The organism is Allobosea sp. 05T439 (assembly GCF_056396005.1).
Window position 1 is genome coordinate 113,334 of sequence record NZ_JBFTKP010000007.1, and the last position, 57,041, is coordinate 170,374.

A 57,041-nucleotide genomic window follows, 5' to 3' on the forward strand; every position below is an offset into this window, starting at 1 on the left:
CCGCCAAGGCGCTCGGCGCGCCTGTGCATATCCTGGTCGCCGGTACGGGCTGCAAGGCGGTTGCCGAGGCCGCAGCCAAGCTCGACGGCGTCGAGAAAGTGCTGCTGGCCGACGATGCTGCCTACGAGCACCGGCTTGCCGAACCGCTGTCTGCCCTCATCGTCTCGCTGGCCGGCCCCTACGACGCGATCGTCGCGCCGGGCACCACGACCGGCAAGAATGTGATACCGCGCGTCGCTGCCCTGCTCGATGTGATGCAGATCTCGGAAATCACCAAGGTCGTCTCGCCCGACACCTTCGAACGTCCGATCTATGCCGGCAACGCGATCCAGACCGTGCAGAGCGGCGAGGCCAAGAAGGTGCTCACCGTGCGCGGCGCGTCCTTCCAGGCGACCGGCGACGGCAGCGCGACCGCGCCGATCGAAGCGGTTGCCGCTGCCGAGCACGCCGGCACCTCGAGCTTCAAGGGCGAGGAAGTCGCCAAGTCCGATCGTCCGGAGCTCGCGTCGGCCAAGATCATCATCTCGGGTGGCCGCGCGCTCGCCTCAGCCGAGAATTTCGGCAAGGTAATCGAACCCGTCGCCGACAAGCTCGGAGCCGCCATGGGGGCCTCGCGCGCCGCGGTGGATGCCGGCTATGCCCCGAATGACTGGCAGGTCGGCCAGACCGGCAAGGTCGTGGCGCCCGACCTCTATATCGCCGTCGGCATCTCGGGCGCGATCCAGCATCTCGCCGGCATGAAGGATTCGAAGGTCATCGTCGCCATCAACAAGGACGAGGAAGCCCCGATCTTCCAGATCGCCGATTACGGCCTCGTCGGTGACCTCTTCACCATCATGCCCGAGCTTGCGGCCGAACTCGCCAAGATCGGGCGCTGACCGATCGGCCGCTGACGCCAGCGGCACGAATGTGATATCCGGGCCGCTTGCTCTGGGCGGCCCGCGTCGCTTTCACGATGAAGGCGATCAGACGAAAGATGGATCAGGACATGTCGGACCAGGCGATCAAGACGATCGGCATCATTGGCGCGGGGCAGATGGGCAACGGMATTGCCCATGTCGCGGCCGTCGCTGGCTTCGACATCCGGCTGCACGACCTCGCCGAGGACCGCATCAAGGCCGCTCTGGCGACGATCGACGGCAATATGGCGCGTCAGGTCAGCAAAGGCGCCATGGATGACTCGCTACGGCGCGAAGCCATGGCCAAGATCGTCGCGACGCCGACCCTGGAAGGGCTTGGCGACTGCGACCTGATCATCGAGGCCGCGACCGAAAGCGAGGAGGTCAAGCGCAAGATCTTCACAGCCGTCTGCCCGCATATCAAGCCGGAGACGATGCTTGCGTCCAACACCTCGTCGATCTCGATCACCCGGCTTGCCGCGGCGACCGACCGGCCGGAGCGCTTCATCGGCATCCATTTCATGAACCCCGTGCCGCTGATGCAGCTCGTCGAGCTGATTCGCGGCATCGCCACCGACGACCATACCTTCGAGGCGGCCCGCAGCTTCATCAGCAAGCTGCACAAGACGGTGACGGTCTCGGAGGATTTCCCGGCCTTCATCGTCAACCGCATCCTGCTGCCGATGATCAACGAGGCGGTCTATACGCTCTATGAGGGCGTCGGCTCGGTCGAGGCGATCGACACCGCCATGAAGCTCGGCGCCAATCATCCGATGGGTCCGCTCCAGCTTGCCGACTTTATCGGCCTCGATACCTGCCTCTCCGTGATGCAGGTGCTCCATGATGGCTTGGCGGATTCGAAATATCGCCCCTGCCCGCTGCTGGTAAAATATGTCGAAGCCGGCTGGCTCGGCCGCAAGACCAAGCGCGGTTTCTACGATTATCGCGGGGAAAAGCCGGTCCCTACCCGCTGACCGGCATCCCGACCCGGGCATTAAGCCGGGTATCGCCCCAGAATTCGGAATGGATGGCGTCGGCCGGCTCAAGGCCGGCCACTATGACGCACATCAACTTCGCACTGCGGCATCTTCACATTCCTGTCGTCTCGCGCGTACATTGAGCTGTGAGCAGGATTCGTCCTGCTTCGATCAGCGGAGGTGCGACGGGTTTGACGGCGCATGTGATGCATCCGATGGCCTCTCCGGATGGCTGTCCGGCTCTGGTGCTCAATGCCGATTTTCGGCCGCTGAGCTACTACCCTCTCTCGCTCTGGAGCTGGCAGGACGCCATCAAGGCAGTCTTCATGGACCGGGTGAACATCGTCTCGGAATACGACACGATCGTGCACAGCCCGAGCTTCAACATGAAGCTCCCGTCGGTCGTCTCGCTGAAGACCTATATCAAGCCGTCCCGCACCCCCGCCTTCACCCGCTTCAACGTCTTCCTGCGCGACCGCTTCTCCTGCCAGTACTGCGGCACGCGCGACGAACTCACCTTCGACCATGTCGTGCCGCGCTCGAAGGGCGGCCTGACGACCTGGGACAATGTGGTCGCGGCCTGCTCGCCCTGCAATCTGCGCAAGGGCGACAAGATGCCGACCGTCGTCGGCATGTTGCCTCTGCAAAGGCCCTTCGCGCCGACGGTCAACGACCTGCACCGCAACGGCAAGCTCTTCCCGCCGAACTACCTGCACGAAAGCTGGCTCGACTATCTCTACTGGGATTCCGAACTCGAACCCTGAGATGCTCGGTGCGGATTATCCGCCTTGTTTCGAGGCCTTGATCAGGCCCAGCAGGGCCAGGGCGGCAAGCCCCAGCGAAGCCAGAGCATTCCAGCCCGCCAGGGACAATCCGAGAAACCGCCACGCTGCTTCGCCACAGGACACCACACGCGTGGTCTGAAGCTGCTTCATGAAATCCTGGACGCCTGCGGCAGCCGCCGGGGCACCGCCGCCGCAATCATTCGGCCCGAGGAACCAGCCCCATTCCACACCGGAATGATAGGCGCCGAGCCCGGCGCTCCAGAGCATCAGCACGGCGAAGCCCGCGAGCACCGCCATTTGCAAGGCACGCGAACGAGCGACCACCAGCGCCGCGACGGCAAGCGCCATGGCGGCGTAATGCGGAATGCGCTGCTCGAGGCAGAGCTTGCAGGGCACGAGATGCCAGACGAGCTGCGACCACCATGCTCCGGCGATCAGGGCCGTCGAACCGAGACCGAGGAGCAGGATCAACCGCATCGGGCGCATCAGCATGTCGAGCCGGGAATCGCTGCCGGGCATTGCATCATACCGCCGGGAACAGATGTTTGAAGGCGAAGAAGCCGCCCACGATCCCAACGACCAGGACGATCATCGCCGTGGTGAAATGCTCGTCGAGAATGCGTCGGATCGGGCCGCCGAACCGATTGAGCAACCCGGCCAGAAGATAGAACCGGGCCCCGCGCGTGATGATCGAGAGCACGACAAACCAGAGCAGATCGTATCCGGCAAAGCCCGATGTGATCGTCACCAGCTTGTAGGGAATCGGCGTCAGCCCCTTCAGCAGGATGATCCAGGCACCATACTGCGCATAGGCCGCCCGAAAGGCCTCGACCCCGTCGCCATGGCCGTAGAGCTTGATGATCCACTGACCGAGCGAATCATAAAGCAACGCACCGATCGCGTAACCGAGCAGTCCCCCGAGCACCGAGGTCACTGTGCAGATCCCGGCATAGAACCAGGCTTTCTGGGGCCTGGCGAGCGCCATCGGCACCAGCATCACGTCGGGCGGAATCGGGAAGAAGGAACTTTCCGCGAAGGAGACGGCACCCAGCGCATAGGGTGCGCGCGGGCTGGCGGCGAGCGCCATGGTCCATTCATAGAGGCGTCGAAACATGCTCATGCACCGGTGCGCGCCKCCCGATGAGGGCCGACATGCGGCTGTTCAGTCCTCAGGAGCGGGCGATAGCCGTTCCGCGCGCCTGAGCGAGCAAAGACCATCTTCCGGCGAGCGTTGCCTACCCACCGGGCTGGCTTCGCTATCGAGGCTGTCTAGCCCCGATGGCGTCAGGCTGTCCATCATTCACAGCTCTGCACAATGCCTGCTCACGATCCGTTGACCGCGCGCGCGCCATCGCTATAGTCCGCCGGCCCGTTGAGGGCATGTACCGCGGTCGAAGGACCGGCGGCCTCATGCTTGGGCCCCTGTGGCGGAATTGGTAGACGCGCTCGACTCAAAATCGAGTTCCGCAAGGAGTGCTGGTTCGATCCCGGCCAGGGGCACCATTCATTCTCGATACGCCTGCTCACTGGCGTTTTCGGAAGGCTTTCAAGCCCGGTATTCCCGCCTTGTGGCGCGCCCTGGCCATGTCGCGCGCTTCTTGCGGACGACCTCCCATCAGCACTGCATCGCCACGGAGGCTCTTCTGTCAGCGATCGCCTGCGCGCGGCATCCAGAGTCGGCGAAGCCCGAGCGTCGCGTTGGCCTGCACTGACAAGTGCCCCGATCGGCCGCGATATTGCGATCCGCGTTGTCATGCATCATGAAGGAAGAGGGTGTCTGCATAGGCGGTCGAAACTGCGACGCGGAACAATTTCAACGCGTCATTCGGCGCATCGGGGGCTGCGCCGGGATGATCTACAATCTGCAATTGCTCAGAGGCTTGGCGGCGCTTGGAGTGAGTTTCTACCACAGCRATTTTCAGATCGTCCGCGGCATCTCAACTGAATTCTATGGCGTGTCCATCTTCTTCGCGATCAGCGGTTTCATCATCACCCATGTGACACGCCAGGATAGCACCGGGTTCCTGCTCAAACGCCTTGTCCGTGTGGTGCCTCTCTACTGGATCGCAACTGCGGTTTTCTTCATTTTTACACCCTATACGTGGCCGCACTTGCTCGAGAGCCTTCTCTTCGTTCCGGCCGACAAGCCGCCGGTGCTGCGCGTCGGTTGGACCCTCAACTATGAAATGTTTTTCTACGTGCTGTTTGGTGTCGCGCTCGCGATAAGCAAGAGGTGGGCGCCACTGATCGCTGCGGTTGTGCTACTGCTCTTGCAGGCGGTTCAGCATTTTGCCCCATGCGGGCGGGTCTGCTCGACCTATGGGGGGAGGGTGACCGGCTTCTTCGTGATCGGCATTGCTCTCTACTACGTTTGGCTTGCCGCGCGGCTCTGGATGCCTCCGTTGCGCAGGACAATGAAGGTCGTGTCCGCGATCGTTGCCGGCGGCGTCGTCACGATCTGCGTGGCGTGGCACGAGCCGCCAGCGGCTGTGGCGCTCATCATCGTCACAGCAGTTCTCTTGACCGCACTCTTGGCCGAAGCATCCGGCCTCGCCTGTCGGAATCGGGCCCTGCTTGCGCTCGGCGGCATGTCCTATTCGCTCTACCTGACCCACCTGATGGTGATCGAGCCAATGCGGATCGTAGCCACCAAGCTGCCCTGGCTCGATCAGGCGCAGAGCATTCCGGTCATGCTCGCGTCTGTCGGCATGAGCGTATTGCTGGCCTATGTCGTTTTTCGCTTCATCGAAACGCCGATGCTCGCGGGCTTCCGCGCGTTAATCCAGATACGGCGTCGACCAATCCCAACGCCCCCCTGACTGCTCCAACGCGGCGGTCTCTTATCGCCAGGGCGCCAGGAAGCTCAGGCGACTTGTTGATCGCGAGCACCGCTCGCCCACTCCCCCATAACCAAGGCAGCCCCGACGCGTTTCATTATTGGCCCGCCACTGCGAAGGCACTAGGCGGGCCTCGATCGTGTTGAAAGCGCGAGCTATGGTCCTCTGTGCAGATCGGTTGTCCCTACGGACTGTGACATCGCTGGGCAGGAACGAGGCCCCTGGCCTGAAACCGCGCAAGATCAACGCACAGAAGCTGATCGCGACACACGGATGCTGTTCGCTGCTGTCGATCGGGCCACGCGAACATGGACACATGAGCCTGCGGCACGAATGTCCGCCGGGGGCGGCGGCGCCAGATCGCCATCGATTTGTACATCCGATGTACCACGAATGGAGACATGGTCGGCGCGTCTCATTTCAATGAACGAAAGCGACGAAAACCTATTTGTGGCGATACAGAATGCGGACTTCAACTGCGCGAAACGGCTTCCTTCACGTTGAAGCGCGACAATGAAACCTGATGCCTTTGGCGTGGCATTTTCGCTTATAATGAAGGGCCCTGCGTAGAACCGGCCCTTCATCACCAGCAGTCCCGAAACAAGTTCATCGGGGCCTCCATCGATGCGCACGGAGAATTTTTGGTCTCGATGCACCAGCAGGCACTGTATAGCCGCGATGACGTATGCGAGTTTACCAATTATCTTCTTCGCATCTTTGTTCAGGCGGCGAACAACCGCACCATCGAATCCAACTCCTAGAGTTTGGACGAATACTCGTTCTCGACGCCCCACAGCAGAGTACAGTCCCGGATAGACCGGCACTGAATATCCCTCATTGATGAGGCGAGCGGCTTCCACGATATCAAGCGGGATCCCGAGTTCCTGCGCGAACAAATTCGCAGTGCCGAGTGGCAACACACCGAGTTCGGCACGCGATCCGATCATGCCCGACGCGGCCTCCKATATCGTGCCATCGCCGCCGACTGCCACGATGCAGTCATGCCCATCGTGGGCAGCTTGCCGCGCCAGCCTTTCCGCGTCTCCTGCCATCCTGGTCTCGACGACAGTCGAGTTGGGAAAGAGTTTTGCGAGATCGCAAGCCGAGAACCCACGAGCCCTTCCGGCAACCGGGTTGAACAGAACAAACATAGTTATGACCCGGTATTGGTCCTACCGAACCCGAGATACCGGACACTCCTTCTTCAGGTTTGTGCCCGCACAGCAATGCAATCAATGCCTCGTGGACCTTGATAGCCCGCGATTTGCTCGCGCTCCAGTTACCTGTTCACCGCCTTCTATCAATCGACAGGACTACACTCCATGTGTACGCGCTGGCCGGGTTCGTTATGCGTGCGGCAAGAGACGAGGGCCAGCGGGGTCTTACTGGGTTCCTCGGGCATCGAAGCGGGCACAATAGGTTGAACGGGCCGAGCGACCGGCTTCGGGGCCCGTACAGCGACCGCTGTCAGCTTGGGCGCTGGCCTGGTCACCGTTACCGGCTCACGCACGATCGAATCTGGCTTGTTCGCCTCCGGCGCGGGGTCAGAGAGAACGAGAGGCGCAGTCTGCGGCTTCTCCGCTTGAGCAGACTGCCAGGGTCGCCAACTCCCCAGCCGAGCAAAAGTCTCGACCGTCGGCTTTGTGATCGCTTCGACCGTTGGCATCGCTTGTGGCGAGCAGCCAGCAGCCAGCAAGCCGGCAAGGCTCACGCGACAGACTAAGTTCACCATGCTGGCCCCTTGTCAGACATGTGGCAAAGTTGCGGCATTATGAGCGCGGAATGTAGCCGTTTTGTGCCGCGCAAGGAAAGGCCCCGCACTCGCCTTCGGTCTGCGCGCGCCTGAGCGCCACAGACCGGAGGCCGACCTTGATCCTTACGGTAGGGAGCGCTCTCCCACTATCAACCCACAAACGCCTCTCATCGCCCATTGGTCAGCGCTATTCGCGCTTAGATCGCAACGCGCCACTTTGAGCACCTTGTCCAAGCATCGCCTCCGCCCTCAGGCTCATCGAACGGCGCTCTCGGCCGTGGCGGTCGCCCGCCAGAGGCATCGGGGCCATCGCAGCGCCCACACCGCGCCTCTGCGAAGCGCCCCGTATACATTCATGACTTGGACCTTGTCCGCGCTGGTCGCTTGGCTTGGGGCCTCGAGCTCGCTAAGCCTGAAGCCTGCACCCTGCCCGAGGCTCTCTTGCGTATCCTGCTGATCAATCCCAACACGACCCAGGCGATGACGGATCTCGTCATGCAGGTCGTGGCGCCGCATGCTCCGTCCAATGTCGCCCTGCATCCGGTGACAGGCCGCTTCGGCGCGCAGTATATTTCGAGCCGCAGCGCGGGGGTGATTGCGGCCCATGCCGCCCTCGAGGCCTATGCCGAGCATGGCGCCGGCTGCGACGCGGTCTATCTCGCCTGCTTTGGCGACCCAGGGCTTCACGCCCTGAAGGAGGTCTCTCCCGTTCCGGTCATCGGCATGGCGGAGGCGAGTTGCCTGGCCGCCGCGGCGATGGCGCGGCAGTTCTCGATCGTCACCGGCGGCGAGCGCTGGGGACCGATCCTGCATGAATTCGTCGCCATGATCGGCCTCGACGGCCGGCTTGCCTCGGTTGAAACAGTCACTCCGACGGGGGCCGATATCGCCCGTGATCCCGATGGCTCGATTGCACTGCTCGCCGCAGCCTGCCGCAAGACGGCGGAACGCGACGGCGCCGGAGCCGTCATTCTCGGCGGCGCCGGACTTGCCGGCCTCGCCGCACGCGTCCAGCCACTTCTCGATATTCCGGTGATCTGCTCGGTCCAGACCGGCATGAAAGCGGTCCTGGCCGCTCTCAATGGCGGTACGGCGAAACCGGCAAGCGGCGATCTCGCCTTCCCGGCGCCGGTCGGGAGCGTCGGCCTGTCGCCCGCGCTTACGGCCCTTCTCGCCAGGTCCTGAACCGGGGAAGGTCCTGAACCGGGGAGCTGCCGCCGGCATGCTCAGCGCAGCAGGAGCGCCGAGCAATAGAGCCCCACGCCAAAGACGATATGGCCCGCGATGTTCATGGCGCGGATCTGGCCGGCATTCGGCTTCTTCGACGCCGCGATGCCGGCGCCCATTCCCGGCTGCAGGATGAACCAGCCGCAGCCGACCGTGACGAGACCGACGATCAGAGCAGGCGCGAGGCTCGGATTGCGGGCCCAGTCGAGCCCCCAGATCGCCAGCAGGACCGCCGCGAACAGGATGCCGATCAGGTAATGCGCGATCCAGCCGAGGGCGCGTTCGTTCGCCACCGGCTCGGAGCGTCCAATATCCTCATGCGCCAGTCGACCTTGCGCCAGATGGCCGAACCAGCGCCCGGTCATAGCCCAGTTCGGAGTCGGCAGGCCGAAGGCGCGGTTCAGGAACTGGGCCCAGAGATCGAACAGGATTGTCGCGCCGACACCGATCAGCACCGCGCGCAGAAGAAACTCAAGCATCGCATATCCCCGGAAACCAGCCATGGCGCATCGACCGTCGCGCCTTGGCCGCCATGGAAGGGAAGAGGCCCCGCGAGGTCAATCGCAGGGGGCGGTCTTCCCCGCGCGCGCCGCGCAGGGGCGCCATGCGCTGTTCATCCCAGGAGGCGATATGCCGCCAGCTTACGGAACCCTGGGAGCACCGAGGCCGTTCCCTTCGGGAGTCCACACGGGGGATAGCGGAACATGGCAGCCGAAATGACGACGAAAGCACGCGCGGGCGGTCCTCACGGAGTGGATGACCTGCCTTCGGTTGTCGTCACCAGCTATAATCTGGAGGTTCGCGACGAGGACGGCTTCGTTGGCGACAAGGCTAAACGTGGCGCATTTCTCGAGCATCTCGACGCCCTTCGCGAGCACCTGCGCCGGACCGGCGAAGACCCCATCACGGTCGACTCCGACAAGATCGGCAAGAAGGAGCTCGATGCGCTGCTGGGGGAAGGCGAGCCGCGCGAGGCGGCTCTCATCCTCAGCGCCATCGAACGCTACGCCCAGTCGCTGGCCTTCGTCATTCGCCGCTTCGCCAGGCTGAAGCCCTGGAGCACCGTCGAGCGTATCGTGGTCGGCGGCGGATTCCGCCAGAGCAGGGTCGGCGAGCTTGCGATCGCGCGTGCCGGCATCATCCTGCAGACCGACGGACATAGTATCGACCTTGTGCCGATCCGCCATCATCCCGACGAGGCCGGGCTGGTCGGTAGCGCCCATCTTGCGCCGAAATGGATCTTCGAGGCCTATGACAGCCTCGTCGCCGTCGATATCGGCGGCTCGAATATTCGCGCCGGCATCGTCGAGCTGCGCCAGGACAAGGCGCCTGACCTCGCCAAGGCCAAGGTCTGGCAATCCGAACTCTGGCGCCACGCCGACGAGGAGACCAATCGCGACGACGCAATCAAGCGGCTCGGCAAGATGCTCGATGCCCAGATCAAGCAGGCCGGCAAGGCGGGCCTCCGCGTTGCTCCCTTTATCGGCGTCGGCTGCCCCGGCCTGATCGAACGGGACGGCTCGATCGACCGCGGCGCGCAGAACCTGCCTGGCAACTGGCAAAGCAGCCGGTTCAACCTGGTCGAGAGCATCCGCGAGATGGTCCCCGAGATCGGCGGACACGAGACGACGGTCGTGATGCATAACGACGCCGTCATCCAGGGACTGAGCGAGATGCCGTCAATGCAGGATGTCGAGCATTGGGCGGTGCTGACCATCGGCACCGGCCTTGGCAATGCAAGCTACCAGAACCGGACGAAGCCGAAGGGCCGCGGCAAGGCCAAGAATGGAAAGGCCGACGATAAGAAGGGCTGACCGCTCAGCTCCGCTTTGCCGGCAGCGCCCACATCAGCCCACGCGTGATGATCGCGGGGAAGACAGTGAGATGATCCTCGTCCTGGATGATCTCCGTGGTCAGCTTCAGGCCGGGATAGTTGTGCGAGCGGAGCGCCTTCTCGAATTCCTGCAGGTCGGCGATCATGTCGAGCTTGCCGCTATAGCGCGGCGAGGCCTTGCTGATCGTCTCGAAGGAAGCGATCGCCATCAGCACATCGGCCTTCAGGTCCTTGTTCGTCTCGGCATAGGTGCGCTCGCGCGCAAGCATCACCTTCTGGTCGTACCAGAGCGAAGGGCTGCCGATGATATAATGCGAGAACATCTTCGGCTCGGTCAGCAGGATGTGGACGCCGAGCAGCCCGCCATAGGAATGGCCGGCAAAGATGCTGCGATTGGTGTCGGTGCGATAGGTCGCGGCAACGAAGGGCATCACCTCGTCGGCAAGAAAGCGGCGATAGGGCTCTGCTTCGCCGAAGATCGGTGTCCGGCCGGATTCGTCCTTCGTCTTTTCGCCATTGGGCGTCGGCGTGTAGTCCCGGCGGCGGCTGAACTGCGGCGTGTCGCCGAGCGCGTAGGAGAGACCGACCAGAATGAACTCTTCCAGCCCCTGGCCGCGATTGCCGACCCGGCGGGCAATGCTGCGCACCAGCGGGAAGGCGTAATCGGCATCGGTGACGAACAGCACGGGAAAGCGCCGGCGTGGCGAGGAGTGATAGGAGACCGGCAGGCTGACATAGATCTCGTAGTCGCGCTGCAGCGTCTTGGCATGGATCGTCCGGACCTCAGTGTCCTTCAGAACGAAGGGCGCCGGACTCGACGGGACCGCAACAGCAGCCGGAGGTTCKGGAGCCGGCTGGGCAACGGCAACGCTGGCGAACCCGAGGGCGGCAAGCAGGACAGGCAGGCGAGGCATTCGCCGGATCTCCGACATGAATGTGCCGGGATCGTGACGGTTCCCGGTCGGTCCGCCAAGAGCTAAAGCATCGGCCCGAAAAGTGGATTGCGGTTTTCGGGAAAGCCGATGCAATCACAGATGGTTAGATCATCGGACCGGATACGATATCCGGTCCGATGATCTAACGCCGCATGGCCGGCGTCTCGATCGGCAGGCCGCGCGCACGCCCGGCAAGATAGAGCTCGAGCGCCAGATATTCCGGCGCGCCGTAGTCGAACTGCGTCGCCCGGACGCCGAGCGAGCAGGCGCGCAAGCGCCGATGCAGCGAACCGACGCCGTCCCATTCCAGCCGATAGGCCGGATAGCCGGTCCCCGCGCCATGGCTGATCGTGTCGCCGCGCAACTTCTGGCCAACCAGCCCGTCATGGCATTGCTTGCAGGAGAGGTTGAGCTGCCCCTGGCGGCGCTCGAAGAAGGCCCTGCCCGCGTCGTAGAAAGGTTGTGCCGGACCGCGGGTCTCGACGTCCATCGGCAAGCCCCGCGACAACGAAGCGACATAGGCCGTGAGCGCCAGAAGCTCACCGCTCTCATAGCCGAAGGCCGGCTGCTTCTGCCGCTCCACGCGGCACTGTTCGATGCGCCCCTCGAGATTCAGGAGCTGCCCGGTGCCGGCATCCACCCGCGGATAATGCGTCGCCGCGCCACGCAGGCTCCTCTCCGGCTCGGCATGGCACTGGCTGCAGGCCTGGCTGGCCCCCGGCTTGCGACTGAAAAGTTCCTGACCCTGCTCGACCCAGAACCAGGCCGGGTTTCGCGTCGGATCATCCTGCTGCCGGCGCAGATCGGGCGACAGGAAGGCGCTCCCCGAGGTGATCTCTTCGCCGCCCGCGGCTGTGCCGAGCGTCGCGATCAGGAGTCCCAAGGCCAGCTTCAACCACATCGCCCGGGCTCACGTCACCGTCAGCCTGGCCGTCCGGGTGAAGACCGCTCCGCCGTCCTCGCGCCATTCGAAGACGATGTCGCCCGTCTCGACCGCGCGCGTCGTGAAGGAGACGAAGGGATTGGCCGAGACCCCCGTATACATGTCGAGCCGGAAGATCGGTTCCCCGGAATAGGTCGCCGTCAGCCGGTTCAGGATTTTCCGCGGAACGGTGCCTCCCTTGCCGTCGGATTGGCCGCCGCGATCCATCGGATGCCGCGTCAGAACGCGGATCTCGATGATCTCGCCGGCGCGAGCTTCCGTCGGCATGCTGATGCGGGCGTTGAATGCCATCGGAGATCTCTCCTCATCCGCCGTCGATGCAGGCGCTCAACGTCACGACGACATCGGCATCGCTCATGAGATAGCCCCCCGTGCTGAGCGCAGCGACGACGGTAACCTTCTGCGAGGTCGCCAGCCGCAAAGTGGTCGCGACCTCGGCGCGGCCGGAGCGGGGGCCAAGATGAAACCGCGCCATGTCCGGGAACGGGTTCTTCTCGGCGATAAGATGAATCCAGCGGACATGGTCCGCCTCCGTCATCGGGCTCTCGACCACGATACTCGTATCGACCGAATTGCCGTTCTCGACGAGCGCCGGAATCTCCAGCGTGATCCTGCCGCGCTCCGGCACCGCGCCATCGGTCAGCCGCGCGATCAGCTCCGGCAGCGCCGGCTGCGTCGCAGCCATCGCCACCTTCGGCAGGCTGGCAAGGCCGATCCCGGCCGCAGCACCGACGACGATGTCACGCCGGCTCGGGGCGGACTCAGAATGTCTTGAGAGTGGCGAGATAGGCAACGACATCCTCGATCTCCTGCTCCGACAGAGCCGGCTTGCCACGATAGACCGGGCCGACATCGTGCAAGCCCTCGGTCCGGTAATAGGGCGGCATCACCGTCTCCGGATTGAGCCGCGATGAATCGACCAGCCTCAGCCTGATCTGCCCGGCGTCGAGCCGGGCCCCGATGCCGGCCAGTGGCGGTCCTATCGCACCCTGGAACGGCTCTGCCGGATCCGCCCCCTGATGACAGATCAGGCAATTGCCGCGCTCCCGGTCGCGCAGGATGGCCTGCMCTCGCGCCACATCGCCGACACGCGCGCCGAGAGCCTTTGGAATCGCGTCCCCGACGACGGCGTAGGGCTCCAGCGCCGCGCCCGGCCGGGAGGAAGCCAGTCCTCCGAGCAGGAGGGCTGTGGCGAAGCCGAGGCGCGTCACACGCCGGGTCCTAGGCCTTCCGCAGATCCATGTTCTTCAGCGGGACCGAGCGCACACGCTTGCCGATCGCCGCGAAGATCGCGTTGAACACCGCCGGGGCGGCAACCGCGATCGTCGGTTCGCCGACGCCACCCCAGAAACCGCCGGACGGAACGATCACCGTCTCGACCACCGGCATCTCATCCAGGCGCAGCACGGTGTAGGTGTCGAAATTCTCCTCGACCATGCGCCCGTCCTTGACCGTGCACTCGCCATAGAGCGCCGCCGAAAGGCCATAGACGAAGGAGCCCTCGACCTGGCGCTCGATCTGGGCCGGGTTGACGGCGTGGCCCGGGTCGGTCGCCGCGACGATACGGTGAATCTTCAGCTTGCCCTCTGCGCTGACCGAAACCTCCGCGACCGCCGCGACATAGGAGCCAAAACCCATGGTCTGGCAGATGCCGCGATAGACCCCGGCCGGCAGGGTCTTGCCCCATTCCGCCTTCTCGGCGACCGCATTGAGAACTGCCAGATGCTTGGGATGGTTCTTCATCAGCGCCCGGCGGAATTCGAGCGGGTCCTTGCCCGCCGCATGGGCGAGCTCGTCCATGAAGCATTCGAGATAGATCGTGTTCTGGTTCAGGTTCACGCCGCGCCAGAAGCCGGGCGGCACATGCGGATTGCGCATCGCATGGTCGATCAGCAGATTCGGGATGCCATATCCGATCGAAGCCTCCGGCCCCGGGGGATTGAGGCCCTGGAAGACGGCGGGGTCACGCCCGTTCTGGATGTTCTGCGGGAAGATGCCGGCAACGATCGACTGGCCGGAAATGCGCATGTGCAGCCCGGTCAGATTGCCATCCTTGTCGAGCCCGCCGGTCAGTTTGCACTGCGTCACCGGGTGGTAGCGGCCATGCAGCATGTCCTCCTCGCGCGACCAGACCAGCTTGATCGGCGTGCCGGGAATCTGCTTGGCGATGGCAACCACTTGCCTGACCCAGTCATGCACCGCGCCGCGCCGGCCAAACCCGCCGCCAAGATCGATCTTGTAGGCCTCGCATTTGGCGATCGGCAGTCCCGAGGCTTCGGACGCCGCAGCCAGTGCCGCCTCCCCGTTCTGGGTCGGGGTCCAGACCTCGCAGCGCTCCGGCGTGTAGCGCGCCGTCGCGTTCATCGGCTCCATCGTGGCGTGGTTCTGGAAGGGGTAGGAATAGACCGACTCGACGACACGCGCCGCCTTGGCGATCGCAGCCTTCGCGTCTCCGACCTGGTTACCGATGACGGCTTCGGGCGCATCGAGACCTTCCTTGAGCCAAGCAGCGATGCTCTCGCTCGAGACCTTGGCATTCTCGCCATTGTCCCACTCGATCGGCAGCGCATCGAGTGCCGTCTTCGCCTGCCACCAGGTCTCGGCGACGACGGCGACGGCCGTCTCGCCCACCGGCACGACATGCGTCACACCCGGCATGGCCTTGACCTTGGCAGCGTCGAAACTCTTCACCTTGCCGCCGAAGACCGGGCAGTCCTTGATTGCGGCATTGAGCATGCCGGGCATCTTCAGATCGATGCCGTAGATCTTGGCGCCATTGGTCTTGTCGACCGTGTCGAGCCGCTTCAGCGGCTTGCCGGCAATCGTCCAGTCCTTCGGATCCTTGAGCGGAACATCCTTGGGAGCCTCGAGCTTCGACGCCGCCTCGGCGACCTGCCCATATCGCAGCGAGCGGCCGGAAGCCTTGTGCGTGATGATGCTCTTCTCGGCGGAGCACTCCGCCGCCGGCACGCTCCACTGGTTCGCGGCAGCCCGGATCAGCATCATTCGCGCCGCCGCGCCGCCCTTGCGGACATACTCATGCGATTCCCGGATGCCACGGCTGCCACCCGTCGAAAAATTGCCCCAGACGCGGTTGCGCGCGACGTTCTGGCCCGGCGTCGGATATTCGGTCGTCACCCTGGCCCAGTCGCAGTTMAGTTCCTCGGCGACGAGCTGGGCGAGCCCCGTCAGCGTCCCCTGCCCCATTTCGGAGCGGGCGATGCGGATCACCACCTTGTCGTCGGGATGGACCACCACCCACGCATTGATTTCCTTGACGGCCCCCTGCGCCATCGCCTCGCCAGCGAACGGTATGGCAAAGCCGAAGGTGAAGGCCCCGGCCGCCGCAGCGGAGCCGGCGAGCATGGTGCGGCGGGACAGGGTCGCAGATGTGTCAGCCGAGGCAGAAATCATATCGTTCTCCAGATTCCGTTAGGGAAGCAGGGGAGCAAGGGCACCTGGCCCGTCGCGCTCGACCCTACCCAGGCGAAACGTGAAACATGCGGACCGACGCTCAGCCGGGCCGACGCGAAGAGGCTTAGCCCCGGCCGAGCGTGCCGCTGGCCGCCACATCCAGGATTGCCGCCTTGACCCGCGTATAGGTGCCGCAACGGCAGATATTGGTCATTTCATTGGCGATATCGGCGTCGCTCGGCTTGGGATTGGCCTGGAGGAGCGCAGCAGCGGCCATGATCATACCGCTCTGGCAGTAGCCGCATTGCGGAACATCATGAGCGATCCAGGCTTTCTGCACCGGATGCGATCCATCCGGCGAAAGCCCTTCGATGGTGACGATCTTCTGTTCCGCCGAAACGGCACTCACGGGGAGAGCGCAGGAGCGCGCCGCGACCCCGTCGATATGCACGGTACAGGCACCGCATTGCGCGACGCCGCAGCCATATTTCGTTCCGGTCAGGCCGATCTTTTCGCGTATCACCCAAAGCAGCGGCGTGTCGCCATCGACCGCCACATCCACCACTTTGCCGTTTATGCTCAGCTTCGCCACCGCAACCTCCCGGTTCGATTTCAGAAGAGTGGCGAGAGAGCCAGCGCGCCTCGCCAGGAGTCCACCGTGCCAACGGGCACGCGGACAGATTGTATTTAGATGAGATTGAAATCCAGAAAGCGACCTTGAGCCAATGCCAAAAGTGCGAGCGCCGCGCCCGTATCCCAGACGCTCCGCTCCGGGATGACCTGTACGATCCCAGCAGGATCGACCCAAAAATGCGCAATCAGCCCCCTGATCGCCATGATCACGTCCTGATTATCGACGATCAGGGCAATCCTCGCATTTCGCTGACTGCTCCATTTCTMACATCAATGTGATGAATCAGGCGCCAGTTCGGCATTCCCAGCAACAAGGTGCCGTCCTTGCCCCATCCGACGCATTTTCCGATCTCGCCTTGCCTTACGCAGCTGGAGAGGGCGAGGTGCGGCATCGCGTCGAATCAGCCTGAACGAGCCAGGATCGCCATGACGGCCCGCGCCATACGAGAGGTTTCCATCGCCACGGCGTGGCGCGCCGCACTGGCAGCGCTTGGGCTTCTGGCCATAGCCCTGATCTTTGCCGCACAGAGCTGGGCCCAGGCTCCCGATCCGGCCCCGGCCAGGACGCGTCTCGACGCAGCGCGTGCCGAACTCGCCCAGATCGAGACCCTCTTCGCCAATCCGAATGCGACCGATGCCGAGCTGCAGCGCCACCGGCTCAGGCTGCAGCCTCTGCTCGAACAGCTCCGCCATATCACCGAGGAACAGGCTCCGAAGACCGAGCAGGCCAAGTTGCGCATCGAGCAGCTTGGCCCGAAGCCCGACGCAAAGGCGCCGGCCGAATCCGCCGAAGTCGTCCGAGAGCGCGAAACGCGAGAGAAGGCGTTTGCCGACGCTGACGAGACTTTGAAGATCTCGCGCTCGGCCCTTCTCCAGGCAGAACAGCTTCTGGCCAGCATCGGCGACCGGCGCCGCGACCTCTTCGCCAAGGCCTTGTTCGCGCCGGGGCCCGCCATCGTCAACCCGGAGCTCTGGGGCGCAGCACTGTCGACCTCGCCGGAGGACATGCGCGCGTCCGGCCTGATCTTCGGGGACTGGCTCTCCGTCGTCGTCGAAGCATCCAGCACGGCCCGCGGAGCGCTTGTCGCTGTCGCCCTCCTCGGCGCGATCCTGCTCTACGTCGCCCGTGCACGCTACCTGCCGCGCTTTGCGGAACGGCTCGATCCAACAGGCGATACCAACAGCTTGCGCTGCCTTCACGTCGCGCTCGCCCATATCGTGGCCGGTGCGGCCCCACCGGCGCTCGCAAGCTGGTTGATCTACGCCGCGCTCAAAACTGCGGGCCTCCTGCCGCCACGCATCCAGCCGGTCATCTGGGCGATCGTCGTCGGGCTCGCGATCTTCGCTTTCGTCCAGGCATTGGCCGACGCGCTGTTTGCTCCCAACAAGCCGCAGCGGCGCCTTGTCAGCGTCATGGACTCGACGGCCCGGACCGTGGTCTGGATCGCGGCGTCGCTCGCGCTCGTTGTATCGACCGGCAAGGTGCTCGAGGCCTGGCTCCAGGCCATCGCCGCCAGCCTGGCATCGTCGATTGTCGTCCGCGGCGTGGTTGTGCTCGTCTTCGCGGCGGTCCTGATCGCCGGGCTTTACCAGCTTCGCGACGACAAGGAAGTCGAGGAGGAGGCCTGTCTCGGCCCCTATGTGGCAGTCGATGGCGCCTCGCTCGGGCCGATCCGCATCTTCGGCTGGATCGTCGGCCTCGTCATCGCATTGGCTGCATTGACGGGCTATGTCGTCTTCGCCTCCTTCCTGACCGAGCAGGTGCTCTGGCTCGGCATTCTCGCCTGCCTGTTCGTCCTTGCCTACCAGCTGCTCGATCTCGGCATCAGCGAGCTCTTGACCGGCAACGGACATTTCGCGCTGACCCTGAAGGCCGGCGTCGGCATCCGGGGCTCGGCGCTGCAGAAGATCGCCGTCATCGTCACCGGGCTGCTCAAGCTCGTGCTGATCGTGGTGACGTTGATGCTCGCGCTGGCCCCCTGGGGCCTGGAATCGGTCGATTTCCTGACATCGCTGCGCGCCGCCTTCTTCGGTTTCCAGGTCGGCGGCGTCACGATCTCGCTGTCCTCGATCATCGTCTCCGGGTTGCTCTTCGCGCTCGCCCTGACGGCGACACGCGGCGCCCAGGGCTGGCTTGAAGGCAAGTTCCTGCCGACGACGCAGCTCGATACCGGTTTGCGCAACTCGATCATCACCGCCGCCGGCTATCTCGGCTATGCCGCAGCCGTCGCGCTCTCCGTCTCTGCGCTGGGTCTCAGCCTCGAACGCCTGACCCTCGTCGCCAGCGCCCTCTCCGTCGGTATCGGTTTTGGCCTGCAGTCCGTGGTCTCGAATTTCGTCTCGGGGCTGATCCTGCTGTGGGAGCGCCCGATCCGGGTCGGCGATCAGGTCGTGGTCGGCGACGCGGAAGGCATCGTCAAGCGCATCAATGTCCGCTCGACCGAGATCGCGACCTTCGATCGCTCGACCGTGATCGTGCCGAACTCCAACCTCGTCTCGGGTGTGGTCAGGAACCGGGTGCGCGCCGATCGCACCGGCCGCTCGCTGATCTCGATCACCGTGCCCAGGAGTTTGGACGCGTCCGACGTGCGCACGATGCTCGCCGAGGCCGCCCACTCCCATGGCGACGTGTTACAGAAGCCGCCGCCAACCGTGCAGTTCAAGAAGATCGGCACCTCGACGATGGATTTCGACCTGATCTGCGTCGTCGCGGATGTCGACATCGTCGGCCGCGTCACCAGCGATCTCAACTTCGCCATTCACAAGCGCCTGACCGAAATGGAAGGGCCGGCAGCCGGCGCAGAGCTGCTCGTCAAGGGCCTCGACGGAATCGAACAATCGCTCGGAGACATCGCCGCCGCCGTCGGGCGCKAAACAAAGCCTTCGCATCGCAAGAAAGCCGTAACCACCGCGCGCGCATCAAGGCCCCGCCTCCTCAACGGTGAGACGGGGGAGGAGGAGGAGCCGGAGGAGCAGGTGCGGCGCGAAACCACGCACGCGCCCGAGCCGGCCAAGGATGCGTCCAAGGACGACAGCAAGGAATGATGCGATGCCCAAGCCTTTCCGTGCAGCCGCCGTGGCGCACCGAACCGTGACCTGCCCCGCCCTCGTCGCCGGTGCGCTCGCCGTCTTCGGCATTGCCGGCTGCACCGAGCCTGCCCGGACCAGCCAGCCCGCTTTCTACCGCGATCTCGGCTCGCCCTCGGCCCGGGTCGATGCAAATGAGGCGCGCGCCATGATCTCGGCCTACCGGATGAACCACGGGCTCGGCACGCTGAAACTTGATCCGGCCCTGGTCGAGGCTGCCGAGCAGGAGGCCGGCGCCATGGCCGCGGCCGACAAGCCAGTCCAGGCCGAAGCCGTCAAGGCGCGGCTGGCGCGGGCCGGCCAGCCGGGAGCGGAAGCCAATCTGTCCGCCGGCTATCGGCGGTTGGCCGAAGCTTTCTCGGGCTGGCGCGACTCGCCGCAGCACGACCGTGTCATGAAGACGCCGGGCGCCACCCGCATGGGCATTGCCACCGCCTATGCGCCGGGCTCGAAATATCAGGTCTACTGGGCACTGATCCTCGCCCCCTGAGGCAAGGCTGACGCGCTGAGACGAAGCTGCCTCAGGGTTTCGCGCCGAAGGGCAGCGGCGGTGCATCCGCCTTGAGGACGATCCCGACACGGCGGTTATAGGCGAGATAAGGATTGTCCTTGATCAGCGGCTCGGTGTCGCCCTTGCCGGTGACGGAGGCGAAGCGGTCATCCGGGACACCCGTATTGCTGAGGATCTCGCGGACCGCCGCGGCACGCGCCACGGAGAGCTCCCAGGGATTGCCTTCCGGGGCCGCTCCGGGACGTGGCGCCGCCGTATGGCCCGTGATCGCGATCTTGTTGGACATCCGCCGCAGCGTCGGGGCGACGGCCGCGAGCAGCTTGCGCATGCGCTCGTTCGGCTGCGCCGAGCCCTCGGCAAACATCGCCCGCCCATCCTGATCGACGAGCTGGATATCGATGCCMGCCTCGGAAACCTCCACCAGGATGTTACGCGAGAGCTCGGCGATCTCCGGCATCTCGCGCAGGGCCTGCCGGAGCGAGGCGGCCGCGAGCGCAAAGCCACGGTCATGCGTCGCCGAGACCAGGCCGTCTTCCTTCTGCTGGTTGTGGTTGGGCGCTGTCGTGTCGGACGCATCGCTGAGCGGCCGGATATAGGCGTTCTTGATATGGGTCTTGGTCGGGATGCCGTCGACCTCGACGATGCCGGCGAGCCGCATGTCGGTCTGTGTGCCGAAAGCCTCGCGCATCGAGCCCGCGACGATCTGGAGCTTGTTCTTGTCCTGGCTCGAATAGGCCGCGACCATGACGAAGAACGCCATCAGCAGCGCCATCAGATCGGCGAAGGTCACGAACCAGCCGTGACCGCCATGGCCGCCGCGATTTTTCTTCGCCATCGCTCAGGTTTCCGTCAGGCCGCTTGGGCCATCTCGGCCCGATGATGGTCGGGGAGATAGGCGAGCAGCATTTCGCGCACCAGCGTCGCGCTCTTGGCATCGCGCATCTGCAGGACGCCGTCGATGATCAGCGTGCGCGAGATCTCTTCTTCCTCGAGCTTGATATGCAGCTTGTCGGCGATTGGCAGCGTGAACATGTTCGCGACCATCGCTCCATAGAGCGTCGCGAGCAGCGCCGTCGCCATGGCGGGGCCAAGCTTGGACGGGTCGCTMATATTGGCGAACATCGTCACCATGCCGAGAATCGTGCCGATCATGCCCCAGGCCGGGGCGCAGTCGCCGATGGCGCGATAGACCTTCGAACCCTCGTCGAGCCGCTGCAGGAAGTTGTCGCGGTCACGCTCCATCGTGTCGCGGATGAACTCCTTGTCATAGCCGTCGGCGATGTAGCGCAGGCCCTGGGCCAGGAACGGATCGGAGACCTCGACGTTTTCCAGCGCGACAGGGCCGCTCTTGCGGGCGATCTCGGCGACGCGCGTGATCTCGTCGATCAACTCGCGCGGATGGATCGAGCGCATCGTGAAGGCGAAACGGAAGCCCATCGGAATGCCATGGGCAATCACGGTGAACGGGAAGCGCAGCATGGTCGCGGCCGAGGCACCACCGAAGATGATGATCGCGGCGTGCTTATCCCAATAGGCGGCGAAATTGCCACCATCGATCATGATCAGCGAAATGATTGTCGCGATACCGCCCAGAATGCCGACGCCGGTTGCGATATCCATTTAAGCCATCCTGATCCACGCAGATCCAGCACCCGCGCAGCGCCCTGTCTTGGCAGTCTGGTAACCATAGCGGGAGCGGTTTGAACGAAGCGTTAAGCTTGAGCACTTGCTCAGGCCCGCGGCTCGGATAATGCTCCGCGGATGTCCTTGTTTGCGCTCTATGCCCGCGTCCTCGGCGAACTCGGCCCCGAAAAGCGGCTGGGGCTGATCCTTGCGCTCGCCAATATCCTGCTGGCGGCCGCAGCCTTCGCCGAGCCGATTCTGTTCGGCACGCTGATCGACAGGTTGACCAGCATCCAGAGCTCCGGCCAGCGACCAAACTGGAGCGACATCAATGTCCTGATCGCGGCTTGGGTCGGCTTCGGGCTCTTCAATATCGGAGCCAGCGTTTTCGTCGCCCTCCATGCCGACCGGCTGGCCCATCGCCGCCGCCTCGCCGTGATGGCCGACTATTTCGAGCATGCCCTGACCCTGCCGCTGGCCTACCACACCCAGACTCATTCCGGCCGGGTGCTCAAGGTGATGCTGGAAGGCACCAGCGGCATGTGGGCGCTATGGCTCTCCTTCTTCCGCGAACACTGCGCCAGCTTCGTCGCGCTCTTCATCCTGCTGCCCTTCACCCTCTGGAAGAACTGGCAGCTCGGGCTGCTGCTGATCAGCCTCGTCGTGCTCTTTGGCACGCTGACGGCCTTCGTGCTGCGCAAGACCGAAAAGCTCCAGAGCAATGTCGAAGGTTACCACTCCAACCTTGCCGAACGCGCCTCGGACGCGCTCGGCAATGTCCCGGTGATCCAGAGCTTCACCCGCATCGAAGCGGAGGTACGCGGCCTGCGCTCCACCATCGCCAGCCTGCTGGAGGCGCAGCTTCCGGTGCTGTCCTGGTGGGCGATCGCGACGGTGGCAACCCGCGCCTCGGCAACGCTCACCGTGCTGGCGATCTTCGTCGTCGGCACCTGGCTCCTGATGATGGGGCAGACAACCGTCGGTGAAATCGTCACCTTCATGGGCTTCGCCACCATGCTGGTCGGCCGGCTTGAGCAGATCGTCTCCTTCGTGAACTTCATCTTCATGCAGGCGCCGAAGATGCGCGAATTCTTCGGGGTGCTCGACACCATGCCGGCCGTGCGCGATCTCCCGGGCGCGCCCGATGTCGGCCGCCTCGAGGGCCGCATCACCTTCGATGACGTTTCGTTCTCCTATGACGGCAAGCGCGCGGCGGTCGCCGACGTGTCCTTCGCCGTCGAGCCCGGCGAGACCATCGCCATTGTCGGCTCGACCGGCTCCGGCAAGTCGACCACGCTCGGCCTGCTGCACCGCGCCTTCGATCCGCAATCCGGCCGTATCCTCGCCGATGGCAGTGATATTCGGGACATCTCGCTGCTCAGCCTGCGCCGCAATATCGGCGTCGTCTTTCAGGAGCCGATGCTCTTCGCTCGCTCGATCCGCGAGAATCTCACCGTCGGCAAGCCCGACGCGACCGATGCCGAGATGCTTGAGGCGCTCGACCGGGCCCAGGCGACCGAAGTCATGGCGCGCCAGACCGACGGGCTCGACACCCTGGTTGGCGAACGCGGCCGCACGCTGTCTGGCGGCGAGCGCCAGCGCCTTTCGATCGCGCGCGCGCTCCTCAAGAACCCACCGATCCTGATTCTCGACGAAGCCACCTCCGCGCTCGACGCTGCCACGGAAGTGAAGCTCCAGAAGGCGCTCGACGAGGTGATGAAGGGCCGCACGACTTTCGTCATTGCGCACCGCCTGGCCACCATCCGCAACGCCAACCGGATTCTCGTTTTCGAGCAGGGCCGCGTCATCGAGATGGGCTCCTTCGACGAACTCGTCGCCAGGGGCGGACGCTTCGCCGCGCTCGCGCGGGCGCAGTATCTCGTCACCGACAAGCCGGTCGCGATGCTGGCAGAGGACGCGGTCAGCCCGCTCGCCCAGAAGCTCGCCGCCGATTGACCGCGTGCTGCACCGGACGGCCTTGGATCATCGGCTGTGCCGAAAACCGCAATCCATTGTTCGAGCCGATGCCTTAGATCATCGGACCGGATATCGTATCCAGTCCGATGATCTAACCCTTTGTCTTTGCATCGGCTTTTCCGAAAACCGCAATCCACTTTTCGGGCCGATGCCTTAGCGCGGCCTCTCCTTGTCCGGTTCGTGATGCAGACAGGGATCGAGCTTCACATGGTTGGGTCCGACCCGTTCGAAGCTGCCGCTGGCCACGACCCGGTCGCCGAGCTTGCTGCCATTCTCGGCATAGGTGACGCACAGAACCTGCGGATCCGGCGCATGACAGAGCGCGAGATAGACCAGCGCCCCGTCGGAGCGGACCATGGTCAACTCTCCCTCGACTTGGATGGTCGTGAGTTCGCCCTCCTTCCCTTCGAGCCCCCGCAGCGCCTGCCGCAGTTCGGAACAGGCCGCGCGCAAGCTCGGCTCGGGCTGCGCCCTGCCCTGATCCGCCGCGATCAGGGCCGTAACGAGGGCGGCGCCGCAGAGCAGCGAACGAAGGAGACGCTTGGTCATGCCCCAGCTGTCGCGCGGGTTTGCGGCGGGATTGCGAACGGGTTGCCGCGATAACCCTGGAGGTAATCGACTTCATTCCATCTGCAGGCGAAGGTCGCGACATCGGCAGACCAGCCCGGCTGACAACGAAGGGGATTTCACGATGAAGACCTACGCCATGGCCCACCTCACCCACGTCGCTCTGGGACCTGAGATCATTGGCTATCTCGAAGGTATCGATGCGACGCTGGCACCGTTCCAGGGGCGCTTCATCATCCATGGCGATCCGCCGGAGCTGCTGGAGGGCAGCTGGTCGGGCGACCTGATCGTGATCGAGTTCCCGAACCGTGCGGCCGCGAAGGCCTGGTACGAATCAGAGGCCTATCAGGCTATCCTGCCCTTGCGCATGCGCAATTCGTCCGGCGCGGTCTTTTTCATCGATGGTGTTTCGTCCGACCATCTGGCGACGGATGTGCTACGCCGACAGTGAATACTTGCGAATGAGGCGCGGCGGAGCCAACGATCCTCCGAGGCCGCGCGTATATCCCTCGGTCCATCGCCCGGCGTCCTCGCCGGGCGATGTCTCGTTTGTCGTCCGCCCGCCACAAGGATGGGGTCTGTCTTTGACCAGCATGATCATCCGCCTCATCTGCGCCTGGGCCTCGGTCCTTGCTTATCTGTTCTTCGGCAAGACGATTCTCGGGCAGCTTGGCTCCCCCGTCCTGTCCATGCTGATCTTTGCCTGGTTGCTCGGCATCATCGCCTGGTCGGCGATCGGCGTCGTGCATGAGGCGGAGGAACTGGCGCACAGGCTGGGCGAACCCTATGGCACGCTGATCCTGACGCTCTCGATCGTCATCATCGAGGTGGCGCTGATCGGGGCCGTGATGCTCGGGGCAACCGGGGCGCCGACACTTGGCCGCGACACGATGTTCGCCGTGCTGATGATCGTGCTCAACGGCGTCGTCGGCATCGGGCTGATCTTCGGCGGCCTGCGCCATTTCCAGCAGAGCTACAATCTGCAAGGTGCCACCGCCTATCTGGTCGTGATCATCCCGCTGACGGTCATCGCGCTGGTTCTGCCGAATTTCACCACCTCGACCAGCGACGGCACGCTGACCAACGTGCAGGCCATCTGCTTCTCGCTGTTCACCCTGGCGCTCTACGCGGCCTTCCTGATCCTGCAGACCGGCCGCCACAGCGATTTCTTCATCGAGCCTGACATGCCGGCACGCACCGGCGAAGCGCAGCCTCAGGTCGAAGGCGTCGGGCACGCCGCGTCCGGGAGCATCCTGCCCAATATCGGGCTGCTCCTGGCCAATATCCTGCCGATCGTCATCCTGGCGAAGAGCCTGGCGGCCGTGCTCGATTTCGGCATCGCCAAGCTCGACGCCCCCCCGGCGCTCGGCGGCATCCTGATCGCGATGGTCGTCTTCACGCCGGAATGCATTACGGCCCTGCGCGCGATCAATGCCAACCAGCTCCAGCGCGCGATCAATCTGTGCCTGGGTGCGGCAGCCTCGACGCTTGGCCTGACGGTGCCTGCCGTGCTGGGCATCGGCCTTCTCACCGGCCAGCCGGTCACGCTCGGCCTGTCGGCCACCAATATGGTCATCCTGGCGATGACGCTGATGCTGAGCACGCTGACTTTCACCGGCTCACGCACGACGATGCTGGAAGGCGCCGTGCATCTCTGCGTCTTCTTCGTCTTCCTGGTGCTAGTGTTCAGCCCGTAGCGGCGAGGGCAAGCGCCAGGGGGGTGATCCGGAGCGAGGTCACGCGGTTGCGGCTCTTGCGCACCACTTCGAACTTGAAGCCGTGGAAGGTGAAGGCCTGCCCGGCCTCGGGGATGGTGCGGGCCTCGTGAATGACGAGGCCGGCAATCGTTGTCGCCTCCTCGTCGGGCAGGTCCCAGTCCATCGCGCGGTTCAGGTCCCGGATCGGCACTCCGCCATCAACGACCACCGACCCATCCACCTGCTGGCGCAGGCCCGGCACCGCGATGTCATGTTCGTCGCGGATATCGCCGACGATTTCCTCGAGGATATCCTCGAGCGTCACCAGCCCCATCACCTCGCCATACTCGTCGACGACAAGCGCGAAATGGGTCTTGCGCGCCAGGAAGGCCTTGAGCTGATCAGGCAGCGAGGTCGTGACCGGGGTGAACCAGGGCGCGAGGGCGATCTGCGCCACGTCGAGCTTGCCGGCATCCCCGCCGGCAGCATCGAGCGCCCGCAGCAGGTCCTTGGCGTGCAGGATGCCGACAATGTTCTCCGGCTTGTCGCGCCAGAGCGGCATCCGCGTATAGGGCGAGGCCAGGACCTCGCGCACGATCGCTTCCGGTCCGATATCGAGATTGATCGTCCGCATCTTGGTGCGGTGGATCATCACGTCCTCGACGCCGAGCTCCTTCAGGTCGAGCAGCCCGCCGAGCATGTCGCGATCGGCCTTCTTGACCGCCCCCTCCTGGTGCATCAGGTCGACCTGACCACGCAGCTCTTCATTCGGTGAAAGGATCGACTGGTTCTCGTCGATACGGATGCCGAAGAGGCGCAGGAAGCGCCGAACAAACCATTCGATCGCCAGTGTCAGCGGGCCCAGCACGGCAACGACCCAGGCCACCGGCCGCGCCAGCCGCAGCGCCGCCTGGTCGGGCTTCGCGATCGCCGCTGTCTTCGGCATGATCTCCGCGAAGATGATCACGAGGACCGACATCACGGCCGTCGCATAGATCACCCCGGCATTGCCGAAGGCCGCGACCAGCACGCTGGTGGCGAAGGCCGAGGCACCGATATTGACGACATTGTTGCCGATCAGCATGGCGCCGATCAGCCGCTCCCGCGTCGCCAGCAGCCGCATCGCGATGCCGGCCCGTCGGCTTCCCGCCTTCTCCAGCGCGGCGATCCGGGCTTTCGAGGCAGCCGTCAGCGCCGTCTCGCTGCCCGAGAAGAAGGCTGATAGCAACAGGCAGATCAGGACGATCAGCGCGGCCAGCCAGGGGTTGATGTTCTCGAGCATGGTCCCAGCGTGCTCAGGCGGCCGCGAGCTCGGCCTCGATGAAGTCCCTGACCTCGTCCGCCGCGACGCCCGGCGCGATGAAGCTCTTGCCGATGCCGCGCGCCAGGATGAAGGTCAGCACGCCGCGCTTGACCTTCTTGTCCTGGGTCATCGCGGCAACGATCTCCTCCGTGCTGCCGGCCCCGCCCGGCACCTGCTGCAATCGGCTCGGCAGGCCGACGGCATCGAGATGCGCCGCGACCCGCCCTGCATCCTGTCCGGAACAAAGGCCGAGCCGCTGCGAGAAGCGGAAGGCGAGCGCAAGACCGATCGCCACCGCCTCGCCATGCACCAGCCGGTTCGCGTCATAGCCGGTTAGGCGCTCCAGCGCGTGAGCGAAGGTGTGGCCGAGATTGAGCAAGGCGCGGTCCCCCTCCTCGCGTTCGTCCCGTGCCACGATCGCCGCCTTGGCGCGGCAGGACACGGCGACAGCATGATCGCGCTCGGGTCCGCCTGCAATGATGCGGCTCCAGTTGACTTCGCACCAGTCGAAGAAATTCGGGTCGCCGATCAACCCGTATTTCACAACCTCGGCATAGCCAGCCTTGAACTCCCGCTCGCTCAGCGTATCGAGCAGCGCCGTGTCGGCAATGACCAGGGCTGGCTGGTGGAAGGCGCCGATCAGGTTCTTGCCATGCGAGGAGTTGATCCCTGTCTTGCCGCCGACCGAGGAATCGACCTGCGACAGCAACGTCGTCGGGATCTGCACGAAGCGCACGCCGCGCCTGAGCACGGCCGCCGCGAAACCGGTCAGGTCGCCGACCACACCGCCGCCAAAGGCGATGACGAGATCGTTGCGCTCGATCTTCGCAGCGAGCAGCGCGTCGCAAAGCGCCGCGAACCGAGCATAGGATTTCGATGCCTCGCCGGGCGGGATCTCGATCCGCGTGGTCGCGACGCCGGCCTGTTGGAGGCAGGTTTCGAAGGCGGGCGCATGCAGGCCGGCGACATGCTCGTCGGTGACCAGCGCCGCCTTGGCGCCAGGCGCGAAGCTGGCGATCAGGCTCGCCGCCTCGCAAAGCTGGTGGCGGCCGATATGGATGTCGTAGCTGCGCCCTTCGAGCGCAACGGGAACCACGATCCGCGCGCCGGACTTCTCGTTCGCAGGTTTGATCATGTCTTCGCTCTCAGCAGCTCAAAGGCTCTCAAGGGAACGCAAATGGCGATCGAGCGCGACTATCGCCTCCTCGACGACGACCTCATGGGGGTCATCGCGCGAGGTCACCGTTACATCAGCCAGTGCATAGACCGGTTCGCGCTCCGCCAGCATCCGCCGCATCGTCGCTTCAGGGTCGGCAGTCTGCAGCAAGGGCCGGTTGGAGCGCTTGCGCACCCGGCGCATCAGCACATCGGCATCCGCCTTGAGCCAGATCGAGATGCCGAGTTCGATGATGCGCTCCCGCGTTTCCGCGTTCATGAAGGCGCCGCCCCCGGTCGCGAGCACCAGCGGCGCGCGTGTCGCCAGAACCCGGCTGATGACGCGTCTCTCGCCGTCACGGAACTCGGTTTCGCCGCGCTGCGCGAAAATCTCGGGAATCGTCATGCCGGCCGCAGTTTCGATTTCGACGTCGGCGTCGACGAAAGCCAGGCCGAGCCGCGTTGCCAGCCGCCGCCCCACGGAACTCTTGCCCGAGCCCATCATGCCGACAAGCACGACTGCGCGCTTCCCGAGCAGACTGCGCAACTCGGAATTGTCCAGGTTCTCGATGGGGTCGGCTATTGTCATCGCGGCATTTCCTCGCAGCCGGTCTAGCATGAGCCGTCAGCCGACGTCATGCCCTCACGACGCTGATGAACCGGTCTGCACTTGCGCGAACCGCCAGGCATCGGGAATAACCGGATAGTCCTGAATCGGGGCAAGGTTCCAGGAGACATCCGGCCCGTGCCGACCCTCTTCAGATTCATCGCCTTTCTCGCCATCGTCGGCGGGCTGATCTTCGCCGGAATGATCGCGCTGGTCACCTTCGTCCAGCCCGAGCAGCGCGAGATGGTCGAGATCGTGCCACCGTCCAAGCTGCAGCAGCGATGAGCCGGCTGGCGCGCAGCCGGATCACGGCCTTTCTCGACATGCTCGCGGCGGAGCGCGGCGCGGCGAAGAACACGCTCGAGGCCTATGAGCGCGACCTCGACGACTATACCGGCTTCATCGCCGGCCGCGGCGACCTCGGCTCCATCGGCGCCCAGGACATCCGGGACTGGCTCGCCGATCTTGCAGCCCGTGGATTGAAGGCGTCATCGACGGCGCGCCGGCTTTCCGCGGTGCGCCAGTTCCATCGCTTCCTCTATACGGAAGGGCTGACGGGCGCCGACCCCTCCGCCGCGATCGACGGACCAAGGCAGGGCCGGCCGCTGCCCAAGGTCATTTCCGTCGCCGATGTCGATCGCCTGATCGAGACGGCGCGGCTCCTCAGCGAACGCGATGGTCTTACCCCGGCGGCACGGCTGAAGGCCCTGCGCATGCGCTGCCTGATCGAGATGCTCTACGCCACGGGCCTGCGCGTGTCCGAACTGATGGCGTTGCCGCTCTCAGCGGCAACGACGCGCGAGCGCTTCCTTGTCGTGCGCGGCAAGGGCAACAAGGACCGGCTGGTGCCGCTGAACGACGCTGCCCGCGAGGCCGCACGCAGCTATCTGGAGGCCCTGCGCCAGGCTGGAAGCGCGGACGGCCGCTGGCTCTTCCCGTCCGACGGCGAGAGTGGGCATCTGACGCGCCAGGCCTTTGGCCGCGACCTCAAGATGCTGGCCGGGGCAGCCGGCTTATCCGCGGCGCTGAGCCCGCACGTGCTGCGCCACGCCTTCGCCAGCCATCTGCTGCAGAACGGTGCGGATCTTCGCGTCGTGCAGGAACTGCTCGGCCATGCCGATATCGCCACGACCCAGATCTACACCCATGTCCTCGACGAGCGCCTGAAGAGCATGGTGCGCGACCTGCACCCCCTGGCCGACGAGAGCTGATCGCCAGGCCCCGGGAAGACCGGAATTGCGAGGCCGCCCCGATCAGCGCGGGCCTTCTGCAAGGGCGAGCGTGCCGAGGCGGGCGGCGACGGCCCTTGCCGCCATTTCGAGATCTCGGGGCCCTGAGCGGTGATCGAAAGTGCGCCAGGTCAGGGCGCTCTGGATCGGCGGCAGATCAATCTCGATGAACTCGACGCCAGGATGGGCGAAGTAGTTCCGGGCTCGCGAGGTCAAGGTCATGACGCATTGGCCGGCTGCGACCGCGACCAGCCCTTCTCGCACCGTCGCGATCTCGGGACCGTCGGCGATGGCCTGCCCCGACGGGGTCACACGCGGAAAATGATAGTTGCACCACTCGTCGGACGCTGCGCCGGCGGGCAATCGGACCATTCGCTCGTATTGCAGCTCTTCTGGATCCACCAGCTTGTTGGCCGCCAGGCGGTGTCCGCTCGGCACAACGAGCGTGCGTGCATCCTGGAAGAGAATGGCGCCTCGCGTCAGGCTGTGTGTCGCAAGCGGCAGCCGCGCCAGCGCCACGTCGACCTTGCCGTCCAGGACCGCCGATCCCTGGTTCAGATAGTTGAGCTCGACGAAGCGGAGCGAGATGTCGGGACGAGAGCGCGCGAATTCCGCAACCACCGCCGATGTGAGCTCGTAGAATCCACCGCCGAGATAGCCGACGAGCAATTCCGTCTGCTGGCCCTGAGCGCGTTTGCGCGCATCGCCAAGCGCCGCCCTGAGAGCATTGACCGGCGGTTCGAGATCCTTCAGCAGAGCTTGCCCGAGAGCTGTGAGCGATACGCGCCGGCTCGTCCGCTCAAACAGCCGACCTCCGAGATGGCTCTCGAGAGATTTGATCGACTCCGATACGACGGATTGCTTCACGCCCAGTGCTTCGGCGGCCTGGCCGAAGTGCAGCCGGTGAGCCACGGCCAGGAAGCAATCGAGTTTGCGGAGATCCATGGCGCCTGATCAATCGGGAATACCGATTGATAAAGTTGTTTTGCGGCGTTGATCAAGAGGCACCATTCGCCAAAACCTCTTGAAAATACATCCGCTCCCGCAGCCAGCGCCAAGGCGGATCAGGAGGACAGGCGAATGGACGTTTCAACCACCCCCGTGGAATTTCGCGCCGGTGAGGATGTCATTCGCGGCTCCTTCCATCTGCCGTCGACGAGCGGACCGCTTCCCGCCGTTGCCCTCGGACACGGCTGGGGAATGGTCGCGGGCGGTGATCTCGAGGACTATGCCCGCATCATTGCGGCACAGGGCATCGCCTGCCTGACCTTCGATTATCGGCGGCTCGGCAAGAGCTCCGGACTGCCCCGCCAGGAGATCGATCCCGCCTGGCAGCAGGAGGACTATAGGACTGCGGTCACCTATCTTTGTTCGCGCCCCGACGTCGACGTGCAGCGCATCGGGATCTGGGGAACCAGCTACAGCGGAGGCCATGTCCTCGTAGTCGGTGCCACCGATCGCCGGGTGAAATGCGTCGTGAGCCAGGTTCCGACGATCAGCGGCTACCTGTCCGGCCTGCGGAAGGTCCATCCGCGCCACGCCGAGACGCTCCAGCGCTTTTTCGCGGATGACCGGTTGGCGCGCCTGAACGGACAACCGCCAGGCACGATGCGCGAGGTCGGGCAGGATGAAGGGCCGGACGTCGCCTATCCCGGCGCGGAATCATACGACTACATGATCGGACAGGCCGCGCGCTGCCCCGAATGGCGCAACGAAGTGACCATCCGATCTCTCGAACTCGCGCGCAGCTACGAGCCAGGTCAATGGGTGTCGCGGATCGGGCCCGCAGCGCTCCTGATGATCGTTGCCGACAACGACCTTCAGACGCCGACCGATCTTCAACTCGACGCCTTCACCCAGGCGCGCGAGCCCAAGGAATTGCTGCTGCTCCAGGGCGGCCATTACTCCGCCTACCAGCAGCATTTCGAGACGACGAGCAGCGCGGCAGCGCGCTGGTTCTCGACCCATCTCTAAACAGAACGGCCAAAGAGCCACCAGGGAGGAATTCATGTCAGCCGATATTCTGGCGGGCGGCGAGGCCGCGCGTCCGCACGATCGTGTCGCTAGGAGCAAATCGCTCCAGTCGCTCCGAGCCGCCGCCGTCGGGAATCTGCTCGAGTGGTTCGACTGGACGCTCTATGGCACCTTCGCCGTCTATCTCGCAGCCAACTTCTTCGAGAAGACGGACTCCACATCCGCGCTGCTCTCGACGCTCGCCGTCTTTGCGGTTGGTTTCGTTGCGAGACCGATCGGCGGCATCATCTTTGGGCGCTTCGGCGATCKGATCGGCCGCAAGAACACCCTGATCGTGACGATGTCGACGATGGCTGCGGCCAGCCTGATGATCGCCCTCATCCCCTCCTACGCGAGCATCGGAATCTGGGCGTCGGCGCTGTTGCTGATCGCACGCCTGCTGCAGGGCCTGGCGCATGGCGGAGAGTCCGGCGTCTCCTATGCCTATGTTGCAGAGATCGCTCCCGCCGAAAGGCGCGGCCTTTGGGCAAGCAGCGTCTTCATCAGCGTGACGCTCGGCGTCATGGCGGCGACCCTCCTCGGTATCGTGCTGACGTCGCTATTCTCGCCGGCGGACATGATGGCCTATGGCTGGCGTCTCGGCTTCGCCTTCGGTGGTATCCTCGGTCTGTTCGCGCTCTACATGCGCCGCGCCGCGCATGAGTCCCCGGTCTATGACGCGGACGAAGCCACACCTGCGGTTGTCGCGCCGATGAATGGCCGCGACAAACTCCAGATCCTGCTGAAGGTGGTCTTCTTCTCGGCCGGCTCCAATGTCGCCTACTACACCTGGGTGACCTTCGCTCCGAGCTTTGCGATCTCCGCGCGCGGAATGGATGCCCGCGGAGCCCTCATCGCGAGCCTGCTCGCTCAACTCGTCGTTCTCTGTCTGCTGCCCTTGTTCGGGCACCTCGCAGACAAGGTCGGCCGCAAGCCGATGGTGTTCATCTATGGGCTCGGACTGATCCTGGCTCCGATCCCGGTCGCAGCGATTCTGACAAACGAGCCCTGGACCCTCTTCCTCTCTCAAGGCATCGGCCTGGCCGTCTGGGCGATCATCGCCTCGATCTACCCGACCCTGATCGCAGAGCAGATCCCGACCCAGCAGCGGGCGCTCGGAGTCGGCTTCCTGTCGTCGCTTTCGGTCGCGATTTTCGGAGGCACGGCCCCTTATCTCAACGCCTGGCTGAGCTCGATCGGACTGTCCTGGGTGTTCTCGCTCTACATCATGGTCCTCGGCGCCCTCGCCGTCATCGCCGCCATCATGATCCGCGAAACCCGCGGCGTCCCCCTCAGCCAGATCCGCAGCGGTCGCTGACCAACCGGGCCGCACAGCGTGCGGCCCATTCTTCCAGGAACGGGAACCATGCAGGATTGCCAGAAGGCCCATCGGGGCAAGATCGCCGTCGTGACCGGCGCGAGCGGCGGCATTGGAGCAGCCATCTGCGCGAAGCTGAATGCCGAAGGCGCCAGGGTCGTTGCGCTCGACCGCCAGGACGGACCAGGGTCGGCCGGCATCGATCGCCGGATCGTCGACATCGCGAATACGGCCGCCCTGCAGGATACCGTCGCGCAGATCGCAGCCGATCACGGCCGCATCGACATCTGGGTGAACAACGCGGGCTTCCTGGAACGCCAGGCCGCACTCGACATCACGGTCGATGACTGGAGCAAGTCGATCGACGTCAATCTGACGGCGGCATTCTTCGGGGCACAGGCCGCTGCGCGGGTCATGAAGGACGGCGGCGGTGGTTCGATCGTCAACCTCTCAAGCTATGCCGGCCTGAAGGCCCGGCCCAACTGCGCTCATTATGCTGCTGCCAAGGCCGCAATCGCGCATCTGACGTCCTGTCTCGCGATCGAGTGGGGCCCCCTGAACATTCGCGTCAACGCCATCGCCCCCGGCTATATCGAGACCCCGATGAGCGCATGGATGCATGCCGATCCCGAGCAGAAGGCGATCTATCTTGGTCGGACGCCACTCGGACGCATGGGGCAGCCGACAGAGATCGCGGATTCCGTGAGCTTCCTCGCTTCCGATGCCGCCGGCTACATCACCGGCCACGTTCTGGGTGTCGACGGAGGCATCGGCAGGTCATGAGTTCGTCCTTCTGGCAGGATCGGGTCTTCGTCGTCACCGGTGGGGCAAGGGGGCAAGGCGCTGCCGAGGTGTCCCGCCTTCTTGCGGCCGGCGCGAAGGTCGTGGTCGCCGACGTGCTTGGCCCCGACGACCCGCATTGGTCAGTGCTCGGCKACACAGCGGACAGGCTGAGTGTCGTCACGGCCGACATATCGCGGGAGGAATCCTGGGCCGAGATCCTCGCCGCAGCCGGCACACTCGGAGGCTCGCTCTCGGGGCTGGTCAACAACGCCGGCATCACGCTGCGCAAGACCGTTACGGAGACCACGCATGACGAGTGGCTGGCCGTGCTGAACGTCAACCTCAATGCCGCCTTCCTGGGTATCCGGCACCTGGCGCCGCACATGGCCGACGGCGGGTCGATCGTGAACGTGTCTTCCACGGCTGGCCTCACCGGCTATTTCAGCGCCGCCTACACCGCCAGCAAATGGGGGCTGCGCGGTCTCGCGAAGGCGGCTGCCATCGAACTGGCGGCTCGGGGAATTCGGGTGAACACGATCTGCCCGGGGCTGGTCGATACCCCGATGATCAATCAGCCCAACGGAGGCTACGACGCTCAGCGCGCAACCGCCTTCTTCGAAGGGAACCGGATGATGACGCCACTCGCGCGTGGTGCCGACCCGGACGAGATCGCCGGCGCGGTGATGTTCCTGCTCGGACCCGATAGCCGCTTCATCACCGGCACGGATCTCGCCGTCGATGGTGGCATGATCGGCGCCGGTATCTACACGAAGATCGGGCGCGACGTCGGGACTGTACAGCCCGCGTAGCCACGACCGCGGCGCGCACCAGTAATCGCGAAGGGCAGAATCTCCCTGTGTCATGCGACGTTGACGAGCATAGAAAACAATCACCGACGCCTGGTCACAAACCAGCGACGGATCGGTCAGGACGGTGCCGATCGCGCCGCCCTGCCGCCATGGCCGATCAATTTGCCGTGTAGACCAGCTCGCGCTCCGCCTTGGGCGGAAGGAACTGGCGCGAAAAGATCTCTTCGGGCTTCGGCTTGCGGGCGAGCTGATAGCCCTCGGCAATGATGTCGATGGCGCGCGCCATGCGGTCGTCCTTGGTGTCGCCGACACCGATTTCCTTCATTTCCGGCGAGACGATCAGCTCGCTGAAGGAGTATTGCAGCCGCTTCTTCTCGACAGCCTCGTTGACGAGATTGTCGAAATTCATCACGCCCTTCATGCCGAGGGCCTGGTCCTTAGCGATCTCGATCATGGCCTTGTTGGTCGCACGAACGAGCCCTGCCACCGCCTTGGGGTTATCCTTCAGCAGCTTCTGCGAGACCATCAGCCCGTTGGAATAGAGGTCGAGCCCGTAATCCCCGAAGCTCAGCCAGTTGAAATCCTTGTCGGGATCCTGCCGGTTGAGAAGCAGGTTGAAGTAGCCGGTGATGTTGAAGACGAGCGCGCCGTCGACATCGCCCTTGATCAGCAGCGGCTCCTGCAGGTTGGGCGCCATGTTCGAGAGCTTGATCTTGCTGATGTCGAGGCCATTCTTGCGGGCGAAGACCTCGAGCAGCCGGGTCGTCGGGGTGCCCTGTGCCCCACCCAATGTCTTGCCTTCGAGGTCCTTCGGTGTGGTGATGCCGGTCGCCTTCTTGCTCGAGATGGCGAAGGGCGGCCGGTTCCAGATCATGTACACCATCACCGGCGCTTCGCCCGGCTTGGCAGCCGCGTTCTGGATGATGGCGTTGACGTCGCCGAAGCCGGCGTCATAGGCGCCGCCCATGATGCGCGTCACCGTCGCGCCCGAACCCTCGCCCTGGTCGATCACGACGTTCAAGCCCTCTGCCTTGTAGTAGCCCTTGTCACGGGCGACGAAGAACACCGCATCGGAGCCCTGGGTCTTCCAGCCCAGCGTGAACTTGAGCGTCGTCTCCTGCGCCATGGCGGAGTTGGCCAGTGCAAGGCCTGCGAACAGCGTCGCGGTCAACGTCTTGAGCATCCTCATGTCCCCTCTGGTTGATACGAATTGGATCAGGCGGCAGCGAAGTCGTTCTTGCGATTGGCCCAGCCGGTGACACGCATCTCGATCAGCGAGAACGCGGCGTAGAGCGCGACTCCCAGGCCGGCGAGGATGAAGAGCCCGGCAAAGACCAGCGGCACGTTGAAATTCGACGAGGCGCTCATCATCACGTTGCCGATGCCGCGATTGGAGGCGACGGTTTCCGCCAGCACGGTGCCGACGAAGGCATAGGTGATCGCGACCTTCAGCGAGGCGAAGAAGAACGGCATCGTCCGCGGCAGGCCGACATTCCACAGGATGTCGAGCTTGCTGGCGCCGAGCGCCTTCAGCACGTCCTCCATTTCCGGCTCGGTGGTGGCAAGCCCGGTCGCAATATTGACGGCGATCGGGAAGAAGCACATCGCGAGCGAGGTCAGCACGGCCGGGACTGTGCCGGAGCCGAACCAGAGCACGAAGATCGGCACGACCGCGACCTTGGGGATCGAGGAGAAGCCGATCAGTAGCGGATAGACCGTGTCATAGGCCGTGCGCGACACCCCGATCGTCGCACCAAGGAAGACCCCGAGCAGGACGCCGAGGACGAAGCCGGCCATCGTCGTCGCCAGCGTCTGCAGGATATGGGGCCAGAGAACAGGGAAGCGCGCGAGAAGCGTAGCGAAGACCTGGCTTGGCCGCGGCAGGATCAGGTCCGACACGCCCGCGAGCAGGCAGAACAGCTCCCAGGACGCGAAGAAGAGCGCGATCAGCGCCGCTGCCCAGAACTTGCGCTTGAACTCGCTCATCTCATGCACCGTCCTGGCTTGCCGGCGCCGAGCGGGCATCAACAATGAAGTCACGCAAGCGCTGGTTCAGCGCCACGAAATCCGGCTCGAAGCTCATGGCGATGGTGCGCGGGCGTGCAAACGCAACCTCGCTGTCGTCGAGGATGCGGCCGGGCCGCGCGCTCATCACGCAGATGCGGCTCGCCAGGAATCCGGCCTCGCGCAGATCATGCGTCACCAGCAGCACGGTCGGACGGTGAGCCAGCCAAAGATCCTGCAGGATCGCCCAAAGTTCCTCGCGCGTGAACTGATCGAGAGCGCCAAAGGGCTCATCGAGCAGCAGCATGCGCGGCTCATGGATCAACGCTCGGCAAAGATTGGCCCGCTGAAGCATGCCGCCTGAGAGTTGCCAGGGATATTTGCTGGCAAATCCCTGCAATCCGACTTGCGCCAGCAATGCATGCGCCTTGTCGCGGAAAGCAGCGCGTTTCTCCCGCCGATAACGCGAGCGGAAAGGCTGGACGATCTTCAAGGGCAACATGACGTTCTGTTCGATCGTCAGCCAGGGCAACATGGTCGGGTTCTGGAATGCCATCCCGATCCTGAGCGCCTTCGCCGCAACCTCGCGGCCACCCACGATGACGACGCCCGTCGTCGGCTGCACGAGCCCGCTGACGAGCTTCAGGATCGTCGACTTGCCGCAACCCGACGGGCCGACCAGCGCGAGGAACTCACCGTCCTGGATACGCAGGGTCGTCTCCGCCAAGGCGGGAACGGCGTTTGCGCCCCGCCCGAAGGTGACGCTCGTCTGCGACAGTTCGATCGCCGAGCCCGGCCGTGTCATGGTGCCCTGTGCCATGATCGCATCAGGAGCCGAGACGATAGGGAGTGTGGCTATCGCGAGGTTCATTCCCAAAAGTGCATGCAATCATGATGCCATCTTGTATTCTATCCGGCGGCTCCCGATCCGAGCAGATTGCAGAGTTTGGAACCGAGGCGCTAAGAGGGGTGGCTTCACACGCGGACACGGGACATGGCGCGCGACAAGGCCGAAGACAGCCCATCGGACAAGGTCGGAACGATCTGCCGGGCGTTGCGGCGTGCGATCATCGAGCAGGCGCTCGAGCCTGGCGCCAAACTGCCGGAGGATGCGCTCGGGGAACGCTTTGGCGTGAGCCGCACGATCGCGCGCCACGCGCTCGGCCAGCTCGCGGCCGAGGGCCTGGTGGAATTACGCCGCAACCGCATCGCCGTCGTCGCCACCCCGAGCTGGCAAGAGGCGCGCGACACCTTCGATATTCGGATCCAGCTCGAGCGCCTCGTCGTGCGCCAGCTCGCAGGCAGGTTGAGCAAGGCCCAGCTCACGGCGCTACGCGCTCATATCGATCAGGAAGACGCGGCACGCGGTGGGCCCGACGCGGTCTCGATCCGGCTCGCCACCGAATTCCACATCCTTCTCGCCACCATGACGGAAAGCGCGATCATGATCCGCTATGTCAGCGAGATCGCCTATCGCTGTTGCCTGACGCTATCGCTGTTCAGCCGCCCGCATTCCTCGGAATGCGCAATCAATGAGCATCGCCTGCTCATCGATGCGCTTGAAAGCGGCGATGCGGAGAAGGTGATGAGCTTGATGCATCACCACCTCGATTCGGTGGCGGAGCGGGCCCTCGTCGCGCAGGCCAAGCCGCGCGGCCGCGACATCATGGATATCCTGGCGCCCTATGCTGACGCGCCGGTCACGCGATCCACCGTCCGCAAGCGGCGCCTGGACGCAGCGGAATAGCGCTGCCCGCGGCGATGCCGTGCGGCTGCAGGATCGAGGCAACATTCTCGTTCCAGACATCCCGGCGACAGCGGGCCCCCGAGCCAGGCGCCTGGCTCGGGGGCCCGTGACCCCCACGGGTTCATGGCGACGCCTGACTATCTCGCCTCCTCTCGCGCCTTCCCCTCCTCGCCGCAGCCATGGCTCAACGGCGGTGCGTCGGAGAGCATCATCCCGGCACATTAAGTGCATGCATGTTTTCGATCCATTCAATGCCGATTCCGAAGCAGCATCATGCCGTCCGACACAGCTCTCGATCTCGTCTTCCGCCAGGCCGCCATTGCGGGATGCGAGCGGCCGCAGGACATCGGAGTCAGCGCCGGTCGTATCGTCGCCATGGCACCAAATCTCGTCACCGATGCACCGGCCCATGACGTCGGTGGCCGCCTTGTCGTGCCAGGTTTCGTCGACAGCCATATCCATCTCGACAAGGCCTGCTTGCTTGGCCGCTGCGGCCACTCCCATGGCGGGCTCAGCAACGCCATTGCGGCTGTGGCCGCGATGAAACGGGACTTTAGCGTGACCGATGTCTACGAGCGCGGCGCTTGCGTGCTCGACAAGGCAATCGCGAAGGGCACGACCCGCATGCGCACTCATGTCGAGGTCGATCCCCGTGCCGGGATTCGGAGCTTTCAGGCGATCAAGGCCTTGAGAACCGACTATGCCTGGGCGCTCGATCTTTCGATCTGCGTCTTCCCACAAGAGGGCTTGACCAACGACCCGGGCACGGAGGCGCTGCTGCTTGCAGCGTTACGCGATGGCGCCGACCTCCTCGGCGGCTGCCCCTATACTGATACCGACCCGGTTGCCCAGATCGACCGTCTCTTCGCACTGGCAAGGGAATTTGACGTCGACCTCGACTTCCATCTCGACTTCGACCTCGATCCGAGCTGGATGCATCTCGACGAAGTCTGCCGCCAGTCTGAGCACCATCGCTGGCAGGGTCGCGTCACAATTGGCCATGTCAGCAAACTATCGATGGTCGATCCGGAAACGCTGGCTGTGATCGGGCACCGGCTTTCCGATTCCGGAGTTGCACTGACTGTGCTCCCGGCGACAGACCTGTATTTGATGGGGCGGCAATCGGCCTACGCTCAGCCGCGCGGGCTCGCACCAGCCCATCGTCTCGCCGCGCAAGGTGTGGTCTGCTCGATCGCGACCAACAACGTTCTCAATCCCTTCACCCCTTTCGGTGACTGTTCGCTGCTCCGCATGGCGAATCTCTATGCCAATGTCGCGCAATGCGGGCCGGGCGATTTTCCGTGCTGTCTGGACCTGATCACGACGCTGCCTGCGCGGCTGATGCGGCTGCCTGACTACGGGATCGCGGTTGGGAATCCCGCGGATCTTGTCATTCTCGATGCCAAGACCCCAACCGATGCGCTGGCAGAGATTGCCGAGCCCATCACTGGCTTCAAGCGCGGACGGCTCAGTTTCGAACGCCCCCGAGCGTCGTTGAACAGATTGGCTGCAACGAACGGCGTCCTGCCAAGGCCCGTCGCTCTCTCAGGCGGTTGAGCGCTCCGTATTCCGATATCTGCCGCGCGGGGAGCGATTGGCTACCTTGGGAAGAATACCCCCGCGAGCCCTCGCAAAGAAATCCTGCGGGCCCCATCTGGCCGCCCTTCAGGATGATCTCATGGTCGGCAAGCCGCAGGTCGTCGCTATAAGCGCGGCAGAGCGGCGCGCCATGCACACAGGGTGCCAGATAGGACGGACCCCAGATGTCAAGGGATTGGATCGCTGAGCTTCGGGCTCCGTTGCACGGAGGCTTGGCCGACCCGCTCAAGCCTGGCCCCCGGCCACAGGGAGCCATGTGAAAGGCAGTTGCATCAACGCGCGCGCTCCGTTAAACGTTTTACTGTAAAACGTTTAACAGGCCATGCGGTGAGCTCGAAACGTGTCACGATCAAGGAGGTAGCGGCGCTCGCTGGCGTGTCTATCGCCACGGTGTCGAACGTCTTCAGCGGCAACAAGCCGGTCAATGCCGATCTCCAGGAGCGGGTCCAGAAGGCGGCCCGCGAGCTGTCCTACCAAGTCGACCGCGCTGCCTCTCAGCTCCGTTCGGGCCAGGCAAAGGTCGTGGGCGTACTCGTTCCGGATCTGGACGACGTGTTCTTCACCTCCCTGGTCTCGCAGCTCGAAGTGATGGCGCAGGCGGACGGATATGACATCATCGTCGCCAATTCGCGTGACGACATCGCTTTGGAACAATCGCGGCTGCGTGCCCTGCTGGCCTGGCGCCCTTCCGGCCTGATCGCGATTCCCTGCAGCGACGGCATGCCCGCAGGACTCGAGCGCGAGATCGGTCGCCTGCCGATGGTTTTCGCGGATCGCGTGCCGCCCGAAGGCTGCATCGTCGACACGGTCGCAATCGATAATCGAGAAGCCGGTGAGATCGCGGCAAGGCATCTGTTGGGCAGGGGTCATCGTGACATCGTCGTCGCCGCCTCAAGCCTCGGAATTTCACCGATCCGCGAGCGCACGCGCGGCGCCTGCGACCTGATTCGTGCGACGATCGGCCACGAGCCGACCGTCATCGAACTCGGTTCCAATGCCGAGCGCGGGGCCGGCGCCTTCCTGCATTGGCTCGAGCGACACCGGCGGCCGAGCGCAGTCATCGCCCTGACCAACGTCACGACGCTCAGCGCGCTCTCGGCGCTGGCCCGTCTGCGGGTCGATATTCCCGATCCGGTCTCCGTGGTCGGTTTCGACGACTATCCCTGGATGAGCGCGCGCAAGACCGGCCTCACCGCAATTCGGCAGCCGATCGCGGAGATCGCCGCAGCCGCCTGGCAGCGCCTGCGCGCGCGCATGGCGGGCGACGGCTCGGCGCCGCAGCGCATCGTACTGCAGACCAGCCTGCAGGTCCGCGAGTCCGTCCGCGATCTCGTGCCCGCGGCGGACGATGGTCGCGACAGCGATAGCCCCGAACCGCTTCTGAACCCGGAGACGGCGATCTCTGCGCCCAAAGCCATGCATTGACGGACAACTCCATGTCCGCGCCACCGGGCCAAGAGAGCCTGGATCGAAAGAAGTCCTGGAGGAAAGAGTGCAGCCTGAAAAAACGGCACGGATTCTGCCGCTGCTCGCGCCGGTCCATCTGCTCATCCTGAGCGTGATCGTGCTGCCGTCGCTCTATGTGATGTGGCTCAGCCTGAACACCTCGAGCTTCGGCCAGGCGCCGAGCTTCGTCGGGCTTCAGAATTATATGCGTGTCCTCGCGGACCCGGCCTTTCACAGCGCGCTGCTGAACACGGTCGTGCTCGTCGTCGTGGCCGTCCACCTCGAACTGGCCGTCGGGCTCGGCATGGCGCTGCTTTTCGCCAGTGGCCTGCCGTTTCGCCGCTTCCTTCTCGTCGCCGTGCTCGCGCCCTATGCCGTCAGCGAGGTCACCGCCGTGGTGATGTGGCGCTTCCTGTTCGATCCCGATGCCGGGCCGGTCACGCTGGCCTTGCGGGCATTGAGCCTGCCGACGCTGGATTGGTCCTTCGAACCGTCGCACGCCATGGTGCTGATCGGGCTGCTGACGGTCTGGCTGCATCTGCCCTTTACCTTCGTGATCGTCTATGCGGCACGCCTCGCCATCCCCGCCCAGCTCTACGAGGCGGCGCGGATCGACGGAGCCACGCGCTGGCAGGCCTTCCGGCGTGTGACACTGCCACTGCTCGGCCCGGCGATGCTGATCGCGCTGCTCTTCCGCTACATCTTCGCCTTCCGCCTGTTCTCGGAGGCGTGGCTGCTGACCAAGGGCGGACCGGCGCGCTCGACCGAAGTCGTGGCGATCTATCTCTATCAGGAGGCGTTCAGCTTCAACGCCTTCGGGTCGGCGGCGGCGACCGCCTGGATCATGGTCGTGGTCTCGCTGCTGCTCGCGGCCGGCTATGTTCTTCTGCTGCGACGGGKAGGCCTCTCCCATGCGCACTGAGCGTCTCCTCATCGGGGCCGGCAAGGCTCTCGCCGTCGCGGCGATCCTGTTCTGGTCGCTGTTTCCGATCCTCTTCATCGCCGTTTCGTCGCTGAAGCCGGGTCAGGACATTTTCGCGGTTCCGCCGAAATGGCTCTTCACGCCGACGCTGAAGCACTACGCCGAACTCTGGCGGTCCTGGGGTGTCTTCTTCGAAGCTCTGCTGAACAGCCTGCTGATCACGGTCGGCGCGACGCTGCTCGCGATCATCGCCAGCGCCTGTGCGGGCTATGTCTATTCCCGCCATTCCAGCCGATGGCTGGGAGCCAGCATCGTCGGACTGATCGTCGTACGCCTCATCCCGCCGATCGTGGTGACGCTGCCGCTGTTCCCGATCGTCAACGCACTTGGCCTCAGCGACACCCATCTCGTGCTGATCCTGCTCTACGCGACCTTCTTCGTGTCGCTCGGGACGGTGCTGATGCGCACCTTCATGGACCAGATCCCGCGCGAGCTCGACGAGGCTGCCTCGATCGACGGCGCCAGCCGCATGACGATCCTGCGCAAGATCATCGCGCCACTGGCGATGCCGGGCGTTCTCGCCGTCGCGGTCTTCGTGATCGTCTTCTCCTGGAACGAGTTCCTGTTCGCCTTCATCTTCACGGCGACGCGCGCCAAGACCGCGCCGCTCGTCATCTCGGAGATGATCGGCTMCATCGACGGCGTCGACTGGGGGATCCTCTTTGCCGCCTCGACGGTGCAGCTCGTGCCCGTCCTGCTCTTCGTCGTCTTCATGAACCGCTATCTCGTGGCCGGCCTCACCGCCGGTTCGACGAAGGGGTAGCCAATCAAAAAAGGGAGGAAGCCATGTCGAACAAGCCTGCAACAGACGTGACACGCCGCGGTTTCATGGCCGGCGCTGCCGGCGCCGCGGCCGCGCTCGCAACCGGGCCTGCCCTGGCCGCCGGCAAGACGCTGAACGTGCTGAGCCACAAGGTCCATCAGACCGTGCTCGGCAGCGGCGACAGTGACCTGCTGAAGGACTGGCGCAAGGCCAATGATGCCGAGATCACCTTCACCACCTTCGACTCCAACCCGCTGCAGGACCGGCTCTTCCGGGAGGCGAGCCTGAAGGAGACCGAGTACGGGGTTGGCTATCTCATCGACAACCGGCCGACCTCTCAGATCGCCGCCCTGTTCGAGCCGCTGGACGCTCTTCAGAAGCAGGACCCGATCGAGGATTTCGGCGATATCGCGCCTGGTCTCGTGCAGGGCATGACGGTCGACGGCAAGCTGATCGGCATCCCGGTGCGTCATGCGACGCAGGGCCTGTTCTACAACGAGGCCCTGCTCGATGAGGCCGGGATCTCGGCGCCGCCGACGACCCTCGAAGAGCTGATCGAGCAGGCCAAAAAGACGACCTTCACCTCCAAGGCCGGTACGCCGGTAACCGGCATGGTGCTGGCGAGCGATCTCGCCGTCTTCCCCGTGATGTTTGCCCGCGCCTATGGCGGAGACTTCATCAGTCCTGATCTCAAGTTGGTCCCGGACCGTGCCGCTCTGGAAAGCGGGCTCGCGGCTTTGCGCGGCATGTTCGAATCCGGAAGCCTGCCGCGCAGCTATGCGACGACCAAGAACGACGATCAGGTGACCTGGCTGCAACAGGGCCGTGCCGCCTTCACCGTCCTGCCTTTCGCCCGCGGCGCGCAGCTCAACAATCCCGAGCAGAGTAAGTTTGCGGGCAAGATCAAGGCGGTCGAGTTCCCGATCGCCGCCGGGCTCAAGGGCAAGATGCCGATGGCCTCCGTGGTCGAAGCCTGGGCGATGTCGATCCCGAAGAATGCCAAGGACAAGGCGCTGGCCTGGAGCTTCATCAGGGAAGTGTCGAGCAAGCGCGTGACGCTCGGCATGGCCGTCAACGGCAATGGCCCGGTGCGCGTCTCGACCTATGCCGATGAAAGCCTGAAGGCCAAAAACGCTCTCGCCGCCACAGAAGCCAGGGTGCTGGCGACGGCGCGCGGCGCCTTCCCGCCATTTCCCGAGGCGGCCCGAGCGCAGGCGACGTTCCTTGAGGAGGTCCAACTCGCCGTGCTCGGACGCAAGCCCGTCAAGGACGCAGTCGGCGCCATCATCGAGCGCGTCAAGCCGATGATGCCGGCCTGATTGAACGACAACGGCCGGCGCCTCGGCGCCGGCCCCGCACCACGATCGAACGATGCCAATGGAAGGAAATCGCCTCATGTCCACCACAGGGGTTCGCTTCATCGAGGAGCCGGCGCGCTCCATCCCCGTTTCAGCCGATTATGACGTGCTCGTCGTCGGCGGCGGGCCGTCCGKAATCACCGCTGCCCTGGCCGCAGCCGAAGACGGTCTCCGCGTCGGGCTCATCGAAAGCCGCAGTTTCGTCGGCGGCAATATGACGATCGGCCTGCCGGTGCTCGGTTTCCTCGGCCAGAAGGGCAACCAGATCATCGACGGACTGCCGCAGAAATTCATCGAACGCCTGCGCAATGAGCGGGATGGCGCGAGCGAGCATCGGCCCTGCCCGCTGCATATGGGCATCACGCTGGTCGAACCCGAAGCGGTCAAGACCGTGGCGCTCGAGATGCTGACCGAGGCCGGCGTCGATGTGCTGTTCTACACCTTCTTCGCCGGCGCGCTTGTCGAGAACGACATCATTCGCGGCGTCATCACGGAGAGCAAGACCGGCCGCATCGCCATCCTCGCCAAGGTCGTCATCGACTGCAGCGGCGATGCCGACGTCGCCTACAGCGCCGGCGTGCCCACGGAGAAGGGCAATGCCGACGGCGGCATGCAGCCGCCGACGCTGATGTTCTGCCTGGCCGGCGTCGACACCGATGCGCTTCGGATGAGCATCGCAAATGCTCCGCCGGAAGCACGCACCTACCTCACCGACTTCATTCCCGCCGAGTATTTCGGCCAGAACCGGCAGTTCATCGTCGTCGGCATGCGTGAGCTGATGGCCAAGGCCAAGGCCGAGCGCGGCCTGCAGATCCCGAACGAGCGGACCATCATCATCACCGGTCTGAAGAAGGGCGAGGTCTGGATCAACATGACCCGCGTCAAGGGCACGGATGGAACCAACGCCCGCAGCCTGACCAAGGGCGAGATCGAAGGTCGCGCCCAGATCGACGATATCGTCACCTATCTCGTCAATTACGTGCCGGGCTTCGAGAAGGCCTATTTCACCAAGACCGCGCCTTTCCTGGGCATCCGCGAGACACGCCGCATCATCGGCCAATATGTGATGACGCAGGACGACGTCCTGTCCTGTCGCCATTTCGACGATGCGATCGCGGTGGCGAGCTATCCGATCGATATTCACCGCCCGTCCGACGACGGCTGTACCCTGATCTGGTGCGGCGACTGCTACGATATTCCATACCGCTCACTGATCCCGCAGAAGATCGGCAATCTGCTGGTCGCCGGACGCAGCATCTCTGCGACACACGAGGCCATGGGCGCGATCCGCGTCATGGCAACCTGCATGGCAATGGGCGAGGCGGCCGGGCGCGCCGCCAGGATCTCGGTCCGCGGCAACCGCCCGCCGGCCGATATCGACATCGAGGACCTACGCCGCCAGCAACTCGAGCGCGGCGTCTACTTGCGCAATCCAGATGGGACGCGTGCCGGGTCGCCAAATCGCGCCGCAGCCTGACCGCTCTGCACGGGGCGGCCGATGCCGCCCCTTCCGACAGGATCGCGAGGATATGACCGAGCATTTCATTGGCATCGATGTCGGCACCGCGAGCGCCCGCGCCGGAATCTTCGACCCGAGCGGGCGCATGCTCGCGACGGCGAAGCGGGGCATCGCGCTCTATCGGGACGGGCCGGACATCGCCGAGCAATCGAGCGCTGACATTTGGAATGCGGTCTGCGCCTGCGTCCGCGAGGCCATGGCGATGGCACAGCTCGCGCCGGAGGCCATCGCGGGCATCGGCTTCGATGCGACATGCTCGCTGGTGGTGCTCGGGCAGAACGGCGTGCCGCTGCCCGTCGGTCCCCATGGCGATCCGGGCCGCAACATCATCGTCTGGATGGACCATCGTGCGCTGGATCAGGCCGAACGCATCAACCGCACGAACCATCCGGTGCTCGCCTATGTCGGCGGCACGATTTCGCCCGAGATGGAGACGCCGAAGCTGCTTTGGTTGAAGGAGAATCTGCCGGCCACCTATCATGCAGCCTGGCAGTTCCTCGACCTCGCCGACTTCCTGACCTGGCGGGCAAGCGGCTCGCTGGCGCGCTCGACCTGCACGGTGACCTGCAAATGGACCTATCTCGCGCATGAAGCGCGCTGGGACGCAGGCTATTTCCACCAGATCGGGCTCGGCGATCTCGGCGACGATGGCTTTGCCCGCATCGGCACGGAGATCGTTCCCGGAGGCACTGCCCTCGCACAGGGGCTGACCGAAGAGGCAGCTGCCGAACTCGGGCTGAAGCCAGGCACTGCCGTAGCGGCGGGCTTGATCGACGCTCATGCCGGCGGTGTCGGCTCGGTTGGTGTGCGCTCGTCGCACGGCACGGCACTAACCCGCATGGCCTATGTCTTCGGCACCTCCGCCTGTACCATGGCAAGCAGCCGCGAGCCGATCTTCATTCCCGGTGTGTGGGGCCCCTACTTCTCGGCGATGGCGCCTGATCTCTGGCTCAGCGAGGGCGGTCAATCCGGCGCCGGCGCCGCGATCGAACAATTGATCGGATTTCATCCGGCCGCGCCGGAGGCGCAGCAGCGCGCGGCGGCGGACCATTGCTCATTGCCAGACTGGCTCGCCGCGCGCGCGGCGACGAGCGCCGCCGACCTTTCGGAGGCTGCACGTCTTGCGAAGGGTCTCGTCGTCGTGCCGGATTTTCTCGGGAACCGATCGCCGCATGCCGATCCGCAGGCCCGAGCCTTGATCGCCGGCCTGGGCATGGAGCGCGATCTGGACCATCTCGTCGCGCTCTATGTCGCCGGGCTGACGGGCATCGGCTACGGCCTTCGGCAGATCATCGAGGTCAGCCGCGCCAAGGGCGCAACGATCGATGCGATCGTGCTCAGCGGCGGCGCCGGTCGCGCTCCGCTGATCCGGCAAATGCTCGCTGATTGTGCCGGATTGCCCGTGCTCGTTCCCGAGGATGTCGACCCCGTCCTTCTCGGATCCGCGATGCTTGGTGCGACGGCGGCCGGAAACTTCCAGGACCTCGCGCAAGCCATGGTCGAGATGGCACCGGGCGCCAGTGTCTTCGCACCGGTCGGCGGCGACATCGCCCAGTTACACGACAGGCGCTTTGCTGCCTTTGAAACGCTGCAGGCAGCCGCACGCGCGGCGCGCGATCTGCTGCAGGAGACGAAAGATCATGCCGTGTCGGAGGCGATGACGTGACTCAGGAACTGGCCGGAAAGGTCGCCGCGATTACCGGCGCCGCATCGGGGATCGGACTGGCCTGCGCGAAACGGCTGCTGGCGGCTGGCGCGCGCGTCGTTCTCGTCGATCGCGACAGTGAAGCATTGGGCCGTGTCACCAAGTCTCTCGGCGCCGAGGCCATACCGCTCGTCGTGGACCTGGCCGATCCGGCCTCCGTCTCCGGCATGATGTCGCAGATCCTCGAGCGGGCCGGAGAGCTCGACATCTTCCACGCCAATGCCGGAGCCTATGTCGGCGGGCCCGTCAGCGACGGAGATCCCGACGCCTGGGACCGCATGCTGCATCTCAATATCAACGCCGTATTCCGCAGCATCCATGCGGTGCTCCCACATATGATCGCGCGCAAGACGGGCGATATTCTCGTCACCAGTTCTATCGCCGGCATTGTGCCCGTGGTGTKGGAGCCGATCTACACCGCCTCCAAGCACGCGGTGCAGGCCTTCGTTCATACCCTGCGGCGCCAGGTCATTCCGCACGGACTGCGCGTCGGGGCAGTCCTGCCGGGTCCGGTCGTGACCGCCCTCATCGCCGACTGGCCGCAGGAGAAGCTTGAAGCGGAACGCGCCAGGGGCGGCCTGATCGAAGCCGAGGAGGTCGCCGAGGCCGTGCATTTCATGCTGACCCGGCCGCGAAACGTCACCATCCGGGACCTGGTGATCCTACCCCAGAGCACCGACCTTTGAGCGCCCTCTCCAGGCTCCTCGTCAGCGCGTCATTGCAATGAGTGATTCTCGCGTGAGCTGGCGGGCCATCAGCGCCGGCAGGATATCGTTTTCCGCGGCGAGATCGCGACCGTAAAGCGCCGAGAAAATCTGGAGGCCGGCCTCGTGCAAAGGGGTCGCGACCCCGCATAGGCGTCCGAGTGCGACCAGGGGCGAGAGCCCGAACGGCACGTCCTCGAGTGTATAGCGCGTGTCGATCGTGGCCGGCCCGAGCGTCGGCTCCTGGCTGGCTGCCAGCAGTTTCGCGGTCTCTCCAAGGGCTGCATCGGGAAGCCCATAGGTCAGGGAATAATGCTCGCGCATGGTGCGGACCTCGACGCCGAACGCCGCCGCGATGGCGAGGCGTTCGGCGTCGATCGCTTCCAACAACCGCCCGACGGCCATCGTCATGTGCTCGCTCTGGCCCCAGGCCTCGGCCTTCTCCATGCGCGTGAAATTGCAGAGGGCCAGCGCCATGTGGCTTTGCGGATTGACGTTGCTCAGCGCCACGGCCAGCACATTCGAGATCGCGCGGAAACGGTCGCCAAACAGCGCCTTGCAGATAGTGAGGCCGCGCTCGGCGGCTTCCGTCGGCAGGGTCGAGATATCGACCTTGCCGCGCAGCGTCGCGATCTTCACGGAGGTGTCGCTCGTCTGGCGCGCGCGCAGCACCGTCGTGCTCAACGCCACGACCGGGACATCGAGCCCGCGATCCGCGATCAATCGTGCCAGATAGATCGCGCCCAGCGAGGCGTGCGAGCTGATCACGACCGTCTGGCCCGAGACGAGATGCGGCGCCATGGCGTCCATCACCGCCTTATGGCCGTTCGCGGGAAGCGCGATCAGGATCGCATCCGCCCCTGCCAGCGCGGCAGCGCAATCCGCGGCGATGGTCGGCTTGAACTCCCCGGCGACGACCCCTTCGCTGCGCAGCGTCTGGCCCTGGGCGAGCGCTGCGATGCGGCGGCCGGATGGCGACCACAGCCGGGCTTCATGACCGTTCTGGATCAGCAGTGCTGCGCTTGCATAGGCGATCGCGCCTGCGCCCATGATGGCGGTTTTCATGTCCTGTCCTCGTCGGGTCGTCAGTTGAAGAAGCGGGCCGGCCGGAACTCGGCCAGTTCGGAGCGGGTGCGGCCGCGCACGACTTCGTCGGCGATGGCTTCGCCGAGGAAGGCGCCGAGCGTCACGCCGCTATGCGTGACGGCGACATAGTAGTTGTCGAGCCCCGGGACCGGCCCGACAGCCGAGAGCGTGTCACGCGGGATCGGCCGGATCGCGATGCGAACGGCCTCGACCTCGACGGAGCGCAGGGCCGGGATCGTCGTCTTGGCCCGGGCGAGCAGTTCCTGAGCCTGGGGATGCGTGGGCAGGGAAGCGGCGTCGGCGGCGACCAGCCGGTCAAGCTCGTTCGAGCGCAGCAGGAACCTGCCGCCGCCATCGGGCCGCATATTGAGCAGGGGAGTGCGCAAGGCACTGCGCAGCGTCACGCCCGCCGGTGGGGTGTAGGCGACCAGGCCGACCGTCGGTGCGAGCGGAACCTGATGTTCGCTCCGGTTGGCGACCTCGTTGGACCAGCGTCCCGAACAGTTMACGACGATATCGGCATGGATCGGATCGCCGCCCGCGATCTCCACGCCATCGCAGCGCCCGCCGCTGACCAGCAGTCCCGAGACCTTGGCGTTGACGAGCCTCGCACCATGGCGCTCCTGCGCAGCAGTGACGAGCGCGCCGGCATAGGGCACGGCATCGAGCCAACCATCCCGGGGGTAGTAGATCACTGGCGCATTGCCGATCACGTCCGGGTCGATCTCCGGCTCGAGCTCGCGAACCTCCTTCAGACTGAGCAGCTCGGCCGGGTAGCCCCAGTCGATCAGCTGCCTGAGCTTCACCAGCGGGTCGGTGCCGTCGCGTGCGCCGGCTTCGGCCTCCGCATTCTGCCATTGCAGCACGCCAGGGCGGTGGTACCAGTTCGCGTGCGGAAACTCGGCCAGGATGTCCTCATGGGCCTGCCGGCCGGCGAAGTTCAACTTGTAATAGGCATGGGAGGTCAGCTTCTCGCAGGCATTGACCCAGGCATAGGTCACGCTGGAGGTGCCGCCGCCGATCCGCCTTTCCTCGACGATGGTGACCGCCGCGCCGGCCTGGGCGAGGCGATAGGCGACCGACGAGCCGATGACACCGGCACCGACGACGATGGCTTTCATCTGGAATGTCCTTGACGATTGAGAAGAGGGGGGCGCGGCGGCCTGGCCTGTCCGCGCTTGCCGGTCAGCCCGGCTAGTCAGCCTTTCCCGACCAGCATGCGATCGAGCCCGTAGATGCGGTCGACGAGGACCATCAGCAGGAAGGTCAGCAGGATGACGACGGTCGAGACCGAGGCGACGAGCGGATCGATCGATTCCTCGATGTAGTGGTACATCTTGACCGGCAGCGTCATCGAGGACGGCGTCGCCACGAACACCGTCATCGTCACCTCGTCGAAGCTCTGGATGAATGAGATCACCCAGCCGCCGGCGACGCCAGGGATCATCAGCGGAAACACCACCCGCCGGAACACGGTCCAGCTGGAGGCGCCGAGCGAGATCGCGGCGCGTTCGAGCGCCGGATCGGCCGCGGTCAGGGCCGCGAGCACCAGCCTCAGCCCATAGGGGAAAATGATCAGCACGTGGCTGGCGAGCAGGCCTGCGGTCGAGCCGGTAATATTGACCTGTGTGAAGAAGCGCAGGAACGCGACGCCGAGCACKACATGCGGGATGATCAGCGGCGACAGGAACAGCCCGACCAGGGCCTCGCGCCCGGGGAATTGATGCCGTGCCAGAGCGAGCGCGGCCGGCACGGCGAGCGCCATCGCGCAGGTCGCGGCAACGACGCCGAGCACGATGCTCATCCAGAAGGCGGAAACGAACTGCGGATTGGCCAGGATGGCCCTGAACCAGCGCAGCGAGAACGAGGTCGTGGGCAGCGAGAGCAGGTTGCTCGGCGTCAGCGACATCCACATCACCACAATCAGCGGTGCCAGCATGAAGATGACGAACAGGCTGTGGCAGAGGAGCGCGACGGGGCCGTTGCGGTTCATTGGGCAAACCTCGCATAGCGCCGCTCGAGCAAGCGGTTATAGGTCAGCATGATCGTGGCGTTGACGATGAGCAGCACGATCGCGATCGCCGCGCCGAGCGGCCAGTTCAGCGTGCCCAGGAACTCGTCATAGGTGGCGGTGGCGACGACCTTGAGCTGGCGCCCGCCGATGATCGCGGGCGTCGCGAAGGCACTGGCCGCGAGCGCGAAGACGATCAGCGATCCCGACAGGATGCCGGGCACGATCTGGGGCAGGATGATCCTGATGAAGATCGTGGTCTCGCCGGCGCCGAGCGACTGCGCCGCACGAACCACCTTGGGGTCGAGCCGTTGCAGGGCGGCCCAGACCGAGATGATCATGAACGGCACCGCGACATGGACGAGCGCGATGACGACGCCCTGGATGGTGTAGAGCATCGGGATCGGCCCGCTCGTCAGGCCGAGCCCGGAGGCGACGTTGTTGATCACACCGTTGCGGCCGAACAGCAGCGCCCATCCGAGCGTGCGCACCACGACCGAGATCAGCAGCGGGCTCAGCGTTACGATCAGGAAGATCGAGCGCCAGGGTGGTCGCATCCGCGACAGGAAATAGGCTTCGGGTGCGCCGATCAGCACGCAGAGCACCGTCGTCGCCAGCGCGATCCCGACCGTCCGCAGGAAGATGGTGTGGTAATAGGGATCGCCCAGCGTATCCGCGAAGTTCGACAGCGTCGCCCCGCCCGTCGCACCGGTCGCGAGGTCGAAGGACTGGAAGCTCAGCACGGCGATCATCACCAGCGGCGTCACCAGCAGCGCTGCGAAGAAGAGAAGCGCCGGCAGGCTGAGCAGCAGCGGCACGCGGCTCCTGGATGCCTCAGCCATGATGCGCGTCCGCGATGATGGCGGCATCCTCGGGCCGCCAGTTGAGCCCGACATCGTCGCCCTCGTTGAAGGCGGGCACTCCACGATGCGGCTCCGACGACAGCACCGCACCAATGGCCGTCTCGACGGAGAACAGCCATGAACTGCCTTGGAAGACACGTGATGTCAGCCGACCGCCGAGAAAACCGGTCCCGGGCGGCACGAGGCGGACCTTTTCCGGGCGCAAGGCGATCACCACCGCGCTGCCTGCCGAAAGCGAGGGCTGCGCCGTGCCGGGCACCGCCGCCTCGACGCCCTCGATGCGCAGCGAGCAACGCCCGGCCTCCACCGAGACGATCCTTGCCTTGAGTTGGGAGGAGCGGCCGACGAAGCTCGCGGCGAAATGGCTCGTCGGTGCGTCATAGAGCGTCAACGGATCGGCAAGCTGGACGATCCGCCCGGCATCCATCACCGCGATCCGGTCACAGGTCGCCAGCGCCTCGGCCTGATCATGCGTGACCATGATCGTCGTCGTGCCGACGCGGCGCTGGATCGCCCGGATCTCGACCTGCATTTCCTCGCGCAGCTTGGCATCGAGATTGGAAAGCGGCTCGTCGAGCAGCAACAGGGCGGGCTCGATGGCGAGCGCCCGCGCCAGCGCGACCCGCTGTTGCTGCCCGCCGGACAATTGCCGGGGATAGCGCTCGGCGAGATGGCCGAGACGCACCAGATCGAGCGCTTCCTTGACCTTCTGCTGACGGGCGGGCTTGGCGATCTTCCGCATTTCGAGCCCGAACGCGACATTCTCGGCGACCGTCAGGTGCGGGAACAGGGCATAGCTCTGGAAGACGATGCCCATGCCGCGCTGGCTGGCCGGAACACCCCGGAGGCTGCGCCCGTCGAGCAGTACCTCGCCGCTGGTCGGCTCCTCGAAGCCGGCGACGATGTTCAGCGTCGTGGTCTTGCCGCAGCCGGACGGACCGAGCAGCCCCACGAACTCGCCGGGCTCGATCGCCAGGTCGATTCCGTTGAGCGCCGTGAAGGCGGCAAAGCGCTTGGTAAGCCCGCGAAGGGCGATCTTGGCCATAGTCGAGGGTGATCCATGAAACCGCCTGCGCCCTTGGCGCAGGCCTGATGTCCGGAGGAACGAGGGCTTCAGGAATCGGCCCGAAAGGTGATGCAGATCAGAAGGTTAGATCGGCGAATCGGATAAGATCCGGTCCGCTGATCTAGCGCTCGATCTCGCGGTTCCAGCGCTGCGTCCACGCAGCMCGGTTCTGGTTGACGGTCGGCCAGTCGATCTTGGCGAGCTTGGAAACGGCCTGGTCGCCGACCGCCAGCCCCGCGGCTTCATCCGCCGTCAGCTCCGTCTTGCGGTTCACCGGGCCATAGCCCGCGCCGGCAAAGACCTTCTGGATGGCTGGCGAGAGCATGTGCTGGATGAACTTTTGCGATTGCGGCGCCACGTCGCTGTCAACGACGGGGCACATCGTCACCATCAGTGCGCCGGCCCCTTCCTTCGGCTCGGCCACTTCAAGCGGCAGGCCCTCCTTCTTCAGCGCGACGGCGCGCGAGCGCGAGATCACGGTCAGCGCGATCTCGCCGCTTTGCAGCAGCTCCTCGAGCTTCGGTGCGGAGGGTGCGAAGGTCAGGATATTGGGCCGGATCTTGTCCTTGAAGGCGGCGAAGCCGGGCTCGATCTTGCTCTCGCCGCCGCCCTCGGCGCGCGCCACCATGATCAGCCCATGCAGGCCGGTCGTGCTGGCGGCGCCGAGCAGGGCAAGCTGCCCCTTATAGGCGCTGTTGCCGAGGTCGCCCCAGGAGGTCGGCACCGGCCAGCCTTTCTCCTTGAAGATCTTGGCATTGTAGACCGGGGTGGTGACGCCGATGCCGAAGGCGATGGCCTTCTCGTCCAGTTTCGCGATCGGATAGACATCGTCGAGCACCGGGGCCTTCTCGATCGGCGCGCAGAACCCGAACTGCACGGCCTGATACATCGGGCCGTCATCGACCATGGCGACGTCGATCTCCTGCTTGCCGCGCTGGGCCTGCAGCTTGGCGAGCGTCGCCGTCGACTGTCCCGCGACATACTCGACCTTGACGTTGTTCGCCTTCTCGAAGGGCGGAATGATCGCGGTGCGCATCAGGCGCTCGAAGGAGCCGCCATAGCCCGCGACATACATCGTCTGCTGGGCGCTCGCTCCCGCGCTGACAAGGCCGCCCGTGGCGAGCGCGAGGGCGAAGACGGATCCAAGCGAAGTCGAACGCAAAGTGGCCATGCCGAAAAATCCCCTGTTTGGCCGGGGAACACGGCCCCCGTTGCAGCCAAGGGTTGGGGAGCGGCACCCATCTGTCAATCGACTGATTATGGATCACGCCATTCAGATTTGATATGGTATCGCCGCGATTGCCCTGCCGGCGCACCGACCGGGTCGCAATGCCCGGTCAGGCCGACCGTAGCGGAACGGGAATGGAGTGCCGGATTTGGCTCAGATCACCCACAGGCATGCCGAAGCCTTCAACGCGGTTCTGCATGTCGGGAGCTTCACCAAGGCCGCGCGCCTGCTTCGCAGCTCCCAGCCCTCGATCAGCCGATTGATGAAGGAGCTGCAGGAGGCGGTCGGATTCGTGTTGTTCACGCGCAGCGATGGCCGCACGGTCGCGACGCCCGAAGCGATGGCCCTGCATCAGGAAGTCGAGCGCAGTTTCGTCGGGCTCGAACGGATCAGCGAGCGCGCCGCCCAGATCAAGGAGCGCCGCGTCGAGCAGTTGCGGATCGTCAGCATGCCCGCTCTGGCGCACACCTTCCTGCCTGTCGCCCTTGCCGGATTTCTCAAGGACCGCCCGAGCGTCGCCGCTGCGATCCAGGCGCAGCGTTCGGAGTCGATTGCCTCGTGGGTTTCGACACAGCAATTCGATGTCGGCTTCGCGATGCTCCCGATGGACAAGCCCGGTGTCGAGATCGAGCTGTTCGACCCTGCCATCGGCGTCTGCGTGATGCCGGCCGGTCACCCGCTTGCGGTGCGGCCGGAGATCGTCCCGCAGGACCTGGACGGCATGCCGTTCATCGGCAAGGGCGCGGGGAGTTTCATGTCCCGCTCGCTGCAGCAGGTGCTCGACGACGCCAGGGTGCGCTGCGACGTTCGCGTCGAAACCCCGATCGCCGCCATCGCCTGCCAGATGGTGGCGCAGGGACTGGGCCTGACCATTGCGGACCCGTTCACGGCAAAAGCGTTCGAACCGCTGGGGTTAGTCTCCCGTCCCTTCCGGCCGGCCATCGCCTATAATTTCGGAGTTCTCTACCCCTCGCACAGCCTGCGCTCGCAACTTGTCTCCGACTTCGTCGCGCATCTGCATCTTGAGCGCCAGAAGGTGCACGGAAAGGCTCCAAGCTCGGGGGCGCCGTGAGCCGAACCTGGACTCCCGTCCGTAGGCGGGCGTCTCCAAGCGCCTGCTCCAGCCGGGGCCCTGCTGGCGCAGTTGCGTCTCAGGTCATTTCAGCACCGGCAGGATGAACGCAGTTGAGACCCGGAGAACCGCGCTAACGAGGCGCCCGGTTCGCCGACGCGAAACGCACGTTTCCCATCGTAGCCTCGGTCAGCGCGCCCTGGAGAGATCCCGAAAGCTGCTTCACGAGTTCCGGTGTGTATCGATCGTAGAGAGACTGGTTTGATCGGCCCAGCGCATGCTCGCCGGTAAAACTGCCCGCGTAGCCTCGGATCACGACGTCCAGCACCTTGTCCCGGACGCGGTCGATATAGGCGGCATCTGGCCGGCCGGGATGCACAAGATTGAAGTGCATGCCGCCATCGGCAATATGCCCGAAATCGCAGAGCTCGAGCTCGGGGAACTCGGCGTTGAGGAGCGGAATGATCTCGGTTCGGAAGGGAACAAGGTCTGAGCGCTTCAGGGAAAGATCGAAGGCGATCACATGCCCCGCCGCCTTCAGCCCCTCCGGCAAGGAATGCCGCAACGCCCAGAGTTCCTCCGACCGACCAATCAGCGCATCGGCGAGCAGCGGATCATCCTGCTCGAACAGCTCGGCGAGAACGGTCTCGAGAACGACTGGGAGCGCGGCTTCATGCCCGCGCTCGGGCCAATTCCGGGTCAGTTCGACGAGGATCGCGTAAGGCGGAATCTCGCCGCGAGCGAACGGATTCCTCAGGCGCTCGACATGGGCAAATGTTCGCTTCATCGCGTTCCGCGAAATCCCCTCGACGGCGCTCAGATACTCGCCGCACGCTTCCTCAAGCGCCGTGAGCAGGAGGGGAATGGCCTCATCGTCACGCGGCACGAGCAACGCCGTCGCGACCTGTCGCGGGACGCGCTGCACTTCGAGAACCGCCCTTGTAATAACGCCGAACGCCCCGCTCGTCCCGA

The 57,041-nt window shown here is 64.8% G+C and carries 56 protein-coding genes and 1 tRNA gene (2 of these 57 cut by a window edge); 28 read left to right on the top strand and 29 right to left on the bottom strand.

The features are described from left to right. From AC1DIO_RS10290 to AC1DIO_RS10300, 3 genes are all read left to right on the top strand, one after another. A protein-coding gene (locus tag AC1DIO_RS10290) for an electron transfer flavoprotein subunit alpha/FixB family protein (RefSeq protein WP_441505699.1) crosses the window boundary here: on the top strand, positions 1-878 show its 3' portion. It extends 70 nt beyond the left edge of the window; 878 of the gene's 948 nt are visible here — the last part of the coding sequence; its start codon lies off the left edge, out of view; it ends in the stop codon at positions 876-878. A gap of 110 nt (positions 879-988) precedes the next feature. After that, a complete protein-coding gene (locus AC1DIO_RS10295) occupies positions 989-1,873 on the top strand; it encodes a 3-hydroxybutyryl-CoA dehydrogenase (RefSeq protein WP_441505700.1) in 885 nt (294 codons plus the stop codon). A gap of 209 nt (positions 1,874-2,082) precedes the next feature. Then, the gene (locus tag AC1DIO_RS10300; RefSeq protein WP_069882394.1) at positions 2,083-2,640 is read left to right on the top strand and encodes an HNH endonuclease; all 558 of its coding nucleotides are present in this window, start codon (positions 2,083-2,085) and stop codon (positions 2,638-2,640) included. Positions 2,641-2,655: 15 nt separating this feature from the next. On the opposite strand, the gene AC1DIO_RS10305 is transcribed toward AC1DIO_RS10300, so the two are convergent. Both AC1DIO_RS10305 and AC1DIO_RS10310 read right to left on the bottom strand, forming a co-directional pair. Beyond that, the gene (locus tag AC1DIO_RS10305) at positions 2,656-3,180 is read right to left on the bottom strand and encodes a disulfide bond formation protein B (RefSeq protein ID WP_441505701.1); all 525 of its coding nucleotides are present in this window, start codon (positions 3,178-3,180) and stop codon (positions 2,656-2,658) included. Between the two features lie 4 nt (positions 3,181-3,184). Continuing rightward, complete coding sequence (locus AC1DIO_RS10310; RefSeq protein ID WP_441505702.1) at positions 3,185-3,775, bottom strand: YqaA family protein; 591 nt, start codon at positions 3,773-3,775, stop codon at positions 3,185-3,187. A gap of 304 nt (positions 3,776-4,079) precedes the next feature. Between AC1DIO_RS10310 and AC1DIO_RS10315 the strand changes: the two genes are divergently transcribed. Together AC1DIO_RS10315 and AC1DIO_RS10320 are read left to right on the top strand one after the other, a co-directional pair. Next, a tRNA-Leu gene (locus tag AC1DIO_RS10315) sits at positions 4,080-4,164 on the top strand. Positions 4,165-4,511: 347 nt separating this feature from the next. Next, positions 4,512-5,480 (top strand): acyltransferase family protein, encoded by a 969-nt coding sequence (locus AC1DIO_RS10320; RefSeq protein ID WP_476853374.1) that lies wholly within the window; start codon positions 4,512-4,514, stop codon positions 5,478-5,480. Between the two features lie 260 nt (positions 5,481-5,740). Here the strand turns inward: AC1DIO_RS10320 and AC1DIO_RS10325 are convergent, their stop codons facing one another. Further along, entirely contained in the window at positions 5,741-6,649 is a 909-nt protein-coding gene (locus tag AC1DIO_RS10325; RefSeq protein ID WP_476853375.1) for a diacylglycerol/lipid kinase family protein, read from the bottom strand. A gap of 1,043 nt (positions 6,650-7,692) precedes the next feature. Between AC1DIO_RS10325 and AC1DIO_RS10330 the strand changes: the two genes are divergently transcribed. Then, positions 7,693-8,436 carry an aspartate/glutamate racemase family protein gene (locus AC1DIO_RS10330; protein ID WP_441505705.1) on the top strand — a complete coding sequence of 248 codons (744 nt, stop codon included), beginning with the start codon at positions 7,693-7,695 and terminating at the stop codon, positions 8,434-8,436. A gap of 41 nt (positions 8,437-8,477) precedes the next feature. Here the strand turns inward: AC1DIO_RS10330 and AC1DIO_RS10335 are convergent, their stop codons facing one another. After that, positions 8,478-8,957 (bottom strand): DUF2938 domain-containing protein, encoded by a 480-nt coding sequence (locus AC1DIO_RS10335; protein ID WP_441505706.1) that lies wholly within the window; start codon positions 8,955-8,957, stop codon positions 8,478-8,480. Positions 8,958-9,182: 225 nt separating this feature from the next. Between AC1DIO_RS10335 and AC1DIO_RS10340 the strand changes: the two genes are divergently transcribed. Further along, positions 9,183-10,292 (top strand): ROK family protein, encoded by a 1,110-nt coding sequence (locus tag AC1DIO_RS10340; protein ID WP_441493178.1) that lies wholly within the window; start codon positions 9,183-9,185, stop codon positions 10,290-10,292. A gap of 4 nt (positions 10,293-10,296) precedes the next feature. Here AC1DIO_RS10340 and AC1DIO_RS10345 read toward each other — a convergent pair whose 3' ends face one another. The 8 genes from AC1DIO_RS10345 to AC1DIO_RS10380 all read right to left on the bottom strand — a co-directional run bounded on the left by AC1DIO_RS10345 (position 10,297) and on the right by AC1DIO_RS10380 (position 16,441). Further along, a complete protein-coding gene (locus tag AC1DIO_RS10345) occupies positions 10,297-11,226 on the bottom strand; it encodes an alpha/beta hydrolase (protein WP_441505707.1) in 930 nt (309 codons plus the stop codon). A 163-nt stretch (positions 11,227-11,389) separates the two neighbouring features. Continuing rightward, positions 11,390-12,148 carry a sulfur oxidation c-type cytochrome SoxA gene (soxA, locus tag AC1DIO_RS10350; protein WP_441505708.1) on the bottom strand — a complete coding sequence of 253 codons (759 nt, stop codon included), beginning with the start codon at positions 12,146-12,148 and terminating at the stop codon, positions 11,390-11,392. 9 nt (positions 12,149-12,157) lie between these two features. Further along, positions 12,158-12,481, bottom strand: a complete 324-nt coding sequence (locus tag AC1DIO_RS10355; RefSeq protein ID WP_069878835.1) for a thiosulfate oxidation carrier complex protein SoxZ — start codon at positions 12,479-12,481, stop codon at positions 12,158-12,160. 13 nt (positions 12,482-12,494) lie between these two features. Then, positions 12,495-12,989, bottom strand: a complete 495-nt coding sequence (locus tag AC1DIO_RS10360; protein ID WP_441505709.1) for a thiosulfate oxidation carrier protein SoxY — start codon at positions 12,987-12,989, stop codon at positions 12,495-12,497. Next, positions 12,952-13,401: a sulfur oxidation c-type cytochrome SoxX gene (gene soxX / locus AC1DIO_RS10365; protein WP_476853376.1), complete on the bottom strand. Its 450-nt coding sequence runs from the start codon at positions 13,399-13,401 to the stop codon at positions 12,952-12,954. Before soxX ends, AC1DIO_RS10360 begins: the two co-directional genes overlap by 38 nt. A 10-nt stretch (positions 13,402-13,411) precedes the next feature. Continuing rightward, a complete protein-coding gene (locus AC1DIO_RS10370) occupies positions 13,412-15,604 on the bottom strand; it encodes a xanthine dehydrogenase family protein molybdopterin-binding subunit (RefSeq protein ID WP_441505711.1) in 2,193 nt (730 codons plus the stop codon). 124 nt (positions 15,605-15,728) lie between these two features. Next, entirely contained in the window at positions 15,729-16,196 is a 468-nt protein-coding gene (locus AC1DIO_RS10375) for a (2Fe-2S)-binding protein (protein ID WP_441505712.1), read from the bottom strand. Positions 16,197-16,291: 95 nt separating this feature from the next. Further along, entirely contained in the window at positions 16,292-16,441 is a 150-nt protein-coding gene (locus AC1DIO_RS10380; RefSeq protein WP_441505713.1) for a hypothetical protein, read from the bottom strand. A 222-nt stretch (positions 16,442-16,663) separates the two neighbouring features. Between AC1DIO_RS10380 and AC1DIO_RS10385 the strand changes: the two genes are divergently transcribed. Next, positions 16,664-19,282 (top strand): DUF3772 domain-containing protein, encoded by a 2,619-nt coding sequence (locus tag AC1DIO_RS10385; protein WP_476853377.1) that lies wholly within the window; start codon positions 16,664-16,666, stop codon positions 19,280-19,282. 4 nt (positions 19,283-19,286) lie between these two features. After that, on the top strand, positions 19,287-19,814 hold the full coding sequence (locus AC1DIO_RS10390; protein WP_441492521.1) for a CAP domain-containing protein: 528 nt from the start codon (positions 19,287-19,289) through the stop codon (positions 19,812-19,814). A 31-nt stretch (positions 19,815-19,845) separates the two neighbouring features. Here AC1DIO_RS10390 and AC1DIO_RS10395 read toward each other — a convergent pair whose 3' ends face one another. Both AC1DIO_RS10395 and AC1DIO_RS10400 read right to left on the bottom strand, forming a co-directional pair. Further along, on the bottom strand, positions 19,846-20,670 hold the full coding sequence (locus AC1DIO_RS10395; protein WP_441492520.1) for an OmpA/MotB family protein: 825 nt from the start codon (positions 20,668-20,670) through the stop codon (positions 19,846-19,848). 14 nt (positions 20,671-20,684) lie between these two features. Continuing rightward, positions 20,685-21,455: a motility protein A gene (locus AC1DIO_RS10400; RefSeq protein ID WP_476853378.1), complete on the bottom strand. Its 771-nt coding sequence runs from the start codon at positions 21,453-21,455 to the stop codon at positions 20,685-20,687. Between the two features lie 141 nt (positions 21,456-21,596). On the opposite strand from AC1DIO_RS10400, the gene AC1DIO_RS10405 reads away from it, so the two are divergent. Then, complete coding sequence (locus AC1DIO_RS10405; protein ID WP_441492518.1) at positions 21,597-23,414, top strand: glucan ABC transporter ATP-binding protein/ permease; 1,818 nt, start codon at positions 21,597-21,599, stop codon at positions 23,412-23,414. A gap of 174 nt (positions 23,415-23,588) precedes the next feature. Here AC1DIO_RS10405 and AC1DIO_RS10410 read toward each other — a convergent pair whose 3' ends face one another. Continuing rightward, entirely contained in the window at positions 23,589-23,984 is a 396-nt protein-coding gene (locus AC1DIO_RS10410; RefSeq protein ID WP_441505716.1) for a hypothetical protein, read from the bottom strand. 142 nt (positions 23,985-24,126) lie between these two features. Here AC1DIO_RS10410 and AC1DIO_RS10415 point away from each other — a divergent pair, with 142 nt between their 5' ends. Continuing rightward, entirely contained in the window at positions 24,127-24,453 is a 327-nt protein-coding gene (locus AC1DIO_RS10415) for a DUF1330 domain-containing protein (RefSeq protein WP_441505717.1), read from the top strand. 142 nt (positions 24,454-24,595) lie between these two features. Beyond that, positions 24,596-25,699, top strand: coding sequence for a calcium:cation antiporter (locus AC1DIO_RS10420; RefSeq protein ID WP_441492536.1), 1,104 nt, complete (start codon positions 24,596-24,598; stop codon positions 25,697-25,699). On the opposite strand, the gene AC1DIO_RS10425 is transcribed toward AC1DIO_RS10420, so the two are convergent. Genes AC1DIO_RS10425 through AC1DIO_RS10435 form a run of 3 tightly spaced genes read right to left on the bottom strand, consistent with a single transcriptional unit; the run spans position 25,689 to position 28,746 of the window. Beyond that, positions 25,689-26,981 (bottom strand): HlyC/CorC family transporter, encoded by a 1,293-nt coding sequence (locus AC1DIO_RS10425; RefSeq protein ID WP_441492515.1) that lies wholly within the window; start codon positions 26,979-26,981, stop codon positions 25,689-25,691. The two genes, AC1DIO_RS10420 and AC1DIO_RS10425, sit on opposite strands and share 11 nt — an antisense overlap. A 13-nt stretch (positions 26,982-26,994) precedes the next feature. Beyond that, positions 26,995-28,137 (bottom strand): 3-dehydroquinate synthase, encoded by a 1,143-nt coding sequence (aroB, locus tag AC1DIO_RS10430; RefSeq protein ID WP_441505718.1) that lies wholly within the window; start codon positions 28,135-28,137, stop codon positions 26,995-26,997. A gap of 18 nt (positions 28,138-28,155) precedes the next feature. Next, the gene (locus tag AC1DIO_RS10435) at positions 28,156-28,746 is read right to left on the bottom strand and encodes a shikimate kinase (protein WP_441492513.1); all 591 of its coding nucleotides are present in this window, start codon (positions 28,744-28,746) and stop codon (positions 28,156-28,158) included. Positions 28,747-28,902: 156 nt separating this feature from the next. On the opposite strand from AC1DIO_RS10435, the gene AC1DIO_RS10440 reads away from it, so the two are divergent. Next, positions 28,903-29,049, top strand: a complete 147-nt coding sequence (locus AC1DIO_RS10440; protein ID WP_441492512.1) for a histidine kinase — start codon at positions 28,903-28,905, stop codon at positions 29,047-29,049. After that, positions 29,046-29,975 (top strand): site-specific tyrosine recombinase XerD, encoded by a 930-nt coding sequence (xerD, locus tag AC1DIO_RS10445; RefSeq protein WP_441505719.1) that lies wholly within the window; start codon positions 29,046-29,048, stop codon positions 29,973-29,975. The genes AC1DIO_RS10440 and xerD overlap by 4 nt, the downstream gene beginning before the upstream one ends. A gap of 42 nt (positions 29,976-30,017) precedes the next feature. Here xerD and AC1DIO_RS10450 read toward each other — a convergent pair whose 3' ends face one another. Beyond that, the gene (locus tag AC1DIO_RS10450) at positions 30,018-30,938 is read right to left on the bottom strand and encodes a LysR family transcriptional regulator (protein ID WP_441505720.1); all 921 of its coding nucleotides are present in this window, start codon (positions 30,936-30,938) and stop codon (positions 30,018-30,020) included. Positions 30,939-30,986: 48 nt separating this feature from the next. Between AC1DIO_RS10450 and AC1DIO_RS10455 the strand changes: the two genes are divergently transcribed. The 4 genes from AC1DIO_RS10455 to AC1DIO_RS10470 are packed head-to-tail and all read left to right on the top strand — an operon-like array spanning position 30,987 to position 34,916. Further along, positions 30,987-31,967 (top strand): alpha/beta hydrolase, encoded by a 981-nt coding sequence (locus tag AC1DIO_RS10455; RefSeq protein WP_441505721.1) that lies wholly within the window; start codon positions 30,987-30,989, stop codon positions 31,965-31,967. A gap of 34 nt (positions 31,968-32,001) precedes the next feature. Further along, positions 32,002-33,324 (top strand): MFS transporter, encoded by a 1,323-nt coding sequence (locus AC1DIO_RS10460; protein WP_476853379.1) that lies wholly within the window; start codon positions 32,002-32,004, stop codon positions 33,322-33,324. Positions 33,325-33,372: 48 nt separating this feature from the next. Then, entirely contained in the window at positions 33,373-34,107 is a 735-nt protein-coding gene (locus AC1DIO_RS10465) for an SDR family NAD(P)-dependent oxidoreductase (RefSeq protein ID WP_441505723.1), read from the top strand. Then, a complete protein-coding gene (locus AC1DIO_RS10470; RefSeq protein WP_476853380.1) occupies positions 34,104-34,916 on the top strand; it encodes an SDR family NAD(P)-dependent oxidoreductase in 813 nt (270 codons plus the stop codon). The genes AC1DIO_RS10465 and AC1DIO_RS10470 overlap by 4 nt, the downstream gene beginning before the upstream one ends. A 157-nt stretch (positions 34,917-35,073) precedes the next feature. Here the strand turns inward: AC1DIO_RS10470 and AC1DIO_RS10475 are convergent, their stop codons facing one another. Genes AC1DIO_RS10475 through AC1DIO_RS10485 form a run of 3 tightly spaced genes read right to left on the bottom strand, consistent with a single transcriptional unit; the run spans position 35,074 to position 37,740 of the window. Then, positions 35,074-36,099, bottom strand: coding sequence for an ABC transporter substrate-binding protein (locus tag AC1DIO_RS10475; protein ID WP_441505725.1), 1,026 nt, complete (start codon positions 36,097-36,099; stop codon positions 35,074-35,076). Between the two features lie 32 nt (positions 36,100-36,131). Further along, entirely contained in the window at positions 36,132-36,902 is a 771-nt protein-coding gene (locus AC1DIO_RS10480) for an ABC transporter permease (protein WP_441505726.1), read from the bottom strand. A 1-nt stretch (position 36,903) separates the two neighbouring features. Continuing rightward, the gene (locus AC1DIO_RS10485; protein WP_441505727.1) at positions 36,904-37,740 is read right to left on the bottom strand and encodes an ABC transporter ATP-binding protein; all 837 of its coding nucleotides are present in this window, start codon (positions 37,738-37,740) and stop codon (positions 36,904-36,906) included. Between the two features lie 174 nt (positions 37,741-37,914). Between AC1DIO_RS10485 and AC1DIO_RS10490 the strand changes: the two genes are divergently transcribed. From AC1DIO_RS10490 to AC1DIO_RS10530, 9 genes are all read left to right on the top strand, one after another. Continuing rightward, positions 37,915-38,667, top strand: coding sequence for a GntR family transcriptional regulator (locus tag AC1DIO_RS10490; protein ID WP_441505728.1), 753 nt, complete (start codon positions 37,915-37,917; stop codon positions 38,665-38,667). A 273-nt stretch (positions 38,668-38,940) separates the two neighbouring features. Continuing rightward, positions 38,941-40,224 (top strand): amidohydrolase family protein, encoded by a 1,284-nt coding sequence (locus AC1DIO_RS10495; protein WP_441505729.1) that lies wholly within the window; start codon positions 38,941-38,943, stop codon positions 40,222-40,224. 309 nt (positions 40,225-40,533) lie between these two features. Then, a complete protein-coding gene (locus AC1DIO_RS10500) occupies positions 40,534-41,691 on the top strand; it encodes a LacI family DNA-binding transcriptional regulator (protein ID WP_476853381.1) in 1,158 nt (385 codons plus the stop codon). Positions 41,692-41,758: 67 nt separating this feature from the next. Further along, entirely contained in the window at positions 41,759-42,634 is an 876-nt protein-coding gene (locus tag AC1DIO_RS10505) for a carbohydrate ABC transporter permease (protein ID WP_476853382.1), read from the top strand. Further along, on the top strand, positions 42,624-43,457 hold the full coding sequence (locus AC1DIO_RS10510; protein ID WP_476853383.1) for a carbohydrate ABC transporter permease: 834 nt from the start codon (positions 42,624-42,626) through the stop codon (positions 43,455-43,457). Before AC1DIO_RS10505 ends, AC1DIO_RS10510 begins: the two co-directional genes overlap by 11 nt. 23 nt (positions 43,458-43,480) lie before the next feature. Continuing rightward, positions 43,481-44,776 carry an ABC transporter substrate-binding protein gene (locus AC1DIO_RS10515; RefSeq protein WP_441505733.1) on the top strand — a complete coding sequence of 432 codons (1,296 nt, stop codon included), beginning with the start codon at positions 43,481-43,483 and terminating at the stop codon, positions 44,774-44,776. Between the two features lie 76 nt (positions 44,777-44,852). Then, entirely contained in the window at positions 44,853-46,292 is a 1,440-nt protein-coding gene (locus AC1DIO_RS10520) for an FAD-dependent oxidoreductase (RefSeq protein ID WP_476853384.1), read from the top strand. Between the two features lie 52 nt (positions 46,293-46,344). Next, entirely contained in the window at positions 46,345-48,000 is a 1,656-nt protein-coding gene (locus AC1DIO_RS10525) for an FGGY-family carbohydrate kinase (RefSeq protein WP_476853385.1), read from the top strand. Further along, positions 47,997-48,725 carry an SDR family oxidoreductase gene (locus AC1DIO_RS10530; protein WP_476853386.1) on the top strand — a complete coding sequence of 243 codons (729 nt, stop codon included), beginning with the start codon at positions 47,997-47,999 and terminating at the stop codon, positions 48,723-48,725. The genes AC1DIO_RS10525 and AC1DIO_RS10530 overlap by 4 nt, the downstream gene beginning before the upstream one ends. 21 nt (positions 48,726-48,746) lie before the next feature. Here the strand turns inward: AC1DIO_RS10530 and AC1DIO_RS10535 are convergent, their stop codons facing one another. The 6 genes from AC1DIO_RS10535 to AC1DIO_RS10560 form a co-directional block, all read right to left on the bottom strand. Next, entirely contained in the window at positions 48,747-49,808 is a 1,062-nt protein-coding gene (locus AC1DIO_RS10535) for an NAD/NADP octopine/nopaline dehydrogenase family protein (RefSeq protein WP_476832613.1), read from the bottom strand. Between the two features lie 20 nt (positions 49,809-49,828). Next, complete coding sequence (locus AC1DIO_RS10540; RefSeq protein ID WP_476769446.1) at positions 49,829-50,950, bottom strand: NAD(P)/FAD-dependent oxidoreductase; 1,122 nt, start codon at positions 50,948-50,950, stop codon at positions 49,829-49,831. 77 nt (positions 50,951-51,027) lie between these two features. Beyond that, on the bottom strand, positions 51,028-51,822 hold the full coding sequence (locus AC1DIO_RS10545; RefSeq protein WP_441492496.1) for an ABC transporter permease: 795 nt from the start codon (positions 51,820-51,822) through the stop codon (positions 51,028-51,030). Next, a complete protein-coding gene (locus tag AC1DIO_RS10550) occupies positions 51,819-52,682 on the bottom strand; it encodes an ABC transporter permease (RefSeq protein ID WP_441492495.1) in 864 nt (287 codons plus the stop codon). Before AC1DIO_RS10550 ends, AC1DIO_RS10545 begins: the two co-directional genes overlap by 4 nt. After that, the gene (locus AC1DIO_RS10555) at positions 52,675-53,748 is read right to left on the bottom strand and encodes an ABC transporter ATP-binding protein (protein WP_441492494.1); all 1,074 of its coding nucleotides are present in this window, start codon (positions 53,746-53,748) and stop codon (positions 52,675-52,677) included. Before AC1DIO_RS10555 ends, AC1DIO_RS10550 begins: the two co-directional genes overlap by 8 nt. 142 nt (positions 53,749-53,890) lie before the next feature. After that, entirely contained in the window at positions 53,891-54,940 is a 1,050-nt protein-coding gene (locus AC1DIO_RS10560; protein WP_441492493.1) for an ABC transporter substrate-binding protein, read from the bottom strand. Positions 54,941-55,145: 205 nt separating this feature from the next. Between AC1DIO_RS10560 and AC1DIO_RS10565 the strand changes: the two genes are divergently transcribed. Beyond that, positions 55,146-56,069 carry a LysR substrate-binding domain-containing protein gene (locus AC1DIO_RS10565; protein ID WP_441505737.1) on the top strand — a complete coding sequence of 308 codons (924 nt, stop codon included), beginning with the start codon at positions 55,146-55,148 and terminating at the stop codon, positions 56,067-56,069. 133 nt (positions 56,070-56,202) lie between these two features. Here the strand turns inward: AC1DIO_RS10565 and AC1DIO_RS10570 are convergent, their stop codons facing one another. Further along, positions 56,203-57,041, bottom strand: the 3' portion of a protein-coding gene (locus tag AC1DIO_RS10570; RefSeq protein WP_476853387.1) for an FAD-binding oxidoreductase. 592 nt of this gene lie beyond the right edge of the window; the window shows 839 of its 1,431 coding nt (coding positions 593-1,431); its start codon lies off the right edge, out of view — the gene reads right to left on this strand; its stop codon occupies positions 56,203-56,205.

Coding starts and splice junctions, on each gene's coding strand:
- AC1DIO_RS10410 (WP_441505716.1), bottom strand. CDS start 23,984: ATGACCAAGCGTCTCCTTCGTTCGCTGCTCTGCGGCGCCGCCCTCGTT.
- aroB (WP_441505718.1), bottom strand. CDS start 28,137: ATGATCAAACCTGCGAACGAGAAGTCCGGCGCGCGGATCGTGGTTCCC.
- AC1DIO_RS10480 (WP_441505726.1), bottom strand. CDS start 36,902: ATGAGCGAGTTCAAGCGCAAGTTCTGGGCAGCGGCGCTGATCGCGCTC.
- AC1DIO_RS10490 (WP_441505728.1), top strand. CDS start 37,915: ATGGCGCGCGACAAGGCCGAAGACAGCCCATCGGACAAGGTCGGAACG.
- AC1DIO_RS10555 (WP_441492494.1), bottom strand. CDS start 53,748: ATGGCCAAGATCGCCCTTCGCGGGCTTACCAAGCGCTTTGCCGCCTTC.
- AC1DIO_RS10360 (WP_441505709.1), bottom strand. CDS start 12,989: ATGTCGTTGCCTATCTCGCCACTCTCAAGACATTCTGAGTCCGCCCCG.
- AC1DIO_RS10435 (WP_441492513.1), bottom strand. CDS start 28,746: ATGACAATAGCCGACCCCATCGAGAACCTGGACAATTCCGAGTTGCGC.
- AC1DIO_RS10535 (WP_476832613.1), bottom strand. CDS start 49,808: ATGAAAACCGCCATCATGGGCGCAGGCGCGATCGCCTATGCAAGCGCA.
- AC1DIO_RS10525 (WP_476853385.1), top strand. CDS start 46,345: ATGACCGAGCATTTCATTGGCATCGATGTCGGCACCGCGAGCGCCCGC.
- AC1DIO_RS10425 (WP_441492515.1), bottom strand. CDS start 26,981: ATGCTCGAGAACATCAACCCCTGGCTGGCCGCGCTGATCGTCCTGATC.
- xerD (WP_441505719.1), top strand. CDS start 29,046: ATGAGCCGGCTGGCGCGCAGCCGGATCACGGCCTTTCTCGACATGCTC.
- AC1DIO_RS10340 (WP_441493178.1), top strand. CDS start 9,183: ATGGCAGCCGAAATGACGACGAAAGCACGCGCGGGCGGTCCTCACGGA.
- soxA (WP_441505708.1), bottom strand. CDS start 12,148: ATGTGGTTGAAGCTGGCCTTGGGACTCCTGATCGCGACGCTCGGCACA.
- AC1DIO_RS10300 (WP_069882394.1), top strand. CDS start 2,083: ATGCATCCGATGGCCTCTCCGGATGGCTGTCCGGCTCTGGTGCTCAAT.
- AC1DIO_RS10405 (WP_441492518.1), top strand. CDS start 21,597: ATGTCCTTGTTTGCGCTCTATGCCCGCGTCCTCGGCGAACTCGGCCCC.
- AC1DIO_RS10515 (WP_441505733.1), top strand. CDS start 43,481: ATGTCGAACAAGCCTGCAACAGACGTGACACGCCGCGGTTTCATGGCC.
- AC1DIO_RS10495 (WP_441505729.1), top strand. CDS start 38,941: ATGCCGTCCGACACAGCTCTCGATCTCGTCTTCCGCCAGGCCGCCATT.
- AC1DIO_RS10465 (WP_441505723.1), top strand. CDS start 33,373: ATGCAGGATTGCCAGAAGGCCCATCGGGGCAAGATCGCCGTCGTGACC.
- AC1DIO_RS10485 (WP_441505727.1), bottom strand. CDS start 37,740: ATGGCACAGGGCACCATGACACGGCCGGGCTCGGCGATCGAACTGTCG.
- AC1DIO_RS10305 (WP_441505701.1), bottom strand. CDS start 3,180: ATGCCCGGCAGCGATTCCCGGCTCGACATGCTGATGCGCCCGATGCGG.
- AC1DIO_RS10420 (WP_441492536.1), top strand. CDS start 24,596: ATGATCATCCGCCTCATCTGCGCCTGGGCCTCGGTCCTTGCTTATCTG.
- AC1DIO_RS10390 (WP_441492521.1), top strand. CDS start 19,287: ATGCCCAAGCCTTTCCGTGCAGCCGCCGTGGCGCACCGAACCGTGACC.
- AC1DIO_RS10310 (WP_441505702.1), bottom strand. CDS start 3,775: ATGTTTCGACGCCTCTATGAATGGACCATGGCGCTCGCCGCCAGCCCG.
- AC1DIO_RS10380 (WP_441505713.1), bottom strand. CDS start 16,441: ATGGCGATCAGGGGGCTGATTGCGCATTTTTGGGTCGATCCTGCTGGG.
- AC1DIO_RS10355 (WP_069878835.1), bottom strand. CDS start 12,481: ATGGCATTCAACGCCCGCATCAGCATGCCGACGGAAGCTCGCGCCGGC.
- AC1DIO_RS10335 (WP_441505706.1), bottom strand. CDS start 8,957: ATGCTTGAGTTTCTTCTGCGCGCGGTGCTGATCGGTGTCGGCGCGACA.
- AC1DIO_RS10450 (WP_441505720.1), bottom strand. CDS start 30,938: ATGGATCTCCGCAAACTCGATTGCTTCCTGGCCGTGGCTCACCGGCTG.
- AC1DIO_RS10475 (WP_441505725.1), bottom strand. CDS start 36,099: ATGCTCAAGACGTTGACCGCGACGCTGTTCGCAGGCCTTGCACTGGCC.
- AC1DIO_RS10415 (WP_441505717.1), top strand. CDS start 24,127: ATGAAGACCTACGCCATGGCCCACCTCACCCACGTCGCTCTGGGACCT.
- AC1DIO_RS10550 (WP_441492495.1), bottom strand. CDS start 52,682: ATGGCTGAGGCATCCAGGAGCCGCGTGCCGCTGCTGCTCAGCCTGCCG.